A 57,671-nucleotide genomic window follows, 5' to 3' on the forward strand; every position below is an offset into this window, starting at 1 on the left:
TACACCCAGTACGAGGGCTTGCACCCGGCACGCCGAGAGCACGCACCGGACGCCGCTCCTTGACGGGCAAACGTTGCCTGCCGCGGCACTAGACGGACCGCTCGGCCGCTGCCACCAGCTCCCGGCAGCGCTTGACGTCCTCGGCCATCTGCTCCAGAAGCGCGTCCAGCGTGTCGAACCTGGCCTGCCCCCGCACGAACGCCAGGAAGTCGACCGCGACATGCAGCCCGTACAGATCGAGCCCCACCCGGTCGATGGCGTACGCCTCCACCGTGCGCTCGGTCCCCTCGAACTGCGGGTTCGTCCCCACCGAGATCGCGGCCGGCATCACTTCGCCCTGGGCGTGCAGCCAGCCGGCGTACACACCGTCGGCCGGGACGGCCGTGTGCGGCAGGGTCTCGACATTGGCCGTGGGGAAGCCCAGTTCGCGCCCGCGCTGCGCGCCTCGGACGACGACGCCCTCGACTCGGTGCGGACGTCCCAGGATCTCCGCCGCGCCCTGGAGGTCGCCCTCGGCGACCAGCCGTCGCGTCAGCGTGGAGGAGAACGGCTCACCGCCGCCCGCCTCACCGGTCACGAACAGGTCGACGACCTCGACCTCGAAGTCGTAGATCTTGCCCTGCGTGGACAGGAACTCCACGTTCCCGGCGGCCTTGTGGCCGAAGCGGAAGTTGGGGCCCTCGACGACCGCCTTGGCGTGCAGCTTGTCGACCAGGACCTTGACGACGAAGTCGGCCGGGGACAGCTTCGAGAACTCGGTCGTGAAGGGGAGGATGAGCACCGCGTCCACGCCCAGACCGGCCATGAGTTCGGCGCGGCGGTGGTGCGGGGCGAGCAACGGCGGGTGGCTGCCGGGGCGGACGACCTCGCTGGGGTGCGGGTCGAAGGTGACGACGACGGCGGGCACGCCCAGTTCCCGGGCGCGGTCCACCGCATGCCGGATGATCAGCTGGTGTCCGCGGTGGACTCCGTCGTAGGAGCCGATGGTGACGACGCTGCGCCCCCAGTCCTGGGGGATGTCCTCCAAGCCACGCCAGCGCTGCACTGTGCCTGCTCCTTGTCGAAAGCTCGTCGAACCTGTGTCCGGTCGTTGTCCGTGGTTGCCTCGTGCGCAGGTCTAAGGGTGCCATGCCGGGTGCTTCCCGCCCGCATCGGCATGGGGGCTGTGACAGGGCGCACGGCACCGTACCGCGGCCCGATGCGCGGGAGGCCGGTCACGCGGGGACGCCGGTGCCCGCCAGCTTCTCGATCATCCGGTGGGAGTTGGGCCCGACCAGCGCCGCCCACCGCTCGGGCGCCTCGGCCAGCCAGCCGGCCGCACGGGCGGCGAAGCCGGGCACGTGCCGGCCCAGGTCGACCAGGGCGCGGTCGAAGCGGGCGGCGCCCTCCGGGGTGCGCACGAGGAGCAGTCCGATGCGGTGGACGAACTCGCGCAGGTCGTCGCCGCCGTTGCGGGCGGCGGCGTGCAGCAGCGCGTCGAGGACGTCGGTGTCGTGCTCCCCGGCCAGAAGGGCCTCGCGCAGTTCACGGCGCAGTGGACGCGAGGCGGGGATGCCGGGCGGCGACAGAACGGCGGCGAGGGCGCAGCGCAGGCGCACGTCACCGTCCTCCAGCAGGCCGGTGACCAGTGGCAGGAGCACGGGCCGGGCGACGGGGCCGCGGTCCAGTCGCTGGTCCGCGTACGCCGCCACCTGCCCGGCGAGTTCCGGCCGCTGCCGTGCCGCCCGGCACACCAGTGCGGCGATCCGCCGGGCCAGGCCGGGCGGGGTGGCGTCGACGAGGGCCCGCAGCGCCTCCTCCGCGTCCGGCCGCTCCAGCCGGGCCGCGAAGGCCGCGAGGACCGGCTCGGGGTCGGTCGGGAGAGCCCCGGCGAGCACGTCCGGTGCGAACCGCGGGTCGCCCGCCGCGAAGCACTTCAGGGCCCTCGGGAGGTAGCGCGCCCGGGTGTGGGAGTCCTGGACGAGGAGGGCGAGCGCGCCACCGTGCAGGGCGCGGTCGGCGGGGCGGGCGAGCAGGGTGAGGGCGGCGTAGCGCAGGAGGGCGCGGTCGTCTCCCGTGCTGACGTGCGGCGCGACCCGCAGCCCGTGCGCCACCGCGGCCCCCCTGCGCACCGGCCGCTCGTCGCGCGCCCACCGGTCGACGGCTCGGCACACCGCCGTCGGCTCCTCCTCGGCCAGCACGGCGAGCAGTTCGTCGGCCCGCCGGTGCGCCCGGTCGACCAGTATGTCCGTCAGGTCGTCCAGGGCGCCGTGACGGTGGGTGTACAGCAGCGCCTGTGCGGCGGTGGCCACGGTCGCGTGCGGGGTGGCGGGCAGCGGCTGGTCGTCGTCGAACCAGCGGGCGAGCTGCGGCTGCACGGCGGTGGGGTCGGCGACGAGGAGTCCGGCGACGGCGTCCAGGAAACGGGGCCCGGCCTGGCAGGGCGGCCCGTCGGCGTGCACCAGCCGCCGCAGCAGGGCGCAGCGCGCCTCTTCGGGCAGCCGTACGCCGGTCCAGAAAGCGGGGCCGAGCTCCTGCGGCACGGGCCGCTCCTGTCGCCGCCAGGCCACGATCCGGTCGGCGAGCAGCCGCAGCACCTCGGTGTAGGGCGTCGCGTCGGGCAGGGCCGTAAGCGTCCCGGCGAGCAGCCGGACGGCCCACCAGGAGCGTGGATCGGCGCCCAGGGCGTGCACCAGGTCGGCCAGGCGGGAGGCCAGCTGACCGGCGCCGCGGTGGCGGGCGAGGTACAGCAGGGCCTGGACGACCGGCCCGATGCGGTGGTGCGGCACCGGGTCCGGCTGGGCGTCCGCACCGCGGTGGACGAGGACCTGCAGGGCCTCGTCGAGGTCGAGGTGCGTGCCCTGGAGCCAGTCGGCCAGCCCTTCGTGCGCGAAGCGGTAGCCGGGCCCGGCGGGCACGAGCAGCCCCTCGGCGAGCACGGCCGACGCCCAGCCGGGGCAGCCGCCGAGCCGCGCCGGGGCGGGCCCCCGCGGGAACACCGCCTCGAACGCCTCCCGGTCCAGGTCCCCCGGTCCGGGGCCGAGGCTGCGCCGGGCGGCCTCGTGCACCTGCCCGGCCACCTTGGCGGCCAGCCGGCGTACGGCACCGCCGCGCAGGCCGCGGCCGGCTGCCAGCCGCCGGGCGATGCGCAGGGCCATCAGGTCGAGGTAGGCGGAGAAGACGTCGTCCCGGCCGACGGGGGTCGTGAGGACGACCGGAGGGTCGGCGGCGTCGCCGAGCTCGTCCCGGATCTCGGCGAGCAGACGGAGGGTGAGGGGATGCCGGGCGTCGGCGCCGACGAGGGCGCCCTCGGCGATGCCGTGCCGCAGCCGGGCCTCGCGGGCCTCGTCCTCGGTGAGGTCGCCGAGTCGTACGCACGGTCGACGCAGCGGCTCCGGCACCTCCTCCCAGTACTCCGGGCGGCACGCCACCACCAGCCGCGCCCCCGTCTCCCGCAGCCAGCCCGCGGTCGCGTCCGCCCAGTCGGCCAGGCGGCGGGCCACCGCCGGTGGCATCTCCTCGGGGCCGTCCAGCAGGAGCAGCAGGGGCCGGCCGAGGGAACCGGCGAGGCGGGCCAGGCGCTCGGGCGTGGTGTCCCCCGGGTCGGCCGGGGAGGGCAGCGGGGGTGGGAGCGTCCGGGCGGCGGCGACGGCGGGAGCGGCCCGGGTGAGCGCGCGGCGTACGGCGTCCGCCACCGATGTGTCGTCGTCCCGCAGTGCGCAGCCGCGCAGCCACAGCGTGGGCTGCCCGCTGCGGCCACGGCGGGCGGCGAACGCCACGAGTTCCGTCGTACGACCGCTGCCGGGTGCTCCGACGAGGCCGAGAACGGCTGTCCGGCCCGCCGCGAAGGTGTCCAACTCGGCTGCGGTGTCCGCCCGTTCGACCAGGTCCGGCACACCGGTCCCGCCGGGCGGGCCGTCCAGCCCCACCGAAGTGCCGGTCAGCTCCAGCACCCCGGCCAGGTTGAGATCGGGCCCGTAGGCGGGGACCGTCGCCGCGTTCTCGGCGAGCAGTTCGGCGAGCGGGCCCCCCGCTCCGGGGACCCGGGAGTACAGCGGTACGGCGAATCCGACGTCGCGGTGGTCGGAGCTGAGCGCGGTGCCGAGTACGGCGACGACGGCGCCCGTCTCGGCGTCGAGCACGGGTCCGCCGGCCGCTCCGCCACCCGGCCGCAGGGCATCCCGCCCGGCCGTGCCGACCGCCAGCTCCAGCGCGTGGAGGCGGTGGACGCGGTCCGTGGCCGTGTATGTCACGGCGGCCGGGCCCAGCACCCGGGCCTCGCGCCAGCCGCCGGCGGCGATCCGCACATAGGCGCCGGTCCCGGGGCCCTCCCGCACGGTGACGGGCAGGGGCGGCACGCCGAGGCCCTCGGTCCGTACGAGGGCCAGGTCCAGCGCGGGCAGCGGGACGACCGCGTCGGCGGCCACGACCCGGCGGCGATCCCCGGCCCCGCGCAGCACGAGCCGGGGCAGCCCGTCGACGGCCTCGTGGCTGGTGATCAGCGTGCCGTGGTGGTCGGCCAGGAAGCCGGTGCCGCGGGGGCGGCCGGCCGGATCGTGAATACGGACGAGGGCGTCCTCGGGGATCGCCCCGTCCTCGTGCCCCGCCGTTCCGGGGCCATCCAGGGAGCCTTGTGGGCTGTCGTCCGCCTCCCGTGACCGGTTCCGCGACGCCATTCGTCGAGCCTTCCGCCGTACGCCCGTGCCCTTGTGTTCGACGGTAGGGGCGGGGTGATCAGCGGGACAGGCCGCTCTGCGAAAGCGCCCCCTTCCGCTCCCCCGGTTCACTCCGAGCGCCCGCACGGACGGGTGAAGGAACCGGGACGGCTGGATACACCCTAGGGGTGGGGGAACCGAGGGGGGACCGTGGAGCGGCGGAAGTGGAGGTACCCCGTGGCCGCCGCTCCACGGACGGCTCCCGGTCCCCCGGTTCGCCCGTCAGGCGAAGACGGCCAGGCTCTTGGCCTTGCCCCGCTGCTCCTCGACGAGGGCGAGGAAGCGGCCCTCCGGGTCGAAGACGGCGACCGGGCCGGCGCCCGCGTATGTCTCGGGCATCTCCAGCCGTACGCCGTTGGTGAGCAGCTTGGCCCGCCGGGTGTCGACGTCCCAGCGGGGGAACGCGGCCGTGGCGGCCTCGGCGACGGGCATCACGGTCAGCTCCTGCTGGAGCTCGTCGAGCGTGCGGGCCGCGTCCAGCTTGTAGGGGCCGACGCGGGTGCGGCGCAGGGCGGTGAGGTGACCGCCGACGCCGAGGTCGGCGCCCAGGTCGCGGGCCAGGGCCCGGATGTAGGTGCCGGAGGAGCAGACGACCGAGACGACCAGGTCGAGTACGGCCGTGCCGTCGTCGGCGACGGCTTCCCGGACGTCGTGCACGCCGAAGGAGGACACCGTTACGGGCCGGGCCGGGATCTCGAACTCCTCACCCTCGCGTGCCCGCTTGTAGGAGCGCACGCCGTTGATCTTGATGGCGCTGACCTTGGACGGCACCTGCATGATGGCGCCGGTCAGTTTGGCGATGCCGACGTCGACGGCGTCGCGGGTGACCCCGGAGGCGTCGGTGGAGGAGGTGATCTCCCCCTCGGCGTCGTCGGTCAGGGTGTTCTGCCCGAGCCGGATGGTGCCCAGGTACTCCTTCTCGGTCAGCGCGAGGTGGCCGAGAAGCTTGGTGGCCTTCTCGACGCCGAGGACGAGGACGCCCGTCGCCATCGGATCGAGCGTCCCGGCGTGCCCGACGCGTCGCGTCCTGGCGATGCCGCGCATCTTGGCGACGACGTCGTGCGAAGTGAAGCCCGACGGCTTGTCGACGATGACAAGGCCGTCGGGCGTGGTGTGCTTCTGGGTCATTCGGCGGCGTCGTCCGTCTCGTCGTCGTCTTCGGGCTTGCGGTACGGGTCGGCTTCGCCGGCGTACTTCGCGCCCGCGGACGCCTCGCGCACCTTCTCGTCGGACTGGCGCGCCTTGTCGAGGAGGTCCTCGATGGTGCGGGCGTTGTCCGGCAGGGCGTCCATGACGAAGGCCAGGGTCGGCGTGAACTTCACCCCGGCGGCCCTGCCCACCTCGGAGCGCAGGACGCCCTTGGCGCTCTCCAGGCCGGCGGCGGCCGCCGCGCGCTCCTCGTCGTCCCCGTACACCGTGTAGAAGACGGTCGCCTCCCGCAGGTCACCCGTGACCCGGGTGTCCGTGATGGTGACGTGCGAGCCGAGCCGCGGGTCCTTGATCCCGCGCTGCAGCTTCTGGGCCACCACCTCTCGGATGAGGTCCGCCAGCCTTTTAGCCCGCGCGTTGTCGGCCACTGGTCCGTCTCCTTAAGTGCTTACTCGTTGCTTCAGTCTTCGTCGCTGTGGAGCCTGCGTCGAACCGAGAGCAGTTCGACTTCGGGCCGCCCGGCGACCAGCCGCTCACAGCGGTCCAGTACGTCGGTGAGGTGTCCCGTCTCCCCCGAGACCACGGCGAGCCCGATCTCGGCCCTGCGGTGGAGGTCCTGGTTCCCCGTCTCCGCCGCGCTCACCCCGTACTTGCGCTGGAGTTCGGCCACGATCGGACGGACGACAGAGCGTTTCTCCTTGAGCGAGTGAACGTCGCCGAGGAGCAGATCGAAGGACAGAGTCCCCACATACATGTGTGTATCCGGATGTCCCGCCGGTTCGGGGTACGGGCGCCACGCTTCGACGCCGATACGGGAACCGTACACGCAACGGCCGGGGCCGATCGACGGAATAAGTCCCGCCGATCGGCCCCGATCGTGGCTCAGGTCAGACGCGCGGCTTCTCGCGCATCTCGTACGTCGCGATGACGTCGTCGACCTTGATGTCGTTGAAGTTGCCGAGGTTGATACCGCCCTCGAACCCTTCGCGAATCTCGGTGACGTCGTCCTTGAAGCGACGCAGGCCCTCGATGTTGAGGTTCTCCGCGACCACCTTGCCGTCGCGGATGAGGCGCGCCTTGGTGTTGCGCTTGACCTCGCCGGAGCGGATGAGAACACCCGCGATGTTGCCCAGCTTGGACGACTTGAAGACCTCGCGGATCTCCGCCGTTCCGAGCTCGACCTCTTCGTACTCCGGCTTGAGCATGCCCTTGAGGGCCGCCTCGATCTCCTCGATCGCCTGGTAGATGACCGAGTAGTACCGGACGTCGACACCCTCGCGCTCGGCCATCTGCTGCGCACGCCCCGCGGCGCGCACGTTGAAGCCGATGACGATGGCGTCGGAGCCCATGGCCAGATCGATGTCGGACTCCGTGACCGCACCGACACCACGGTGCAGCACACGGATGTCGACCTCTTCGCCGACGTCCAGCTGGAGCAGCGAGGACTCGAGGGCCTCGACGGATCCGGAAGCGTCACCCTTGATGATCAGGTTCAGCTGCTGGACCTCGCCGGCCTTGAGCACCTTGTCCAGGTCCTCCAGCGACACACGGCGCGTGCGCTTGGCGAACGCGGCGTTCCGCTCACGGGCGGCGCGCTTCTCCGCGATCTGGCGGGCCGTACGGTCCTCGTCGACGACGAGGAAGTTGTCGCCCGCGCCCGGGACGTTGGTGAGGCCCAGGACCTGCACCGGCGTCGAGGGACCGGCCTCGGCCACGCTGTTGCCGTTGTCGTCGTGCATCGCCCGGACTCGGCCGTACGCGTCGCCGACCACCATGGTGTCGCCGACCCGCAGCGTGCCGCGCTGGACGAGGACCGTCGACACGGCACCACGGCCGCGGTCGAGACGGGACTCGATCGCGATGCCCTGCGCGTCCTGGTTCGGGTTGGCCCGCAGGTCGAGCGAGGCGTCGGCCGTGAGGACCACGGCCTCCAGCAGGGAGTCGATGTGCAGACCCTGCTTGGCGGAGATGTCGACGAACATCGTGTCGCCGCCGTACTCCTCTGCCACCAGGCCGTACTCGGTCAGCTGACCGCGCACCTTGGTCGGGTCGGCGCCCTCGACGTCGATCTTGTTGACCGCGACGACGATCGGGACCTCGGCCGCCTTGGCGTGGTTGAGCGCCTCGACCGTCTGCGGCATGACGCCGTCGTTGGCCGCGACGACCAGGATCGCGATGTCGGTCGACCGCGCACCACGGGCACGCATGGCGGTGAACGCCTCGTGACCCGGGGTGTCGATGAAGGTGATCTTGCGCTCTTCGTCGTTGACCTCGGTCGCGACCTGGTAGGCACCGATGTGCTGGGTGATGCCGCCGGCCTCGCCCGCGATGACGTTCGTCTTGCGGATGGCGTCGAGGAGCCGGGTCTTACCGTGGTCGACGTGACCCATGACGGTGACGACCGGCGGGCGGACCATCAGGTCCTCCTCGTCGCCCTCGTCCTCGCCGAACTCGATGTCGAAGGACTCGAGGAGCTCGCGGTCCTCCTCCTCCGGGCTGACGATCTGAACCGTGTAGTTCATCTCGTCGGCGAGGAGCTGCAGCGTCTCGTCGGAGACGGACTGCGTGGCCGTGACCATCTCGCCGAGGTTCATCATGACCGCGACGAGCGACGCCGGGTTGGCGTTGATCTTCTCCGCGAAGTCGGTGAGCGAGGCACCGCGCGACAGGCGAACGGTCTCGCCGTTGCCGCGAGGCAGCATCACACCGCCGACCGACGGGGCCTGCATGGCCTCGTACTCCTGGCGCCTCTGCCGCTTCGACTTGCGGCCACGACGCGCCGGACCACCGGGACGGCCGAAGGCACCCTGCGTGCCGCCACGGCCACCGGGACCGCCGGGACGACCACCGAAGCCGGGACGGCCACCGCCGCCGGGACCACCCGGACGACCGGCGAAACCGCCGCCACCGCCACCGGGACCACCGGGACGACCGGCGAAACCGCCGCCACCGCCACCACCGGGACGACCGGCGAAGCCGCCGCCACCCGGACGACCGCCGCCGCCCCCACCGGGACGACCGCCGCCACCGGGACCGCGACCGCCGGGGCCGCCGCCACCGGGACGCGGGCCGGCAGCCGGACGCTGCGGCATCATGCCGGGGTTGGGACGCGGACCGCCGGGACCGCCGCCGGGACGGGGGCCGCCGCCCTGCGGGCGGGGCATGCCGCCCGGGGTCGGACGCGCGCCCGGAGCCTGCGGACGAGGACCGCCGCCGGCACCCTGCGGGCGGGGACCGCCCTGGCCCTGGCCCTGCGGACGCGGGGCGCCACCGGGCGCACCGGGGCCGCCGGGACGCGGGGCACCACCCGGACGGGGCGCCTGCGGGCGCGCCATGCCGGTGGAACCACCAGAGGTGAACGGGTTGTTGCCCGGACGGGGACCCGCCGGACGGGCACCGGGACGCGGGGCGCCGCCACCCTGGCGCGGAGCGCCGGGACGGTCGCCACGGTCACCGCGACCCTGGCCGCCCTGTCCGGAACCACCCGGGCGCGGAGCACCCGGACGCGGCGCCTGGCCGGCCGGACGCGGGGCGCCCGGACGCGCACCGGAACCCTGGGAGCCCTGGGACCCCTGGGGCGAAGACGGCGTGGACGGCGCGGCGGGAGCCGACGGGGGCGCCGTGAACTCGGGCGTGGTCGGAGCCGGGGACGCCGGGGCGGGCCGCGGCGCGGGCTTCGGGCCCGGGGTGGGACGGGGGCCGGAAGCAGCCGGCGCGGCCGGGGCCGCGGGCTTCTCGGCGGCCGGCTTGGGGGCCGGCGGGCGCGGGGCGGCCGGACGGGCGGCCTGCGCCGGTGAGGGGGCGCCCGGCTTTGCCGGGGCGGTCTTGCGGGCAGGGGCGGGCTTGCCGCCTCCGCTGCCCTGCTGGAGGGCGTCCGTCAGTTTGCGTACAACAGGCGCTTCGATCGTCGAAGACGCCGAACGGACGAATTCACCGAGTTCCTGGAGCTTGGCCATGACGACCTTGCTCTCGACACCGAACTCCTTGGCGAGTTCGTAGACCCGGACCTTAGCCACTTCGCTCCTTTGAGGTCCGGGTTGCGTCCGGACCGTCGCTAGTTCATGGGCGTACTCATCGCGTACTCATCGAGTGCTCATCGCAATCTCGACCTGCTTTCGACTCGCGAGGTACCTAGCCGCACGGGGTTCCGTACGGCACGTCTTACCGTGTTGCCTGCTCGGCAACTGTCGTCTGCTCGACGTATCGGCGCAACGCCTTTGTGTCGAGCGGTCCCGGGACGCGCAGTGCCCTCGGGAACGCCCGGCGGCGTACCGCCTGGTCGAGACAGACCGGTGCGGGGTGAACGTACGCACCCCGGCCGGGCAGCGTACCGCGTGGATCAGGGACGCATGCATCCTCGATCGCTACGATCCGCAGCAGTTCCGTCTTGGCCGCTCGCTCCCGGCACCCCACACACGTGCGTTCAGGGCATGCTCGGTCCCGCGTCCGGCCAGACACCGTTAAGTCTACCTCCCCATGCGCCCCTCACCCCTTTGGGGCAGGATTCGAACAGTTGGCGCGCATGAACCTGTCGTGATCTGAACGGCGCGCGGCTTGGATCTATTCCTCGGAGTGGTTGCCGGCCGGTTCCGTGTCCGGGCGGATGTCGATCCGCCAGCCGGTCAGCCGGGCCGCGAGGCGGGCGTTCTGCCCTTCCTTGCCGATGGCCAGGGACAGCTGGTAATCGGGCACGGTCACCCGGGCCGACCGGGTCGCCATGTCCACGATCTCCACCTTGGAGACCCGGGCCGGGGACAGCGCGTTCGCCACCATGTCGGCCGGGTCGTCCGACCAGTCCACGATGTCGATCTTCTCGCCGTTCAGCTCGGCCATGACGTTGCGCACACGGCCGCCCATGGGGCCGATGCAGGCGCCCTTGGCGTTCAGGCCGGAGCGGGTGGACCGTACGGCGATCTTCGTGCGGTGACCGGCCTCACGGGCGATCGCGGAGATCTCCACCGAACCGTCGGCGATCTCCGGCACCTCCAGGGCGAAGAGCTTCTTCACCAGGTTGGGGTGGGTGCGCGACAGCGTCACGGACGGGCCGCGGACGCCCTTGGCGACCCGGACCACGTAGCTGCGCAGCCGCATGCCGTGCTGGTAGGTCTCCCCCGGCACCTGCTCCTGCACCGGCAGGATGGCCTCGAGCTTGCCGATGTCGACGAGCACGTTCTTCGGGTCGCGGCCCTGCTGGACCACGCCGGTGACGATGTCGCCCTCACGGCCGGCGTACTCGCCGAGCGTCGCGTCGTCCTCGGCGTCGCGCAGGCGCTGCAGGATGACCTGCTTGGCCGTGGTGGCGGCGATACGGCCGAAACCGGACGGGGTGTCGTCGAACTCGCGGGCCTCCTGGCCCTCCTCGAGGTCGGCGGGGTCCTCCTTCGCCCACACGGTCACGTGCCCGGTCTCCCGGTCGAGCTCCACGCGCGCGTGGCGGCGGCTTCCCTCGGTGCGGTGGTAGGCGATGAGGAGGGCCGACTCGATCGCCTCGACCAGCAGGGGGAAGGAGATCTCCTTCTCCCGAACCAAGCCCCGCAGGGCACTCATGTCGATGTCCACGGCTACGCCTCCTCTTCCTTCTTGTCCTTGCGGCTGAACTCGACCTGGACACGTGCCCGGACGATGTCGTCGAAGACGAGTCTGCGCGCGGTGGCCTTGCGGCCCTTCACCCCGGGCACCTCCGTGTCGACACCCTCGTCGTCGACCTTCAGGATCCTGGCGACCAGTTCGCCGCCCTCGGCCAGCTGGAACCTCACCAGCCGGTCCGTGGCGCGGACGTAGTGCCGGTGTTCCGTGAGCGGGCGCTCCGCGCCCGGGGTGCCGACCTCGAGGGTGTACTCGCCCTCGCCCATCGCGTTCGTCTCGTCGAGCTTCGCCGAGAGCGCGCGGCTCACATCGGCGATCTGGTCCAGGTCGGCGCCCGTGTCCGAGTCGACGACGACCCGCAGCACACGCTTGCGTCCGACGGAGTCCACCTCGATCTCTTCGAGATCCAGGCCCTGAGAGGTGACGAGCGGCTCCAGCAGTCCTCGCAGCCTCTCGCTCTGGGTGGTGCTCATCCGGGTGACTCCTCGGCCGCGTGTGCTGTTGTGGGATGGGGCGCGTGTCTGGTCAAAGGGTATCCGGTCGCGGGGAGTGTTGCCGTCCACCCGGTCACGAACGGTGCCGCTGAGTGATGCCGGGCAGGGGCCCGGGTACCGTGATCACGGGCGGGCAGCCCTTGCCGTCCCTTCTTTCTCGAATGTTTCTCGAAACGAGCCCCCGAGGACGTCTGACGTGCCGTTCCCCCCATCGCCGCGAGCCCGCTCGGGGCCGCGCAGAAGGAGTCTGCTCGCCGTCGCCCCGGCGGCTCTCGCCCTGTCGGGCTGCACCGGCGGGGACTCCGGCGGGCCGGCCGGCGACGGCCCGTCGGCCGCCGACCGGGCACGCGCGCGTGCGGCCCGGGACAGCGAGGAGCTGGTGGAGCGGTACGACGCGGTGATCGCCGCCCGGCCCGGGCTCGCGAAGCGGCTGCGACCGCTGCGCGAGGAGGTGGTGCGGCACGCGCAGGCGTTCGGCGGTGGCCGGACGTCATCGGCCTCGGCCTCTCCTGCGGCATCCGCGTCGGTGTCTCCCGCGGCCTCTCCGTCGGCGTCCGCTTCGGTGCCGTCCGCGCCGTCCGCGGCTGTGCCGGGGAACGACAAGGACGCCCTCGCCGGACTCGCCGCCGCGGAACGGGAGCTCGCGGACCGGCGGGCCAAGGCGCTGGGCGGGGTGCCGGGAGAGCTGGCGCGGCTGCTGGCGTCGGTGGCGGCGGCCGGGGCGGCACACGTGTATCTGCTGACGGAGGGGGACGCGTGAGCGAGGCGAAGGACCAGGAGCTCAGGGCCCTTCAGGCGGCACTGGCGGCCGAGCACGCGGCAGTGTACGGGTACGGCGTCGTCGGCGGGAAGATCGGCGACGGGCAGCGCGCCGAGGCGCACACGGCGTACGACGCGCACCGGGCGCGCCGGGATGCGCTGGTGCGCGAGGTGAAGGACCTGGGGGGGCGGCCGGTGGCCGCGTCCGCCGGGTACGCGCTGCCGTTCGCGGTGCCGGACGCGGCGGCGGCCGTGCGGTTCGCCGCCGCGCTGGAGGACCGGGTGGCCGGGGTGTACGCCGACCTGGTGCGCGCGGCGGGCGGTGGGCGGCGCGCCCTGGCCGCCGAGGCGCTGCGGGAGGCGGCGGTGCGGGCGGTGCGCTGGCGCGGCGGGAGCGTAGCCTTCCCTGGGCTCGCCGAGCGGGCCGGCACGGCCCCGCCCTCGGCGGCGCCCACGGCGTGACCCACGCGGGGCACGCACCGCGGACAGCACGAAGGGAACGACTCGCGCATGGTTTTCGAACCGCCTGAGCGCCTGGTCAGGGCACTCGGTGAGACGGCGCCGGACGGTGACGACTGGCTGGAGAAGCTGCCCGTGGCGGCGCAGCAGGCCGTCGCGCTGCGTGAGTTGACCGTGGAACGGGTGCAGGTGCCCGGCGGGCGCAGCAGCCTGGTGGTGCTGGTGCGGGCGGCCGACGGGACGCCCGCCGTGCTGAAGCTGGCGCCGGGCCGGGCCCGTCCGGAGGCCGAGCGGACCGCCCTCGCGCACTGGGCCGGGCGGGGCGCCGTACACCTGCTGGAACCTTTCTCGGCCGAGGGTGTCCTGCTGCTGGAGCGGCTGCATCCGGACGTGTCGGTGCGGTCGCTGCCGGAGGCGAAGGCGCTGCTGGAGGCGGCGGGGACGCTGCGGCGGCTGTGGGTGGAGCCGCCCGCCGGCTTCCCCTTCGAGACCGTGGCCGAACGAACCGGGCGGCAGGCCGAGGCGATGCGGGCCCGGGCGCGGGCCGATCCCACGGTGGCCCCGCTGGTCGACCTGGCGCTCGCGGCGCGCGAGGAGTTGCTGGCCGCGCCGCCCGAACACCGGCTGCTGCACGGCACGTTCCGGCAGAGCAAGGTACTCGCCGGGCAGCGGATGCCGTGGCTGGCCGTCGGGCCCGACCCGGTGGTCGGCGAGTGCGCGTTCGATCTGGCCCGGCTGGTCCGGGACCGGGTGGAGGACCTGATCGCCCAGCCGTCCGGCGCGGCCACGACCCGGCGTCGGGTGAAGCGGCTGGCCGAGTCCCTGGACGTGGACCAGGGCCGGCTGCGCGGCTGGACGCTGTTCCGGGCCGTGGAGTCCGGGGTGCGGGCGGGCCGGGTGGGGCGGCCCCGGGATGCGGAGCTGCTGCTGGAGTTCGCCGGCTGGCTGTAGGGCGCCGGTAGCACCGAGGGGCCGGGGGCACTCCCGGACCGCCGGTTCCGCCGGTGCCCGGAAGCGCCGGACGGAACGGGTCGGCCCGCCCGGCGCCGTGTGTGCTACGCCGTGAGCCGGGCGACGGCCTCCTCGACCGTGAGTTCCTCGCGCTCGCCGGTGCGGCGGTCCTTCAGCTCCACCACGCCGTCGGCGGCGCGCCGGCCGGCCACCAGGATGTGCGGTACGCCGATCAGCTCGGAGTCCGTGAACTTGACGCCCGGGGAGACGCCAGGGCGGTCGTCGACCAGGACGCGGACCCCGGCCGCGGCCAGCTTCCCGGAGATGTCGAGGGCCAGCTCGGTCTGCAGGGCCTTACCGGCGGCGACCACGTGGACGTCGGCCGGGGCGACCTCCTTGGGCCAGCACAGACCCTTGTCGTCGGCGCTCTGCTCGGCCAGGGCGGCCACCGCGCGGGAGACGCCGATGCCGTAGGAGCCCATGGTGACGCGGACCGGCTTGCCGTTCTGGCCGAGGACGTCGAGCTTGAGGGCGTCGGCGTACTTGCGGCCCAGCTGGAAGATGTGGCCGATCTCGATGGCGCGGTCGAGGACGAGGCCCGTGCCGCACTCGGGGCAGGGGTCGCCCTCCTGCACGACCACCACGTCGATGTACTCGCCGACCTCGAAGTCACGGCCCACGACCACGTTCTTCGTGTGCGTGCCGGCCTTGTTCGCGCCCGTGATCCAGGCCGTGCCCGGCGCCACCCGCGGGTCGGCGATGTAGGTGACCTTGTCCAGGCCGCGCGGCCCGACGTAGCCGCGGACCAGGTCGGGGCGGGCGGCGAAGTCCGTCTCGGTGACCAGTTCGACGGTGGCCGGGGCGAAGTGCGCCTCGACCTTGCCCATGTCGACCTCGCGGTCCCCGGGGACGCCGACGGCGACGATCTCGCCGTCGACCTTCACGAGGAGGTTCTTCAGCGTGGCCGAGGCGGGGACGCCGAGGGAGGCGGCGAGGGTCTCGATGGTCGGGGTGTCAGGGGTCGGGATGTCCTCGGCGGCCGGGACGCCCGAGCCGTCGACAGGCTTCAACGGGTAGGTGATCGCCTCGGTGTTGGCGGCGAAGTCGCAATTCGGGCAGTCGGCGAAGGTGTCCTCGCCGGCCTCGGCGGGGGCGAGGAACTCCTCGGACTTGGAGCCGCCCATCGCGCCGGCGGTGGCGGCGCAGATGCGGTAGTCGAGGCCGAGGCGCGCGAAGATCTTCTGGTAGGCCTCGCGGTGCACGGCGTACGACGCGGCGAGGCCCTCGTCCTCGGTGTCGAAGGAGTAGGAGTCCTTCATCAGGAACTCGCGGCCGCGCAGGATGCCGGCACGGGGGCGGGCCTCGTCGCGGTACTTGTTCTGGATCTGGTAGAGGATGACCGGCAGGTCCTTGTAGGAGGACGCCTGGTCCTTCACCAGGAGGGTGAAGATCTCCTCGTGGGTGGGGCCGAGGAGGTAGTCGCCGCCCTTGCGGTCCTGGAGACGGAACAGCTCGGGGCCGTACTCCTCCCAGCGGCCGGTGGCCTCGTAGGGCTCGCGCGGCAGGATGGCGGGGAGCAGGACCTCCTGGGCGCCGACGGCGTCCATCTCCTCACGGACGATCCGCTCGACGTTGGCCAGCACCTTCTTGCCGAGGGGCAGCCAGCTCCAGATGCCGGCGGCGGTGCGGCGCACATACCCGGCGCGGACGAGGAGCTTGTGGCTCAGGACCTCGGCGTCGGCCGGGTCGTCGCGCAACGTCTTCGCCAACAACTGGGACATGCGCTGGACCGGTACGTTCGCCATGGTTCCTCTGCTCCTGCTGCTGGGGGTCCTCCGCTTCCGGGCGGAGCCGGGAGCGGGGGAAGGTGATGGCAGGAGGTTAGCCGGGGGGTGCGGGGCGGTGGAAATCGGTTATCCGCGGCGCAGGGGCAGCGGGGCGCCCATCACGGCGTAGGGCTTCGGCGCGCTGGGGAAGAGGACCTGACGGGCCAGGTCCTGGTAGCCGAGAGAGCGGTAGAGGGCGCGGGCGGGGCTGTCGGTGTCGATCGCGGAGAGGATCGAACGGGGTTCGGCGGCGCTGTCGGTGATCGTGGTGATCAGGGAGCGTCCGAGGCCGCGGTTCTGGTACGCGGGGTGGACGTGCAGTTCGGTGATCACGAAGGAGTCGTCGAGCCAGTGGTCGTTGTGCCGGTCGCGCAGGTAGGGCTCCACGACGGTGGACCACCAGTGGGTGCGGTCGTTGGGCATGCCGTAGACGAACCCGACCAGGTCGTCGCCGGCCGTGGCGCCGAGGGCGCGGGCACCGGGGTAGGTCATGTGACGGAGGACGATCTGGCGGCGGACGGCGACTTCGTCGGGGCCGAGCCCGAAGGCCACGGCTTGGACGGCCAGGGCCTCGTCCACGTGGGCGGAGAGGTCGAGGGGGCCGATCACCAGGTCCATGTCGGGGAGCCTACAGGGGGGTTTCCGTCGCCGTCCGGGTGCCGGTCGATGTGGTCCCGCTCGCCCGCCGCCGGCGGAGTCGCGCAGCGCCACCCCACGCCCCTGGAGGCCGGTTCACGCCCGGGTCCTAGAAGAGGACGCTCGTGAAGGCGCCCACTTCTTCGAAGCCCACCCGGCGGTACGTGCTGCGCGCCGCCGTGTTGAAGTCGTTGACGTAGAGGCTGACCACGGGGGCGACGTCGGCCAGGGCGTAGCGCAGTACGGCCGCCATTCCGGGGGCCGCCAGGCCGGTGCCCCGGTGTTCGGGGGCCACCCACACGCCCTGGATCTGGCAGGCGCGGTCGGTCGCGGCGCCGATCTCGGCCTTGAAGAGGACCTTGCCGTCGGAGTCGAAGCGGGCGAAGGCGCGTCCGGAGCCGACGAGTTCGGCGACGCGGGCCTGGTAGAGCAGGCCTCCGTCGCCGGCCAGCGGGGAGACGCCGACCTCCTCGGTGAACATCGCGACGCACGCCGGCATGAGCGTTTCCATCTCGTCCTTGCGGACGCGGCGGACGTAGGGGTCCGGGGTGACGTCGGCCGGGAGGCGGTCGGTGACCATGAGCGGCTGGTGGCGGCGGACCTCCCGGGCCGGGCCCCAGTGGGGTTCCAGCAGCCGCCACAGGTCGGAGGTCGCGCCGGAGGGGCCGACGATGGAGGAGCAGCGGCGCCCGGCCCGGCGGGCACGGTCGGCGAAGGCGCGGACCGCGCGCGGGCCGGCGCAGATCGGGACGAGGTTGGCTCCGGCGTAGCAGAGGGACGTGAGGATGCCGTCCTCGTACCAGCCCCACATCTCACCGCCGAGCCGCCACGGGTCGAGTCCGGCGATCTGCACGCGGGACGTCACGAAGGCGTTCACGACCGGCTCGCGGTCGAGGACGGCGAGCACGGCGTCCAGGTCGCTCGGTTCGAGGATCCGTGAGGTCGTCTGGGTCAACACGTGCGGGGGCCTCACACACTGGGGTCGGCTGATCCCCGCACTATAGCCGCGCGGCTTGGGCGGGTCGCCCGGGAGCTCGGGAGCGACGGTTCGCCGGCGGGTGCGGGTCCGTCGTGGCTTGTCGCGCCGTTCCCCGCGCCCTCAGGAACGGGCGCGGGGCCACCGCCGGTCCGAGAGGGCTCAGCCCGCGACCGCCACCGACGGCTCGCCCGAGGTCACGCCGTCCTTCTCCATCTGCTCGGCCAGCTTCATGGCCTCTTCGATGAGGGTCTCCACGATCTTGGACTCGGGGACGGTCTTGATGACCTCGCCCTTGACGAAGATCTGGCCCTTGCCGTTGCCGGAGGCGACGCCGAGGTCGGCCTCGCGGGCCTCGCCGGGACCGTTCACCACGCAGCCCATGACGGCGACGCGGAGCGGAACCTCCATGCCGGTGAGGCCGGCGGTGACCTCTTCGGCCAGCTTGTAGACGTCGACCTGGGCGCGGCCGCAGGACGGGCAGGAGACGATCTCCAGGCCGCGCTCCTTGAGGTTCAGGGACTCCAGGATCTGGATGCCGACCTTGACCTCCTCGGCGGGCGGCGCGCTCAACGACACCCGGATCGTGTCGCCGATGCCCTGGGAGAGGAGCGCGCCGAAGGCGACCGCCGACTTGATGGTGCCCTGGAAGGCGGGCCCGGCCTCCGTGACGCCGAGGTGCAGCGGGTAGTCGCACTGGGCGGCGAGCTGCTTGTACGCCTCGATCATGATGACCGGGTCGTTGTGCTTGACGGAGATCTTGATGTCGCGGAAGTCGTGCTCCTCGAAGAGGGACGCCTCCCACAGGGCCGACTCGACCAGGGCCTCGGGGGTGGCCTTGCCGTACTTCTGGAGCAGGCGCCGGTCGAGGGAGCCTGCGTTGACGCCGATGCGGATCGGGGTGCCGTGGTCCCGGGCCGCCTTGGCGATCTCCTTGACCTTGTCGTCGAACTGCTTGATGTTGCCCGGGTTGACCCGGACCGCCGCGCAGCCGGCCTCGATGGCGGCGAACACGTACTTCGGCTGGAAGTGGATGTCGGCGATGACGGGGATCTGCGACTTGCGGGCGATCGTCGCGAGGGCGTCGGCGTCGTCCTGGGTCGGGCAGGCGACCCGGACGATCTGGCAGCCGGAGGCGGTGAGTTCGGCGATCTGCTGGAGGGTCGCGCCGATGTCCGAGGTGCGCGTCGTGGTCATCGACTGCACCGAGACCGGGGCGTCCCCGCCGACGGCCACGGACCCGACCTGGATCTGGCGGCTCTTCCGGCGCTCGGCGAGCTTGGTCGGAACGGACGGCATGCCGAGAGAAATCGCAGTCATCTGCTGTGCAACCCCAAGTCGTGGATCAAGGTCCGGCCCCGTGAGCAGCGGGCTCCGAGCTTCGAGATTACGGCACATGCCTCGGCGCGGGCACATCCCACCCACCGTGCCACCCGATGGGAGGCGGCCCGGCGAATCGCGTGCCGGGCCGCCGTGAACGCCGTATGACTAGGAGATTCTCACCGGGTTCACCACGTCGGCGATCAGGACCAGGATCGTGAAGCAGATGAAGATCCCCGCGACGACGTAGGCGACCGGCATGAGCTTCGCCACGTCGAAGGGGCCCGGGTCCGGGCGGCGCAGCACCTTGGCCGTGTTGCGCCGCAGCGACTCCCACACGGCTCCCGCGATGTGGCCGCCGTCGAGCGGCAGCAGCGGGAGCATGTTGAACAGGAACAGGGAGAGGTTGAAGCCGGCGACCAGCATCAGCGCCATGGCCAGCTGCTGGGTGGGCGGGATGTCGAGCGTGAAGATCTCGCCGCCGACGCGGGCCGCGCCGACCACGCCCATCGGCGAGTCCGCCTCACGTTCGGCGCCGTCGAAGGCCGCGTTCCACAGGGCCGGGATCTTGCTGGGCAGGGCGGCGAGGGAGTCGACGGCCTCACTGATCCGGTCGCCCATCCAGGTCACGGAGTCACCGAAGTCCTGCTTGACCACGCCCGTGGCGGCGCTGAAGCCGAGGAAGCCCGCCTGGACGTACTGGCCCTCGACGATCTGGCCGCTCGCGTCCTTCTTGGCGACCTGGTTGGTGGCGATCTTCGCGTGCAGGGTGACGTCCTGGCCCTTGCGGTCGACGACGATCGGCACCTCCTTGCCCGGGGCGGCGCGGATCAGGTCGGACAGCTTGTTCCAGTCGTCGGTCTTCACCCCGTTGAAGGAGACGATCTCGTCGCCGGCCTTGAGGCCCGCCGCGGCGGCGGGGGCGGCCGGGTCGCCCTTCTCGCACTTGTCGCGGTTCTCGTTCTGCGCGATGACGCACTGGGAGACCGAGCTGACCGTGGTGGTCTGCTGGGTGATGCCGAAGCCCATCAGGACGGTGAGGAACAGCGCCACCGCGAGGACCAGGTTCATGAAGGGGCCCGCGAACATCACGATCACGCGCTTCCAGGGGGCGCGCGTGTAGAACAAGCGGTTCTCGTCGCCCGGCTTGAGCTCCTCGTAGGCGGCGGTGCGGGCGTCCTCGATCATGCCGCGCCACGGGGAGGTGGAGCGGACTTCCATGCGGCCGTCCGGGCCGGGCGGGAACATGCCGATCATGCGGATGTAGCCGCCGAACGGGATGGCCTTGATGCCGTACTCCGTCTCGCCCTTGTTGCGCGAGAAGAGCGTGGGTCCGAAGCCGACCATGTACTGCGGCACGCGGATGCCGAAGAGCTTGGCGGTGGACAGGTGCCCCAGCTCGTGCCACGCGATCGAGAACAGCAGGCCGACCGCGAAGACGACTATGCCGAGGATGAACATCAGGGTTGTCATGCACGGGCCTCCGCCGTCTGTGCCGCCAGTTCCCGGGCCCGGGTCCGCGCCCAGGTCTCCGCTTCGAGGACGTCCGACACGGTGAGTGAGGTTCCCGTACGCGGGGTGCCGTGCTCCTCGACGACCCGGGTGACGGTCTCCATGATCCCGTTGAAGGGCAGTGCACCCTGGCGGAACGCCTCGACGCACTCCTCGTTGGCCGCATTGAACACCGCCGGGGCGGTGCCCGCGAGCTCGCCCACGTGCCGGGCGAGGTTCACCGCGGGGAAGGCCTCGTTGTCGAGCGGGAAGAACTCCCAGGTCGAGGCCTTGCTCCAGTCGAAGGTGGGCGCAGCGTCGGGGACGCGCTCGGGCCAGCCGAGGCCGATGGCGATGGGCCCGCGCATGTCGGGCGGCGTCGCCTGGGCCAGTGTCGATCCATCCGTGAACTCAACCATCGAGTGGACATACGACTGGGGATGCACGACGACCTCAATGCGGTCGAAGGGAATGTCGTAGAGCAGGTGCGCCTCGATGACCTCCAGGCCCTTGTTGACGAGCGTCGCGGAGTTGATCGTGATGACCGGCCCCATGGCCCAGGTGGGGTGCGCGAGGGCGTCCTCGACGCTGACGTGGGCCAGTTCCTCCTTCGTGCGGCCTCTGAAGGGGCCGCCGGAGGCGGTGACGACGAGCTTGCGGACGTCGGCGCGGGTGCCCGCGGCAAGGGCCTGGAAGAGCGCGGCGTGCTCGGAGTCGACCGGGATGATCTGCCCGGGTCTGGCGAGGTCCTTGACCAGCGGGCCGCCCACGATGAGCGACTCCTTGTTGGCCAGCGCGAGGGTGCGGCCCGCCTCCAGGGCGGCCAGGGTCGGGGCGAGGCCGATGGAGCCGGTGATGCCGTTCAGGACGGTGTGACAGTCGGATGCCGCCAGCCGGGTGGCCGCGTCCGGGCCGGCGAGGAGATCGGGGAGCGGCTCGCTCGTGCCGTACTGCGCGGTGAGCGCCTCGCGCAGGGCCGGTACGACGTCCTCGCGGGCCACCGCGACCGTCCGCACCCGCAGCCGGTACGCCTGCTCGGCGAGGAGGGCGACCCGGCCGCCGTTCGCCGAGAGGCCGGTGACGCGGAACCGGTCGGGGTTGCGCAGCACGAGGTCGATGGCCTGGGTGCCGATGGACCCGGTGGAGCCGAGGATCACCACGTCCTTGGGGCCGTCGCCCGCCACGGGGTCGTGGACGAGGTGGGGGTCGGCCAGGGCACGGGCCGCGAGCCCCGTCGTCCGCCCGGAGGGCGGGCCCTGCGGCGTCATGGGGGTCCCCCCTGCTCGAGCGACCTCGAGAGCTTGGGGGAGCGTGCTCTCGCCGTGCCGGGCGCTGTCCCGGGTACGGGAGGTACTCGGGTCGGCGCCCGGTGCGGCGAGAGTGCGTGCAGGGCGTCGCAGGGCGGGCGGGGCTTGCGGCCCGTGCCCTGAGGGGGCTGGACTGTCGCTCATTGCTCCATTGTCGCCGTAAGGGCCGTGTGTGAGGACAGCGCATCCCCTTCACGGGGGCGCGCGCCACATCTGCGCACGCCCCCGTGAAGGCCGGGGTCAGCGGATGGGCCGGTGGACGTTCTCCTTCTGCGACGGCCCCGGTGTCGCGTCCGCGATCCAGGGGCCCTCGCCCGACGGGTCGACGATGCCCTGCTCCAGCCACTCGTAGGTGCCGGACAGGACGCCCTTGACGACCTTGCGGTCGAGGTCGTCGGTGTTGGTCCACAGGCGGGTGAAGAGCTCCTCGATACGGATCCTGGCCTGGCGGCAGAAGACGTCGGCGAGCTGGTAGGCCTCACGGCCGTGGTCGCCCTGGCCGCGCAGGAGTTCGGCCCGGACGCAGGAGGCGCTCATGGCGAACAGTTCGGCGCCGATGTCGACGATCCGGCCGAGGAAGCCCTGCTTGGACTCCATCCGGCCCTGCCAGCGGGACATGGCGTAGAAGGTGGAGCGGGCCAGCTTGCGGGCGGTGCGCTCGACGTAGCGCAGGTGACCGGAGAGGTCCACCTCGTGTTTGAACTCGCCGTAGGAGGCCGGCAGCCGGCCCGGTCCGGCGACCAGCTTCGGCAGCCACTTGGCGTAGAAGACGCCCGCGTTCGCACCCGCCCTGGCCTTGTCGCCGAGGGACTTCTCGGGGTCGATCAGGTCACCGGCGACCGAGAGGTGGGCGTCGACGGCCTCGCGCGCGATCAGCAGGTGCATGATCTCGGTGGAGCCCTCGAAGATGCGGTTGATGCGCAGGTCGCGCAGGACTTGCTCGGCGGGGACGCCGCGCTCGCCGCGGGCGCGGAGGGAGTCGGCCGTCTCGAAGCCCCGGCCGCCGCGGATCTGGACGAGTTCGTCGGCCATCGTCCAGGCCATCTCGGAGGCGTACAGCTTGGCGAGGGCGCCTTCGATGCGGATGTCGTTGCGGTCCTCGTCGGCCATCTGCGAGGCCAGGTCCGTCACGGCCTCCAGGGCGAAGGTGGTGGCCGCGATGAAGGAGATCTTGGAGCCGACCGCCTCGTGGTGCGCGACCGGCTTGCCCCACTGCTCGCGGGCCGCCGACCACTCCCGGGCGATCTTCAGGCACCACTTGCCGGCCGCGACGCAGGAGGCCGGCAGCGAGAGCCGCCCGGTGTTGAGGGTGGTCAGGGCGATCTTCAGACCCTGGCCCTCCTCGCCGACGCGGTTGGCGGCGGGGACGCGGACCTGGTGGAAGCGGGTGACGCCGTTCTCGATGCCGCGCAGGCCCATGAAGGCGTTGCGGTTCTCGACGGTGACGCCCGGCGCGTTCGTCTCGACGACGAAGGCGGTGATGCCGCCGCGGTGGCCCTCGCTCTTCGGCACCCGGGCCATGACGACCAGCAGGTCGGCGACGACGCCGTTGGTGGTCCACAGTTTCACGCCGTCGAGGACGTAGTCGTCGCCGTCGGGCACGGCGGTGGCGGCGAGGCGGGCCGGGTCGGAGCCGACGTCGGGCTCGGTGAGCAGGAAGGCGCTGATGTCCGTGCGGGCGCAGCGGGGCAGGAAGCGCTCCCGCTGCTCCTGGGTGCCGAACAGTTTCAGGGGCTGGGGCACGCCGATCGACTGGTGCGCGGAGAGCAGCACGCCGATCGCGGGACTCGCGGAGCCGACCAGGGCGAGTGCCTTGTTGTAGTACACCTGTCCGAGGCCGAGCCCGCCGTACTTGGTGTCGATCTTCATGCCGAAGGCGCCGAGCTCCTTCAGCCCGTCGATCACCTCCTCGGGGATCCGGGCCTCGCGCTCGATGAGGGCCCCGTCGACCTTCGTCTCGACGAAGTCGCGGAGCTTGGCGAGGAACTCCTCGCCGCGCTGGGCCGCCTCGTCGCCCGGGAGGGGGTGGGGGTGGATGAGGTCCAGCCGGAAGCGGCCGAGGAACAGCTCCTTGGCGAAGCTGGGCTTGCGCCAGTGCTGTTCCCGGGCGGCCTCCGCCACCTCGCGGGCCTCCCGCTCGGTGACGGCGGGACGGGAAGAGGGAGTGGTGGAAGCGGACATGAGGGGCACCTCGCCGCAACTAGAAGATGGAGGACCGTTTCGTTACCGACCAGTGCTACTGGATCGTTGGTACCCGAATCCGGACGCTCCCACCAGTCCTCGCGCGTCCGTTCAGCCGAAGGGGGCGGAGTGCCCGCGCCCCTTGTCGCGCGCCTGACGACGGTGTTGCATCGAGGTGTCGTCCCGGCGGCGGTTCCCGGTCCTGAGAGCGCTCCGGGAAATCTGCATCGAAGCGCTTCGACAAGCTATGGACACCCACTCGTGCTGGAGCTACTGTCGAACCACCCCCACCCATCCCTGTCAACAATGCGCACTGTCGAAGCGCTTCACAAAGCTTGGAGAGCTGGATGGTCACCCTCGCCGAGGTCGCCCAGCACGCCGGAGTCTCGGCGAGCACGGTGAGCTATGTCCTCAGCGGCAAGCGGTCCATCTCCGCGAACACCCGGCAGCGGGTCGAGCGGAGCATCCGCGAGCTCGGGTACCACCCGAACGCCGGGGCCCGCGCCCTGGCCAGCAGCAAGTCGAACATCATCGCGCTGATGGTCCCGCTGCGCACGGACATGTACGTGCCCGTGATGATGGAGATCGCCATCGCCGTGGCGACCTCCGCCCGCGCCCACGGGTACGACGTGCTGCTGCTCACCGGCGAGGAGGGCCCCGACGCGGTACGCCGGGTGGCGGGCAGCGGGCTCGCCGACGGCATGATCCTGATGGACGTCGAACTCGACGACGAGCGGCTGCCGCTGCTGCGGGCGACGGACCAGCCGTCCGTGCTGATCGGACTGCCCGCCGACACCTCCGGTCTGACCTGCGTCGATCTTGACTTCAGGGCGACCGGCGCACTGTGCGTGGAGCACCTCGCCAAGCAGGGGCACCAGGACATCGCCGTCATCGGGGAGGCCCCGGCCGTCTACGAGCGGCACACCGGCTTCGCCGAACGCACCCTCGACGGACTCAGGTCGCGTTCCCGGGAGCTGGGCGTGCGCCTGCTGCACCGGCCGTGCGAGGGCGGGTACGACGCGATGGCGACCACACTCGCCCGGATCCTCGACGAACGCCCGGACACCTCGGGGCTCATCGTGCAGAACGAGTCGGCGGTCGAGCCGCTGCTCGCGCTGCTGCGGCAGCAGGGCCGGGCCGTGCCCGAGGACGTGTCGGTGGTCGCGATCTGCCCCGACCAGGTCGCGACCCAGGCCTCGGTGCGGCTCACGTCGGTCGCCATCCCCGCCCAGGAGATGGGCCGGCACGCCGTGGACCACCTGGTCGCCAAGCTCGACGGGCGCGGCAGCGACGAGGTCGTGCTGATCGCGCCCGAGCTGACGGTACGAGGGAGCACCGGACCGGCGCCGAGCCGGCCGTAGGCACCCCTTCTCCCCGGCCGTCGTCACCACCGCCCTCCTCTCGGGGCACCCCCATGTCTGCACTCCTCCAGGAGCACAGGAGCACGCGTGAATCAGCATGCCGAAACCCCGCCCCAGGTGAGCCTGGCGCAGTCCTCCCCCACCGTCGGCACCTTCCGCGAGCGGGACGGCGCGCTGGAGTGGAGCGGCCGCCAGGAGACCCTGCGGATCGAGCCGTGGGGCCCGGACGCCGTCCGGGTGCGTGCCCGGCTCGGCGGCCCCGTCCTCGAGGGACTCCCGGGCGCCCTGCTCGACGAGGCTCCCGCGACACCGGCCTCGGTGAAGATCGAGGACGGCCGGGGGCTGCTGACCGTCGGCGCGCTCACCGTCGAGGTGAGCGCGGAGGGCCTGATCCGGTTCCTGCGGACAGAGGACTCCGGCGAGCTCCTCGCCGAGGACCGCGCCCACTTCTGGTGGCCCGGCTCCCGCCTCTACACGGCCGTCGGCAACGGCCACCACCGCCTGGAACAGCGCTTCGCCGCCTATGACGACGAAAGGCTGTACGGCCTCGGCCAGCACCAGCACGGGCGCCTCGACCAGAAGGGCCTGGTCCTGGATCTGATCCAGCGCAACGCCGAGGTCGGCATCCCGGTGCTGACCTCCAGCCGCGGCTACACCCTGCTGTGGAACAACCCGGCGATCGGCCGCGTGGAGCTGGCGCACAACGGCACCCGGTGGGTCGCCGACTCGGCCCGGCAGATCGACTACTGGATCACGGCGGGCGATCCGGCCGGCGGCCAGCGCCGCTACAGCGCGGTGACCGGCCGCAGCCCGATGCTGCCGGAGTGGGCGGCGGGCTTCTGGCAGTGCAAGCTGCGCTACCGTACCCAGGACGAACTGATGGCGGTGGCCCGGGAGTACAAGCGGCGCGGCCTGCCCATCTCGGCGATCGTCTGCGACTTCTTCCACTGGACGCACCTGGGCGACTGGAAGTTCGACCCGAAGGAGTGGCCGGACCCGGCGGCCATGGTGCGCGAGCTGGAGGAGCTCGGCATCAAGCTGGTGGTGAGCGTGTGGCCGTCGGTGTCGCCGCTGAGCGAGAACCACCCGGTCCTGGAGCAGCGCGGCTGGTTCATCGGCACCCAGTACGGGCCGATGGCGCACGCCGACTGGCCCGACAAGGAGGTCGCCTCCACGGTCCAGGTGGCCTTCTACGACGCCACCAACCCCGAGGCCCGGGAGTTCGTGTGGTCGAGGGTGAAGGAGAACTACCTCGACCCGTACGGCATCACGGCGTTCTGGCTGGACGCCTGCGAGCCGGAACTGAAGCCCGGATTCCAGGAGAACCTGCGCTACTGGGCGGGTCCGGGCCTGGAGGTCGGCAACGCCTACCCGGCGGAGAACGCCCGCACGTTCTACGAGGGCCTGCTCGCCACCGGCGAGGAGGAGATCGTCACCCTCAACCGCTCGGCGTGGGCGGGCAGTCAGCGCTACGGTGCCGCCCTGTGGTCCGGTGACATCGGCACGGACTTCCCGACCTTGCGCCGCCAGATAGCGGCCGGCCTCAACACGGCCCTGTCGGGCATCCCGTGGTGGAACACCGACATCGGCGGCTTCCACGGCGGCGACCCGGACGACCCGGCCTACCGGGAGGTGATGGTCCGCTGGTTCCAGTTCGGCGCGCTGTCCCCGCTGATGCGCCTGCACGGCTTCCGCGACCCGGGCATGCCGCTGGGCCCGGAGATGACCGGCGGCCCCAACGAGGTGTGGTCCTACGGCGAGGAGGCCGGGGCGATCCTGGAGCGGTACCTGCGGCTGCGGGAGCGGCTGAAGCCGTATGTGCTGGAGGTCATGCGGGCGGCCCACGAGGAGGGCCTGCCGGTGATGCGGCCGCTGTTCCTGGAGTTCCCGGACGACCCGGCGACCTGGTCGGTCGACGACTCCTATCTGTTCGGCCCGGACCTGATGGTGGCCCCGGTGCTGACGGCCGGCGCCACCGTCCGTACCGCGTACCTGCCGGCCGGGGCCGGCTGGACGGACGCGTGGACGGGTGAGACGTACGAGGGCGGCCGGGCCGTGACGGTCGACGCCCCGCTGGACCGCATCCCGTTGTTCCTGCGGGACGGGGCGCGGCTGCCTGTAGCGGAGTAGCCGCGCCGAAGGGGGTGGCCGGACCGATGGAGGCCTGCCGACCATCCCCTCGCACCCGTACGGCCAACTTCCCTCCAGCGCCGCGCAGTTCCAGAAGGTAGGTTTTCCGCGTGCCCTCGACTCCGCTCGCCCTCACCCTCGCCAACCTGGCGCTGCGGCCCTCCTTCGGCTCCCGCCGGGACCCCGGCCGGATCTTCGACCGCATCGTGGTGGAGGCCGGTGAGGCGCCGGGAGACCGGGAGTTCGTCGACGACTTCCGGGCCCTGCTGGGCTGGTGGGCGCAGGCCGAGCACCTCACCCCGGTCGGCTGGCAGGCCGCGCAGGGCCACGTGCGGCGGCATCTCACCAACCGGGCGCGGGTGCGGCGGCTGATCGCCGAGCACCCGGAGATCGAGCGGGAGCCGATCGAGAAGCCGGTGTTCGTCGTGGGACTGCCCCGCACCGCGACCACCGTCACGCACTCGGTGCTGTCGATATCGGACCGGCACCGGTGTCCCCTGCTGTGGGAACTGCTGGCGCCCGACCTGGAGCTGCCGCCCCGGCGGCGGCGCAGGGCCATCACGGCCGGACGCCGCATGGTGCAGGGCACGGACCTGTTCGCACCGCGCTTCCGCGACATCCACGCGATGGCCGCCGAGGGCCCCGAGGAGTGCACGTTCGCCCTGCCGCACGCCCTGATGCCGTTCTCCCAGGCCCGCATCCCGCAGTACCGGCAGTGGCACTGCGCGCGCGACTTCACCGCCGACTACCGGTACCTCAAGCAGGTCTACCAGGTGCTCCAGTTCGGCCGCCCCCGGCGGCGCTGGATGCTGAAGTCCCCCATGCACCTGGAGAACCTGGAGGCGCTGCGCACGGTCTTCCCGGACGCCACGATCGTGTGGTGCCACCGCGACCCGGTCACCGTCGTGGCGTCCTTCTGCTCCCTGATCGAGCACGGCATGGCCGTCAGCACCCGTCCCGTCGACCTGACCGGCATCGGCGCCACCTGGCTCGACCTGCTGAGCCGTGCCATGACACGCGGCCTCGCGGCCCGGTCCGCGATCCCCGCCGAACAACTGGTGGACGCCCCGTACTCCTGGCTCGGCTCCGATCCCGCGGCCGGCGCCCCGAAGCTGTACGCCGCCGTCGGCGCCCGGTGGACCGAGGCCGACGCTGCCCGGCTCCCCGCGGCCGTCGCGCGTCCCCGCGGCGCCCGCAAGCACACCTATGACCTGTCCCGCTACGGCCTGACCCGCGACGAGGTCGAGTCGGCCTTCGCCGGGTACAACGCGCTGCGGGCCGAGGTCGATCGCGCCTGACGGCACGGCCGGGCCGCGGCCCGCACGACGGTCAGCTGCTGCTGATCGTCAGGTTGTTGGTGGTGAAGTTCAGCCCGCCGGACGAGGAGGTGACCTCATAGCCGAACTGGACGTCACCGATCGTCTCGTTGCCCATCCACCGCTTGGTGTCCTTGATCCACTTCAGGATCGGCAGGATGTTCACGGTGCCGGAGCCGGAGTTGGAGGTGCGGATGAACGTGAACACCTCGTTGGCGCCGTTGCTGCCCTTGAAGACGTTCCAGGAGTGGCCGCCGAGGCTGACGCTGCCCTGCGAGGTGCCGATCGGGCCGACGGGCCCGGTCTTGTTGACCCAGAGCATGATCTCGTAGTCGTGGTCGGTGTCCCAGATGTCGTACGACGTGTTGTACGCGCCGGACGACGGGACGCTGACGTTGTAGCTGCTGGAGAGCGAGCGCAGCGAGGTGATCGACTTGTTGATCGCCTTCGTCTGGTTCGGGTAGGACTTGATGCCGCCGGTGTTGGGGTGGTTGGCCCAGACGCCCCAGTTGGTGCCCGAGTTGGCCCAGATGCACTGGCTGCCGGCGCCGCCGCCCCAGATGTTGTTGTAGAGCGTGTAGCCGTTCAGGTTGGTCCGGCCCCACTGGTCGCAGGAGTTCCAGACGGCGGCGGAGGCGGGGGCGGAGGCGAGGCCGACGGTGGCGCCGAGGGCCAGAGCGGGAGCCAGCAGGGCCTTGGTGACCCGGCTCAGCGTGCGTGATGCCATGGTGTCCCTTCCATGGGGTGGGGGGGATGAGGGAGCTACCACGACCTCAGGGTGAGGACGTGGTCTTCTCCGGCGACCAGGTGGAGGGATTCTGCGCCGGAGGAAGTCCGCAGTTCGACGCGGTGGGTGCGGCCCGGCCTGATGACGGCGGTGGCGCCGTCCCGCGTCCAGGTGAGGTCCAGCTCGGCCCCGAACCGGGTGCGCACCCCGTGCAGGGCGCCCTCGGGGCAGTCCGCCGGCAGCGCGGGCAGCAGGACCAGCCGGTCGGGGGCCGACTGGACGAGCATCTCGATCAGCACGGCGGGCAGGGTGTGCGCCGCGTCGGCGTTGTAGACGTCGCGGCCGGGGTAGTGCGCGCTCATCAGGGAGGCGTGGAAGAAGTCGCCGTCCAGGACCCGGCCGAGGGCGTGGGCGACGCGGCCCGCGTCCCGGAGCCGGGCCGCGACGAGGGCGTGGTGGAGGTGGCCGTGCGCGGAGTCGTTCTCGGCGCCGCGCAGTTCCAGGGCGCGGTGCGCGGCGGCCGCGAGTCCGGGGGTGTCGTAGGGGGTGATCTCGTCGAGGGGCCAGACGCCGTAGAGGTGGCTGAGGTGGCGGTGGTCGTAGGAGTCCTCGAGGCCGGGCCAGGCCCATTCGGCCAGGGCTCCGTCCTCGTTGATCCGGTGCGGTGGGAGCCGGTCGGCGAGGGCGTTCCAGCGGTCGGCGTCGGGGCCCGGGTGGTAGGCGGCGGCGGTGCGCAGGGCGTGGCGGGCCGCGGAGAGGTCCATGGCGGCGTTGAGGGTGCCCCAGCTCGCGTTGGCGGGCCGGTTCTCGGGTGAGTAGGAGGGGACGACGACGAGGTGGCCGTCGTCGTCCGTCCTGGTGAGGAAGTCCTCGTAGAACAGGGCGGCTTCGGCGAGTGCGGCGGCGGTGCGCGGGTCGCGGGTGCCGTACGTCTCGTCATGGTCGACGAGCGGCTTGAGCAGCCAGTCGGCGCCCGCGGTCCACAGGTGCAGCGGGTACTCGCGGTTGTAGTGGTAGGAGTGGCCGGACTCGCCGTCGCTGTGGGCGGGGGCGACGACGCCCCGGGCGCCGAAGACCGCGCGGGCGTTGTCGCGCCAGTCGGGGAGTTGCCGGTGGACCAGGTTCGCGTGCGCCTGGGTCACTTCGGGGAGGGCGGCGGCCGCGGCCGAGGCGGTCTGGAGGTTGAGGTTGGCGTCGTGGGTGAACGCGCCGGACCAGGCGGTGTTCCAGTCGCCGGTCCACAGTCCGGTCAGGCGGGGCGGGAGCAGCCCGCTGGCCGACAGCAGGTGGTAGCGGCCGGCGGCGAAGAGGCGCTCCAGCAGGGCGGTACTGCGCGGCTGCTTGAGCAACTCCGATCCGGGAAGGGCCCGTTCGGCTGGATCGGCGGCCAGGTCGAGGGTGACGCGCTCGTAGGCGGTGCGGTGCAGGGCGGTGTGGCGGTCGAGGAGCTCGTCGTACTCGCCGGACAGGTCGCGCAGGGCACGGCCCTCGGCGACCACGTTCAGTTCGCCGGTGTGCCGGTGCACCCGGGTCAGCAGCAGCACGGACTGCGCGCCCTCGATGTGCACGCCCGGGGGCACGAGGGTGGTGGTGCCGCCGGTGACGGTGACCTGGGTGACGCCGGTGCAGGCCCGGTCGCTGTCCGGGTAGCGGGCGCGCAGGCTGAGCAGGGCGCCCTCGGGGGTGAGGACGGCTCCGTGGCCGATGCCCAGACGGGCGGGGGCGCCGGGCAGCCGTGGGTCGAGGCCGATGCCGAGGATGAGGGCGGGTCCGCCGACGTGCTGGACGATCACGTCGTCGGCGCGGGAGACGAAGACGCGGCTGGTCCAGCCCGCGCAGGTCGCGCTCACCTCGCCGGTGGTGAAGTCGACGTCCCGGCGGTAGTCGTGGGTGCTGTCCGCGACGCGGTTCAGCCGGACCTGGAAGGCGGGATGGAAGGGCTGTACCCACTGGTGCGGGCGGCCGTCCGTGAAGTCCTCGGCGGCGGTCGTGTCGCCCGCGAGGAGGCGCTCCTGGAGGGCGGACAGCCGGCCGGCGAGCTCGGGTGGGCGGGGGTCCCCGCCGTTGGGCCGCACCAGGGTGTGATGCGTGACGACGACCCGCTCGGCGTGCGGGTCGCCGAACACCAGGGCGCCGTGCCGGCCGTTGCCGCTGAGGAAGGCGTCCTCCCAGCGGGCGGCCGGGTGCGGCTCCCAGGTGCCGTGGACGGGGGCGGAGGCGGTCATGGCCGGAGCACCGCCGCCTCGTAGCGGCCGAGGGTGACCCGGTCGGTGACGTCCGCCCCGGTCAGCAGGTCGCGGTGGGTGCCGGGCACCTCGACGGTCACCGGTTCGCGGCCGTGGTTGAGCACGAACAGCAGCTCACCCCGGCGTACGGCCTCGACCTGTTCGGGGAGCCCGTCGAGCACCGGCCGGACGCCCGCTCCGGCGGCGATCGAGGTGAGCAGGCCGCGCAGCGCCGCGGGCTCGGGGAGCGTGGAGACGTACCAGGCCCGGCCCTTGCGCAGCACGGCGGGCAGTCCGTCGAGTTCGCCGCCCCGGTAGGGGACGGTCTCCTCGGCGGTGCCGTCGCCCTCCAGTTCCTCGGACCACAGGGTGCCGCTGAAGCCCTCGCAGGTGACGGCCTCGCCCTCGTCCAGCGGCCACCACTCGTGCAGTGTGCGGATGCCGAACAGCTCGCGCAGCCGGGCGTCCATGCCACCGGGGCGCACCCGGTCGTCCTCGTCGGCGACGCCGGTCTGGAAGCCGCAGACGAGGGTGCCGCCCTGCCGTACATAGGCGAGGAGGTTGTCGATCGCGGTGTCGGTGAGGGCGTACAGCTGAGGCACGACGACGAGCGAGTACGGCGTCAGGTCGTGTTCCGGGTGGGCGAAGTCGGTGGTGAGGTGCCCCTGCCACAGGGCCCGGTGCCAGGCGCGCAGGACGTCCGGGTACTCCACCCGGCTGGACAGACGGCCGTCGTGGGCGCCGGCCCACCAGGCGTGCCAGTCGTGCAGGACGGCGACGTTCGCGGTGAGGTGCCGTCCGGCCACCTCGGGCGCGATCCGCTCCAGGTCGGCGCCGAGCCGCTTGACCTCCTGGTACGTCCGGCCCTCTGCTCCCGCGTGGCTGACCATGCCGGAGTGGAACTTCTCCGCGCCCTGCCGGGACTGCCGCCACTGGAAGTAGCAGACGGCGTCGGCTCCCCGGGCCACGGCCTGGAGGGACCACAGCCGGTTGAGGCCGCGCGGTTTGGGGTGGTTCACCCCACGCCAGTTGACCGGCCCGGCCGCCTGCTCCATCAGCATCCAGGGCCCGCGTGCCTGGGAGCGGGTCATGTCCTGGACCAGGGCCCCGCTCTGGGCGCCGAGCGGGTCGCGCGGGTCGGGGTAGAGGTCGACGGAGACGACGTCCTCCTCCTCGGCCCAGCGCCAGGCGTCCTGCCCGACCCACAGCGGCATGAAGTTGCTGGTCACCGGCAGGTGCGGGGTGTGCCGCCGGACGATGTCCCGCTCGGCGGTGTAACACTCCAGGAGCATGTCGGAGGTGAAGCGCCGGAAGTCGAGGACCTGGCCCGGGTTGCGCAGGTAGTGCGGCAGGCGGGGCGGCAGGATCCCGTCCCAGGTGTCGTAGTCCTGGCTCCAGAAGGCGGTGCCCCAGGCCTCGTTGAGGGCGTCGAGCGTGCGGTACTTCTCACGCAGCCAGCGGCGGAAGGCGACCGCGGCCTGGTCTCCGTAGTCGGCGGTGCAGTACTCGTTGTTGATGTGCCACAGGGTGAGGGCCGGGTGGCCGCCGTAGCGGGCGGCCAGGTCCTCGGTGATGGCGGCGGCGTAGCGCCGGTAGGTGGCGCTGGAGTGCGAGAAGTGCTGCCGGCCGCCCCACCACTCGGTGCGGCCGTCCTCGGTGACGGGCAGGGTGTCGGGGTGCAGCCGGCCCATCCAGGGCGGCGGCGAGGAGGTCGGGGTGGCGAGGACGACGCCGATGCCGTTGTCGTGCATCAGGTCCATCAGCGTGTCCAGCCAGCCGAACTCCCGTGCGCCCGGCTCCGGTTCCAGCGTCGACCAGGAGAAGACGCCGAGGGTGACCGAGTTGACGCCGGCGGCCCTCATCAGCCGGACGTCCTCGTTCCAGGTCTCCTTCGGCCACTGCTCCGGGTTGTAGTCCCCGCCGAACAGGAGACGGCCCCGGGTGGCGTCGCTCAGGCCGGGCCGCTTCCTCTCGGGCATCAGGTGGGCTCCCCGTACTGCACGCCGCGTCCGTTGGTGGCGATGTAGACGCGGCCGTAGACGCGCGGATCACCGGTGACGGCGGCACCGATCCAGCCCCACTGATGCCGGTCGTCGTTGATCCGTGTCCAGGTCTTCGCCTCGTCGTCCGAGCGGTACACGGCGGTGATGGTCTCCGTGGAGCCGACCAGGTAGATCGCCGGGTAGGAGGCGCCCTCGGCGGCCTTGCCGAAGCCGAGGGTGTGCGAGGCCCGGCAGCCGGCGACCTTGGTGAAGGCCGCACCGCCGTCGGTGGAGCGGTACAGCCCGTTCCCCTTGAGGCTCAGCCAGAGGTCGCCTGAGCGGCCCGGGGCGGCGACGAGCTGGAACTCGCTGTCCCCCGAGTTCAGGCCGGTGGCCCGCGCGGTGAAGGTCCGGCCGCTGTCGGTGCTGGCGTGGAGGGTGCCGGTGGTGGTGTCGAAGGCGTAGAAGCGCTTCGGGTCGACGGGGTCCGCGACCGGGGCGGCGCCCTTCGGGTAGGAGGCGACCTCGGTCCAGGTGGCGCCGTTGTCCGCCGAGCGGTGGGCCGGGTACGTGGTGCCGTCCCAGTGCGCGAAGGACCACAGCAGCACGCTGCCGTCGGCGTTGGCGGCGATCGGCCCCGGCGCGTCCTTGGCGATGGCGGGCTGCGCCTTGAAGGGCGCCCAGGTCTTGCCGCCGTCGTTCGACCAGGCGCCGTTGCCGTGGTCGCCCCACCCGGCCCGGACGACGTACGACGGCTTCGCGGCGGCCAGCGACAGGCCCGTCGCCGTGCCGAACACGGGGTTCGACGCCATGCCGCGCGACGGGGAGGCGGTGAGCCGCTCGTGGTACATCACGCCGATGTCGCCGGACCCGCTGAGCAGATGCGCCTCGCCGCTCGGGGGCGAGATCAGCTGCCGTATGGACGCCTCCTCCACACCGCGGATCTGCGGGGCCCAGCGCTTGAGGTCGCGGGTGCCGTAGAGGGTGGCGCCGGTGCCGTAGACGACGTGCCGGGAGTCGTACGGGTCGAGCGCGACGGCCTGGATCCACCAGCCGAACTTGGGCTTGTCCCCGCCCCAGTTGAGATACGGCGTCTCGGAGACGTCGAGGACGGCCCCGTCCTTCAGGGACGTCCAGGTGCGGCCGCAGTCGGTGGAGCGGAAGACGGTGTCGATGTCGGCCCAGCGGTTGTTCGTCGAGACGACGAGCGTTCCGGGCCGGCGGGCGTCGACGGCGACACCGCCGTAGCCGAAGGAGTCGGCGGAGCCGTCGGCCGTCGTGCCGCCCGGCTTCACCGGGGTGACCTCGCTCCACTTCCCGCCGCTGACGCGGAGCTTGTGCACGCTGCCGTCGGACTGCCCGTTGGGGCCGGGGGCGTTGGCGTAGGTCACGTACAGCTCGCGGGTGTGCCGGTCGTACGCGGCCCGGATCGGCACCTTGGCGGCGGTGCCGGAGGGCTGCCCGGGTACGGCCTTCCAGGTCGTGCCGTCGGAGGTGCGGTACAGGTTGGGCTTGCCCGCGGTGCCGTCGGAGTCACCCCAGCCGGCGTAGACCGCTCGGCCCGCGGCGACGAGGAAGGTGATGCCCTGGCCGGTGGCGCTGGGCGCGGCCGGGAAGCTCACGGCCTGCCATGTGGCACCCCGGTCGGTGGACTTGAGCAGCCCGTCGTGCCGCGTGCCGAGCCACAGGGTGTCGCTGTCCCGGGGGTCGACCAGCAGCCGCTCACCGCAGCCGCGCCCGTCCTCGTTGGCCCCGAGCTTGACGGTGAGGTCGGTGCGCTTCCAGGTGGCGCCACGGTCGTCGGACCGCAGGACGGCCCCGTTGCCGGCCCAGGACTGCGTGTAGGTGCCGAGGGAGAGGTACACCCGGTTCGGATGTCTCGGGTCGACGGCCATGGCCTCCACCCCGAGCAGGTTCCAGTCGTCCCAGCCGAGGTGGTCGGTCAGCGGGATCCACCGGTCGGTCCGGTCGTCCCAGCGGTAGGCACCGCCGATGTCGGTACGGAGGTAGGCGAGCCCGCGTACGGAGGGGTGGAACAGCACACCGGTGATGAATCCGGTGCCGCCCTGGACCGCGTTGCGCCAGCGGTATCCCCCCTTCGCGGGGGCGGCGGCGGCTTGCGCCCGGCCCTGGGTCACCGGCAGGGAGACGGCCGCGGCGGCGGCAGCGGTCCCGGCGAGAACGGCACGTCTGCTGAGGCTGGACGCATGCATGACACACACCTCGTCGTTCTGAGAGGGGGGGGAGGAAACGCCCCGGGAGGGGCGCGGGGAACTGCGCGACCGGCCACGAACTGCCCGCGGTCGCCGAACAACCGGAACACCCCGCCGTGGGGGCGCCACTCAGCCCTTGATGGCTCCGGTGAGCATGCCCTTCTTGAAGTGCTTCTGGACGAAGGGGGAGATCACGGCCACCGGCAGCAACGCCATCACCATCACGGCCATCTGGATCGCCAGCGCGGAGATCTGCCCGGTCTTGACCGCCTGGCTGACGCCGACCGGCGCTTCCTGCTTCTGCACCAGCTGGATCATGACGTTCTGCAGCGGCATCATGTCCTGGTCACTGAGGTAGATCGACGCGTTGAACCAGGCGCTCCAGTAGCCCACCGCGTAGAACAGCGTGATCACCGCGACAACGGCCCGGGAGAGCGGCAGGACGATCTGCCAGAGGATGCGCCAGTCCCCCGCCCCGTCGATCCGGGCGCTGTCGACGAGCTCCGGCGAGACCCCCATGAAGAACGCGCGCAGGACCAGGATGTTGAAGACACTGACCGCACTCGGCAGGATCAGCGCGAGGTACGTGTCCGTCAGCTCGAGCGACTGCACCAGCAGATACGTCGGAATGAGCCCGGCCCCGAAGAACATCGTCGCGAGCAGCGTCATCAGCAGCCAGCGATGCCCGAGCGACCCGCTCCGGGACAGCCCGTACGCCGCGAGAACCGACACCGTCATCGAGAACAGCGTGCCGGCCAGCGTGACGCCCACGCTGACGATCGCCGCCCGGGTCACCTGCCCGCCGCTCAGCAGCTCCTGATAGGCGATGAAGGTGATGTCCTTCGGAATCATCACCAGCCCGCCGGCCTCGGTGATGGTCTTCTTCGAGGACAGGCTCGTGACGATGACGATCCACAGCGGGAACAGCACGGCGAGGCAGGCGCCGACCAGGACGATGCCCTTGCCCGCGATCCCGGCCTTGCTGGGCTCCTCCTCCCAGACGGGTCTCGGCGGCGCCTCCCACCAGCGGGGTTCTCGCGCCGCCTCCTCGATGGCGGCCTTGTCCATGACGGCGGTCACTTCTTGTACACCCCCTGCTCGCCCATGAAGTGGGCCACCTTGTTCGCGGCGAGGACGAGCGCCACACTCACCAGGCCCTTGATCAGCCCCGCGGCGGCCGCGTAGCCGAAGTCCTGGTTGCGGACGCCGTTCCACCAGACGTAGGTATCGAGGACCTCCGCCGCCCCTGGTCCCACCGCGTCGCGTTGCAGCAGGATCTGCTCGAAGCCGACGGTGAGCGCGTCACCGACGCGCAGCACCAGCAGCAGGGCGATCACGGGCCGCAGCGCGGGCAGCGTGACGTGCCACATGCGGCGCCAGCGCCCGGCCCCGTCCATGGCCGCCGCCTCGTACAGGTCGGGGCTCACGGAGGCGAGCGCGGCGAGGAAGACGATGATGCCCCAGCCCGCGTCCTTCCAGACGCCCTCCGCCGTCACCAGGAACTTGAAGATCCCGGGGTCGGTCATGAGGTCGAAGCCCTCGTACCCGCGCTGCCTCAGGGTCTGCGCGATGATGCCGGCGCCGCCGAAGATCTGCTGGAAGACGGTGATGACCAGCACCCAGGAGAAGAAGTGCGGCAGGTAGAGGATCGCCTGCGACACCGCCCGGATCCGGGGCCTGATCACGCTGTTGATGAGCAGCGCGAGCAGGATGGGGACCGGAAAGAACAGCACCAGCTGGAGGAAGAACAGCACGAGTGTGTTCTGCACGGCGTCCCAGAACGCCGAGTCCGCGAAGACCCGCTGGAACTGCTCGAAGCCCACCCAGGGGCTCTCCAGCATCGCGATGAAGCCGTTGTCGCTGACGTACGGGTCGTACTCCTGGAAGGCGACGACGTTGCCCAGGATCGGTATGTAGTTGAAGACCAGGACCAGCGCGATGGCCGGCAGGGTCATCAGGAGCAAGGTGCGGTCGCGGCGCAGCCGCAACCGGAGGGTGACCTTGCCGGAGGGTTTCTTCTCCGGCCGCTCCCCGGCGGGGTCGCCCGCCGCCCCGGAAGCCGCCTCACTCGTCTTCGCCTCGGCCCTGCTGCGAGGCACCGTGCTGTTGGACACGGCCTTCTCCTTGCCTCAGACCCGGGTCACTGCGCGGAGCCGTTGTCGTCGTGCAGCTTCTGGTACCAGTCGCGCAGCTTGTCGCCGCCCTGCTTCTTCCATTCGGAGACGGCCTGCTGCATGTCACTGATCTTCTTGCGGCCGCGGACGACGTCGTCCTCCAGCTGCTCGAAGTCGTTGGAGAGGTTGGTGTAGCGCACCGGTTCGGTGATCTGCATGCCCCAGAAGGTGGACTTCTTGGTGAAGGCGCCCATCCGCTGCTGCCATTCCACCTGCTCCTTCGCGACGTCCGGGAGGTCCGGGTGCGCGATGGTCGGGGCTGGGCTGGCGAGCATCACGAAGGCGTTCAGGACCTCCTGGTTGCCCTTGTCGTTCTTGGTGGGCACCCCGTCCTTGACGGTGTAGTGCGTGCCCTCGACCCCGTAGTTGGTGAGCATGTACTCCTTGGTGCCGTACGGGGCGGCGGTGACGTTGGCGGCGGCCAGGATGTCCTCGATGACGGCCTTGGAGGCCTTCTTGTTCACGAAGGCGAAGATGCCCGCGGGGGATCCGGCCCACAGCGTGGGGTCTCCGCCGTCGGCGCCGAAGATGTCCATGCCGGAGATACGGAAGTCGGGATTCTGGCCGACCTGTTCGGCCATCTTGCCCCACCAGTCCGAGATGTTCTGGTTGTACATCAGAACCTGGCCGGAGGTGAACCGGTCACCCGGTGTGCCCTGGTTGACGGCCTTGGCGTCGGGGTGGACCACACCCGCCGAGTACAGCTTGCGCGTCCACTCCAGCGCCTCGAGGTACTCCTCGGTCTCGACGCGGTAGACCATCTTGCCGTCGGTCAGGTTCCAGCCGAGCGGCTTCTCGCTGCCGGAGAGCACTCCGAAGATGTTGAAGGCGGTCCACTTCATGTCGTCGCAGGCCCACACCTTGGCCTTGGGCCGGGTGATCTCCTTGGCGAGGGCGAGGAACTCGTCCGGGGACTTGGGTAGTTCCCAGCCCTCCTCGTCGAAGACGTCCTTGCGGTAGAAGGGCACGATGCCGACGACGGAGGGGGCGGGCTGGGGCAGGCCGCGCAGCTTGCCGCCGAAGATGGAGTACTGCCAGGCGCCGCTCGGGATGGCGGCGAGGTTCGGGTACTTCTTGACGGCGTCCCCGGACAGGTACGGGCCGAGGTCGGCGAACTTGCTGATGATGGCGCTGGGTATCTTGCCGCCCATGTTCCAGCTGGGGATGACCACGACGTCCGGCACGTCGCTGGAGGCGAGGATCGCACCGAGCTTCTCGTCGTAGGTCACGCCGTCCTGGTTCTGCCAGGTGATGTCGACACCGATCAGGTCGTTCATCGCCTTGTAATAGGGGTTGTCGCCCTTCGGCGGCGTCCCCCAGAACGGCGACATGATCTTGATCGAGCTGCCCTTGCCGAGCTTCTTCGGCACCGAGGTCTCGAGGTCGGCAAGGTTGAGCTTGCTGGTGAAGCCCATCGCCGAGCCGTTCTCGGACGGGATGTCCGGCGTCACCACGTTGCTCGCGACGTAGGCCGGCAGAAGCTTCTTGGCGCTCTTGCCGGACGTCGTGCCGTCCTGCGAACCACCGCCCGACCCCCCGCAGGCGGCAAGCAGCGGCATCCCGCCCGCCACGGCAGCGGTGGCGACCGCCGTGGAGGCGAGGAAACTTCTCCGGCTCGGTCCGGAGGAGGCGGAGGCGGCGTTCGGCGTCATTGCGTCAACCCTTCATGGCGCACCAGGACACCCGGCGGAGGCCGTCGGCTGCGGTGTCTCGAGTGGAACTGGCTGAGCCGAAGCGAGCTTTCGACCCAGCAGGGGCTTGTTGTAGTCGAAGCGCTTCGATGTTGCTGTGAGGTTAAGTGAACGCCCAGGGGTGCACAAGGGTCGTCCCCAAACTTCCTCGAAGGCATGAGAAGGGACCATTCCTCATGCACGGCTTGAAGGGACGACACCGGTCTCTTGACACCCGACCCGTCGCCGACCCAGCATCGAAGCGCTTCGAAAGGGCCTTACCGCTCCACCGCAAAGGGAATCCCACGTGACTGCACCCACGCCGCCCAGTCCGCCGTTCCGCGATCCGCGCCTGCCGTTCGCGAAGCGGATCGACGACCTCCTGTCGCGGCTCACGATCGAGGAGAAGACCGCCTTCCCGCACCAGTTCGCGCCCGCCGTGGAGCGGCTCGGTATCGCCGCCTTCCGTACCGGGCAGGAGGCCCTGCACGGCGTGGCGTGGATGGGCCCGGCGACGGTGTTCCCGCAGGCGGTCGGCCTCGGCGCCACCTGGAACCCGGAGCTGGTGCGGCGGGTGGGCGACGCGGTGTCCAGGGAGGTCCGCGCGATGCGCGCCAAGGACGACCGGGTCGGCCTCAACGTGTGGGCCCCCACGGTCAACCTGCTGCGCCACCCCCTGTGGGGGCGCAACGAGGAGGGCTACTCGGAGGACCCGAAGCTCACCTCGGCGATCGCCACGGCCTACACGCACGGCCTGCGCGGCGACCACCCCGTCTACTGGCGCACCGCACCCGTGCTGAAGCACTGGCTGGCCCACAACAACGAGACGGACCGCTCCACGACGTCGAGCTCGGTGCGTCCGCGCGTGCTGCACGAGTACGACCTGCGGGCCTTCCGCGAGACGGTCGAGGCGGGGGCGGTGGCCGGGGTGATGCCGGCCTACAACCTGGTCAACGGCCGCCCCAACCACGTCTCCCCGTACCTGTCCGAGCACCTGCGGACCTGGACCGACGAGGAGTTGCTGGTCTGTTCGGACGCGGGCGCGCCGAGCAACCTGGTCGACTCCGAGCACTACTTCGACACCCATGAGGAAGCCACCGCCGCTTCCCTCGTCGCGGGTGTCGACAGCTTCACCGACCACGGCACGGACTCCTCGCAGATGATCGGGCGGCTGCGCGGTGCCCTGGAGCGCGATCTGCTGACCGAGGCCGATCTCGACAGGGCCGTCCGCCGGCAGCTCTCGGTCCGCTTCCGGCTCGGGGAGTTCGACCCGCAGGACGACCCGCACGAGGCGACCGCCGCGTTCGACACCCCGGCGCATCGCGCCCTCGCCCAGGAGGCCGCCGAGCAGGCGATCGTGCTGCTCAAGAACGAAGGGGCGCTGCCGCTCGCCCCGGACGCCCGGATCGCGGTGGTCGGGCTGCTCGCCGACGAGTGCAAGCTCGACTGGTACAGCGGCACGCTCATCCACCGCTCGACCCCGCTGGAAGGCTTGTACGAGCGGTTCGGCGCGGAGCGGGTGGAGTTCGCGGAAGGCGTGGACCGGGTCCGGCTGAAGACCGCCGCGGGTGCGTTCCTGCACGTGCCGGTGGCCGAGGGGGCAGCCGCCGAGGTGCGCGGGGCCGAGGGCGCGCTCGACCCTGCGCTGCTCGCGGGCCGCACGGACCTGCCCGCGCTCACGACCGACGCGACCGGCACCGAGCTGGCGCTGGTCGACTGGGGGGAGGGCGTGCTGACCCTGCGCGCCCCCGACGGCCGCTACCTGTCGGTCGCCGAGGACGGCAAGGTGCGCGCCTCCGTGGACCAGCCGGGCGGCTGGGTCGTCCAGGAGACGTTCCGCCTGGAACCGCACGGGAACGGACACCTCCTGAAGCATCTGGGGACGGGTCGGCACGTGTGTGTCTCCGCCGACGGCGTGAAGGTTGCCGACGAGGATCCGGAGATCTTCGAGCTGGTCGTCGCCGAGCGCGGCGAGGAGGCGGTGGCGCGTGCCGCCGCGGCGGCCGACGTGGTCGTGGTGGTCGCGGGCAACGACCCGCACATCAACGGCCGCGAGACCGAGGACCGTACGACCCTGCGCCTGCCGGAACAGCAGGAGCGGCTGCTGCGGGCGGCCCGCGCGGCGAACCCGGCCACCGTGCTGGCGCTGGTCTCCGCCTATCCCTATGCCGTCGACGCGGCCGAGCTGCCCGCCGTGCTGTGGACCGCGCACGGCGGCCAGGCGGGCGGCACTGCCCTGGCCCGCGTCCTGGCCGGCGACGTCTCCCCTGCCGGCCGCCTCCCGCAGACCTGGTACGCCGACGACGCCGACCTGCCGAATCTCCTCGACTACGACGTGATCGGCGCCCGCCAGACGTACCTGTACTTCGAGGGGACCCCCCTGTTCCCCTTCGGGCACGGCCTGTCGTACGCGTCGTTCGCGTACGGCGGTCTGACGGCCCGGGTCGAGGACGCGACGGTGCGGGTCTCCTTCTCCGTCACGAACACCGGTGACGTGACGGCCGACGAGGTGGCGCAGCTCTACGGCCGGGCCGTCGACGCGTCCGTGCCCCGTCCGCGCCGCGAGCTGCTGGACCACCGCCGGGTCACCCTCGCCCCGGGGGCGACGGCCGAGCTGGACTTCGAAGTCCCGCTGACAGCGTTCGGGTTCTGGGACGTGGCCCGCAACGGGTGGCGCGTGGAGCCGGGCGGGTACGAGCTGCTGGCCGGGGCGTCCAGCGAGGACCTCCGGCTGCGGACGACCGTCACGCTGGACGGCGAACCGACCCTGCCGCGCGCGGTGGTCACCGACGGTCTCCCGGCGGCCGGGTTCGACGAGCACCGCGGCATCGAGATCGTCGACCGGACGAAGGTCTCGGGCGACGCGGTGACACCGGCGGGCGCGGAGCCGGGCGAACTGGTCTACCACGCCTGTGACTTCGGGCGGGGCGTCTCCGAGGTGACGGTGGAGGTGGCCGGCGCGGGCACGGTCGAGCTGTCCCTCGACGGCGGCCCGGCACTCGCGGTGCTGTCGACCGCCGTGCCCACGTCCGGTCCGTACGACTACATCTCGCTCGGCGCGTCCGTCGTCGCCGCCGGCGTCCACGACGTGCACCTCAGGCTGCGCGGCCCGCTGCGGCTCGCGCACGTCGGCTTCTCCGGTTGAGGGTCCGGAGCAGCCGGCGCAAAGAAGAGGCCCGGCACCGGAAGGCATCGGTGCCGGGCCTCTTCGCCGAGACTATATGAAAACGGTTCCCATGAGCTAGAGGGTGATGCCGGTCAGGACCAGCACGCGCTCATAGGTGTAGTCCTCCATGGCGAACCGCACGCCCTCGCGGCCCACACCGGACTGCTTGACGCCGCCGTACGGCATCTGGTCGGCGCGGTAGGACGGCACGTCGCCGATGACGACGCCGCCGACCTCCAGGGCCCGGTGGGCCCGGAAGGCGGTCTGCAGGTCGTGGGTGAACACACCCGCCTGGAGACCGTACTTGGAGTCGTTGACGGCGGCGAAGGCCTCGGCCTCGCCGTCCGCCCGCTGCACCGTGAGGACCGGCCCGAAGACCTCCTCGCAGGAGAGCGTGACGTCGGCCGGGACCTCGGCCAGGACGGTCGGCGCGTACGAGGCGCCGTCGCGCTTGCCGCCGGTGAGCAGCCGCGCCCCGGCGTCCACGGCCTCCTGGACCCACGTCTCGACGCGCCGGGCGGCGTCCTCGCTGACCAGCGGGCCGACGTCGGTCTTGTCGTCGCTCGGGTCGCCGGTGACCTGGGCCTCGACGGCGGCGACGATGCGCGGCAGCAGCCGGTCGTACACGGAGGCGTCGGCGATGACCCGCTGCACGGAGATGCAGGACTGGCCGCCCTGGTAGTTGGAGAAGGTGGCGATGCGGTTCGCCGCCCACTGAAGGTCCTCGTCGCTCGCCCAGTCGGCGAGGACGACGGCCGCGCCGTTGCCGCCCAGCTCCAGGGTGCAGTGCTTGCGCGGCACCGAGTCCATGATCGCGTAACCGACCTTCTCGGAGCCGGTGAAGGAGATCACGGGCAGGCGCTCGTCCCGCACGAGGGCGGGCATCTTGTCGTTGGCGACCGGCAGGATGCTCCAGGAGCCGGCGGGCAGTTCGGTCTCGGCCAGCAGGTCGCCGATGATCAGGCCGGACAGCGGGGTCGCCGGGGCCGGCTTCAGGATGATCGGGGCGCCGGCGGCGATGGCCGGGGCGACCTTGTGGGCGCAGAGGTTCAGCGGGAAGTTGAAGGGCGCGATGCCGAGCACGACACCCTTCGGGAAGCGGCGGGTGAGGGCGAGCCGGCCCTGGCCGCCGAGGTCGGTGTCGAGGCGCTGGGCCTCGCCGCCGTTGAAGCGCCGGGCCTCCTCGGCCGCGAACCGGAACACGGACACGGCCCGTCCGACCTCGCCGCGCGCCCACTTCATGGGCTTGCCGTTCTCGGCGGAGATCAACCGCGCGATCTCCTCGGTGCGCTCGGCGAGGCGCTTGCTGACGTGGTCGAGGGCGGCGGCCCGGGCATGGGCCGGGGTGGCGGCGAACTCGTCCGAAACGGCGTGCGCGGCGGCCACGGCCTCCTCGACCTGCGCGTCCGTCGGCACGCTGACCCTGCCGACGAGCCGCCCGTCCCACGGGGACGTGACGTCGAAGGTGTCCTCGCCGGTGGCCTGGCGGCCGGCGAGCCAGAAGGCGTGGGTGGAGGTCATAGGGTTCCGGCCCTTCGGCGTCGGGGGTGATCGTGAGCTACGGGATCAACGGTAGGTGCGAGATGAGCGAAGGGCGTTTGTCCGAGCCGTAGCAGTGAGGGACGCGGACACTACGGATTGGCTATTCGGTGCCGACGGCCTTCAGAGCCAGCCACAGCTCCATCCGGACATCCGGGTCGTCCAGGGACCGGCCGAGGATCTCCTCGACCCGGCGCATGCGGTAGCGCAGGGTGTGCCGGTGGACGCCGAGGTCGGCCGCCGCCGCGTCCCACTGGCCGTGCTTGGACAGCCAGGCACGCAGGGAGGCGACGAGGTCGCCCCGGCCGGTGGCGTCGTGCTCGTACAGCGGCCGCAGCATGCCGTCGGCGAAGGCCCGCACCGCGTCGTCCGCCAGCAGCGGCAGCACCGAACCGGCCGCCATCCGCTCGTGCTCCACGAGGACGCGCCCGCGCCGCCGCGCCACCGACAGCGCCTGCTCGGCCTGCTTGTAGGCGGCGGACGCGGCGATGGGCCCGGCCGGTGCCGACAGGCCCACGACCAGTTCGTCCTCCTCGCCGCCCGGCACCTTCTCGCGTATGCCGGCGCGGGCCGTCTCCAGGGCGGCCGCGTACTCCCCGCAGACCGACGCGGCGGCACCGCCGTCCGCGGCCAGCACCACCAGCCGCTCCCCCTCCGGCACCACCAGCACGGCCTCGCCGGCGCGGGCCGCAGCGGACTCCACGACGTCCGCGAGCGCCGCGAGGGGATCCCCGCCCGTGTCGGCCGCGGCGAGCGCGGCGGCCGAGGGCCGGTCCGCGGCCGGGGCGCCCTTGCGGGCCTCGGCCCGGGCCAGCGCGGCCGACGCCGACACCGGCACCCGCTCCGCGACCAGCATCCGGAACGGCGCGTCCAGCAGCTCGCCGTACAGGTCCCCGGCCACCGCACGGGCGTGGTCCGGCTCCCCGGCCAGCAGCATGCGCAGCACCGCCGCACCGACCCGCTGCTCGGCCGCCTGGAGGGAGCGGGAGCGTTCCGTGGTCAGGGTCAGCAGCGCGATGGCCGAGTGGACGGCGTAGCGCTCGGCGGTACCCGGAGCGGCGGCCGTGCCGACGGCGAGGGCCGCCCGGGGACGCCGGCCGGTGCCGAGGGTGTGCAGCTCGACCCGGTCCTCGTTCTCCGGACCGCCGACCACCGACGAGGCGGGCGCGGGGCGGTCCCGCAGCTTCTGCACGTCGCCCGTGAGCCGTGCGGCCCGCCGCACCGCCCACTCCGGTGCCGTGGCGACGACCGCGCCGGAGGCGTCGTACAGCGCCGCCCATCCGTCGACCTGGGCGGCCAGCGCGGCCAGCACCCCCTCGGGGCCGCCGCTCTGAGCCTGCCGGGTCAGCTCGCGCTGGGCGGCGAACCCGGCGGTGACGGCCCGGTACTGGTCGGCGGCGATCGCGGCGGACACGGCCTTGCTGATGGCGAGGAACGGCGTGCGGCGCGGCACCTCCAGCAGCGGCAGGCCCTCCTCCTCGGCCGCGTCGACGAGCGCCTTGGGGATCTCCTCGTAGTTCACGCCGACGGCGAAGCCGAGCCCGGCCACTCCGGCCCCGGTCAGCCGCCGGACGTAGCGGCGCATGGCCTCCGGGTCCTCGGCGTCGAGCTTGAGCGCGGTGACCAGCAGCAGTTCCCCGCCCTCCATGTAGGGCACGGGGTCGGCGAGCTCGCTGGGGTGCGCCCAACGGACCGGCACGTCGAGGCGGTCCCGGCCCGCCCGCACGGTCAGTTTCAGCGCCGAGTGGTGCACGAGCGAGGCGAGCGTCGGGGGCATGAGGCCTTCTGCGTCAGGGCGGTGTGATCGCTGTGGTCTTTTGGCCGCCGCGTATGAACGGCCTGTGACGATTCTGCCTCACCGTACGGTCCCCGCGTACCCGCACGGACGGGTCAGCCCCGCAGATCGACCAGCAGCGGTGGCGCGTGCTCGCCCTTGACGTCGGTCAGCGACAGCACCGCGTGCCCCGCCGGCACGGCGTGCGCCAGCTCGGAGGCGGACCAGCGCTCCCGCTCGACCTGCCGCACGGTCACCGCCCGCGCGGTCGGGGCCTTGCCGGTGATCACCCGGCGCAGCATGTGCACGGCCTTGCCCGCCGGGGTCTCGGCGATGATCTGCCGGTCCGTGACGTCGCGGGCCTCGGTCCACTCCTTGCCCCACACCTCGGCGAAGTCCTGCCCGTCCCAGGGGGTGAGCCCCGACAGCGCCATCCGGCAGCCGGTCGCCCCGAGCAGCGGCCCGCGCAGCGGCCGGGCCACGTCGTCCAGGGACCGCAGGGTGAGCACGACCCCGGCGTTGCCGGACCGCAGCCGCTGGATGCCGCGCACCGCCTCGGGCGTCACCACTCCCGTGGCGTCGTCCAGCAGCAGGCAGGCGAACAGCGACCGGTCCTCGCGTACCGCGACACTCGCCGTAAACTGCGCGAGCACCAGCCGGGCGAGCATCCGGGAGGCGTCGGCGTGCCCGCGCTGGGGCAGGTCGATGCGCACCCGCACCGGGTGGTCGAGGGCCTTGAGCGTGAAGGGCCGGGACTGCCCGGAGGTGTCGAAGAACCCGGCGAAGGCGGGCCGGTCGAGCAGCGCGACGCGGTCGCCGAGCACCCCGCCGACGTCCCCGGGCTGCCCCATCTGCCGCTCCCGGGCGTCCAGCTCGCGCAGCAGCGACTCCTGCCCCGCCTCCTGGAGCCCGTGGCGCAGCGCGGCGAACGGCCCCGGCGCGCCGTCGAGCAGCTGCCGCAGCTCCGGTACGGAGGGGAAGCGCCCGTGCACGGCCCGGAACGGCCCGAGCAGCTGGGCGAGGACGGTGGTGGAGCGGCGGCTGTCGCTGCCGGGGTGCGGATCGGCGAGGTCCCCGACGAGCGCCTCGGCGAGCACGGCCGCGGCCTCGTCCGGGTCGCTGGTGCCGCCGTACAGATCGAGGTCGTACTCGGACTCCTGGTTCCCGATCCGCACGACCACGTCATAGGCGTCAGCCGGTCCGAGCCCCGCCCCGGCCGCCCCGACGACGACCACGGCCGCCCGTCCGGCGAGTGCGTGCAGGCACAGCGACTCGGCCAGGGGCCGGACGACGGTGCCGGTCTTGCCGGACCCGGCGGGGCCGACGGCCACGAGTGAGGTGCCGAGCAGGTCGGGCCCGAGGGCGAGGCCGGTGCCGCGGTAGCCGTAGGGGTTGCGGGCGTCGTCCACCGTGGTCCCGAGGCGTACCTGGCCGGTGACGAGGTCGTGCCGGGCGAGCCGGGTGGGCAGGTCGCGCTCCCCGGAGGGATGCAGGCAGGCGGCGGCGCCGTCCTTGAGCACGGCGCCGCTGAAGGTGGCGAGGCTGTGCCGTCCGGTGCGCACGCCCTGCCAGGCGCGCATGATCCGGGCGTGGTCGACGTCCCGCATCAGCCCGGACCGGGCCTCGGCGGCGAGCCGCTCGGCGGCGTCGACGGCCCCGGCCGCGCGCAGCTCGTTCCACCGGGCCGGGTCGTCCTCGGGGGCCGTGCGGGCCTCCTGGGCCTCCGGCCGGCGGAAGCGGGGGGTGACGAATCGGCGCCACAGCTCGCCCCAGCGGCCGAGCCGGGCCGCCCCGACCATGATCGCCAGGGCGACGAGCAGCTCGTACCCCTGGTAGACGATGAACGTCCCGGTCTCGCCGAGGTCGCTGTCGCCGCCCCGCCAGGCGTCGGGGACGATCAGGTCGAACGGCACCCACCACCAGGTACCGAGGTAGCCGTTCTGCAGCAGCGACCAGATCAGCCATCCCACGAGGAAGGCGATCAGCGCGCCGCTCAGCAGCTGCCGGGTGGGGATCTCCTCGGGTTCCTCCGCCGGCCGCGGCCGGTGCCCGAACCGCCACACGCCCGGCGCGGCGTCGGGCCGCGGCGCGCGCAGCCAGGTGAGGAAGGCCGACCCGTCCGGCAGCGGCGGTGTCGCCGGTGCCCGGGGCGGCCGCGGAGGCATCGCCGGCGCCTCCGGCGGCCCCGCCGGACGCGGCACGGGACTCGCATGCGTACCCCGCGGGTCCTGCGTCCCGTCGCTGTCCATCGCCCCTGCCCCCTGACCAGCCGCTCCGTCCACCATCAGCGAGCCAATCTAACGCCCTCTCCTGGGGAGTTCACCGCTTACACGGCCGGGTCGTGGGCACCGGTCCACGAGACTGCCATGTCCACCCCGGACAAGGCGCTCCGCCGACAACGCCCACATGGAGCATGCCGACCCCCCTTTCCCCGCCCTAGCCTGCGAGAAAAGAAGCCGAGCGTCTGTCAGAGACCATCCGCACCACCCCAGGAGCCCCGCATGACCGCACTTCCGCAGGAGCGCCGCGTCGTCACCGCCATTCCCGGTCCGAAGTCGCAGGAGCTGCAGGCCCGCCGTACCGCCGCGGTCGCGCAGGGCGTGGGGTCCGTGCTGCCCGTGTTCACGGCGCGTGCCGGTGGCGGGATCATCGAGGACGTCGACGGGAACCGGCTGATCGACTTCGGGTCGGGCATCGCCGTGACGTCGGTGGGCGCCTCCGCCGAGGCCGTCGTGCGGCGGGCGTCGGCGCAGCTGGCCGACTTCACCCACACCTGTTTCATGGTCACGCCCTACGAGGGATACGTCGAGGTCGCCGAGGCGCTCGCCGAGCTGACCCCCGGTGACCACGCCAAGAAGAGCGCGCTGTTCAACTCCGGCGCCGAGGCCGTCGAGAACGCCGTGAAGATCGCGCGGGCGTACACCAAGCGGCAGGCCGTCGTGGTGTTCGACCACGGCTACCACGGGCGCACCAACCTGACGATGGCGCTGACCGCGAAGAACATGCCGTACAAGCACGGCTTCGGTCCGTTCGCGCCCGAGGTGTACCGGGTGCCGGTGGCGTACGGCTACCGCTGGCCGACCGGGCCCGAGAACGCCGGCCCCGAGGCCGCGGCGCAGGCCATCGACCAGATCAGCAAGCAGGTCGGCGCGGAGAACGTCGCCGCGGTCATCATCGAGCCGGTGCTCGGCGAGGGCGGCTTCATCGAGCCGGCCAAGGGCTTCCTGCCGGCGATCAGCCGGTTCGCGCGGGACAACGGCATCGTCTTCGTCGCCGACGAGATCCAGTCCGGCTTCTGCCGCACGGGCCAGTGGTTCGCGTGTGAGGACGAGGGCATCGTCCCGGACCTGATCACCACGGCCAAGGGCATCGCCGGGGGTCTGCCGCTCGCGGCCGTCACCGGGCGTGCCGAGATCATGGACGCCGCGCACGCCGGCGGCCTGGGCGGCACCTACGGCGGCAACCCGGTCGCCTGCGCCGGCGCGCTCGGCTCCATCGAGACGATGAAGGAGCTCGACCTCAACGCCAAGGCGAAGAACATCGAGACGGTCATGAAGGCCCGCCTCGGCGCCATGGCGGAGAAGTTCGAGATCATCGGCGATGTCCGTGGCCGCGGCGCCATGATCGCCATCGAGCTGGTCAAGGACCGCGCCACCAAGGAGCCCGACCCGGAGGCGACCGCCGCGCTCGCCAAGGCGTGCCACGCGGAGGGCCTGCTGGTCCTGACCTGTGGCACCTACGGCAACGTGCTCCGCTTCCTGCCCCCGCTCGTCATCGGCGAGGACCTGCTGAACGAGGGCCTCGACATCATCGAGCAGGCGTTCCCCCGCGTCTGAGCCCCCGGCTGGCGCATCTGAGCCGTCGTCCGTGCAGGTGAGCCGCCCCGTTCCGCTACCGGGGCGGCGAGGGCAGAGCCTGTGAAGAAGGTGTGCGAGGTGGATGACAGGGAGCCCCGCGGCCTGTCCTGCGCCCCGGCCCTGTCGTAGGTTCTACCCAGATGAGAGATACACCCCGCCCACAGGGGACTGTGGGTGAGATCAGGACGGGGCCTCCCCAGCTTCGGCCTGGTCGTGCCCTCGCGCACACCACCGGAGCCTGAGGCTCTGGATCTCCTCACCGATCGGACGGTCGCCCGCCCCAAACCCCCCGGGGCGCGCGACGTTCCGGTCCGGTCGGCCGCCCCGGAACCACCCCCCCTGTTCCGGGGCGGCCGACCTCCATGTCCGCCCCTTCCGTCAGACCGGCCTCGCCGTGACCGGTGCGGGTTCCGGGCGATGAACCCCCCGCGGGCGGTAGCCCGGCGCGTCGGCCACGCCGACGGCATCCGCGAGCTGCTCCTCGGAGGCCTGTCCGGCGAAGAGCCAGGGGCAGTGGTCGAAGAGGCCGGCGTCGTGGGACGGCTGGTTCACGTGTTCCTCCGCAGGGGCCGCCGGTCGGCGTCCGTGCTCGTGCCAAGCTGTGCCCCATGCCGATCTCCGCGAACCGGGAACGCACCACGTTCGCGGGCTCCCCCGCCCTCCTGCTCGCCCTTCCGGCCCTCCTCTTCGCCCTGATCACCTGGCAGGTCGCCGCCGACGGCCCGCTCGTCCGGCTCGACGAGCGGCTCAGCCGGGCCCTCGTGAACCCGGACCGCTGCTCCGGACTTCTCGCCGACCTCGGCAACATCCCGGTCGCGGTCCCGGTCCTCGCCGTCGCGCTCGGCTACGTCGCCGTGCGCCACCGCGGCGCCGGTGCGGACCGCTGGTGGCTGCCCGTCGCCGCGGCGGTCCTGCTCTTGGCCCTGGTCCCGGCACTGGTCGTCCCCCTGAAGGCGCTTTTGGCCCGCCCGGGCACCCCGGCCGAACCGCCCGGTACCGGCTACTACCCCTCGGGCCACACCGCCACGGCCGCCGTCGCGTACGGCTCCGCGACCCTGCTGCTGCTTCCCTGGCTCCGCACCGCCCTGGCCCGCCGCGCCCTGGTCGCCCTCTGCGCCGCCCTGGTCCTCGGCGCGAGCTACGGCCTGGTCCGCCGCGGCTACCACTGGCCGCTGGACGTGGTGGGCAGCTGGTGTCTGTGCGCGGTGCTGCTCTCGTCGCTGTGGCTGTTCCTCCGGCGGACGACGGCGGCGGACGTCCGGGCGGCACCGCGGCGGTAGGGCGCTAGCCTAGGCCCCTTCTGATGAATCTCCGTGGGAGACGGAGCGGCGTTCGATGCGTGCTCTCGGCGTGCCGCGGGGAAGCCCTCGTAGCGGAGCTACCTGGGCTTTCGCGCGGTGCGGCGGTGGGGCCCCTCCCGTTCGAGCGAAGCCGAGAGCGGGGGAGCGTGCCGGGCGTCGCGACGCCGCGGAGATCCATCAGAAGGGGCCTAACCGTCGTTCCCCGTCGCCAGGCCCGCCGCCGCCTCGTGCATGGCCAGTTCCAGCAGGGCCGGGTCCGTCAGCATGCCCGAGCCGTCCGGGGGGACCAGCCAGCGCACGCCGCCGGGTGAGGAGCGGCCCGGGTAGGGCACGACGATCCAGGTGCCGGCGCCCGCCGTGCGGATGCCGGTGCCGAGCCAGCGGGTCGCGGTGCCCGGCGGCACGAAGAACCCCATGCGGGCGTCACCGAAGTCGACGAGCACGGGGCCCGGCCGGTCGAGGACGCGGGCGAGCACGTCGAGCGTGGCGTAACCGAGTGCGCCGGGCAGGATGAGCACGTCCCAGGCGCTGCCGGCCGGCAGCAGCGCGACTCCGAGCGGGTTGCGCTCCCATTCCCAGCGGCAGGCCTCGGGATCGGGTGCGACGGATGCGAGCCACTCGACCGCCGTCTTCGCACCGGTCATCGGAAAGACCCCCTTCTCTCTCGCGGATCTCGCGGACGCGCGGGGCGTCCGGAGGCCATCACGAGGGAGAAGGGGGTGTCCCCCCGGTCATTACGCGGGTTCCGGCGTCTCGTTGGAGTGAACCGGATCACACCCGGTCGTTCAGCTGTCGAATCCCAGCCCCAGCCGGTCCATCGTGCGCAGCCAGAGGTTGCGGCGGCCGCCCTGGGCGTCCGCGCGGGCCAGCGACCACTTGGTGAGGGCGATGCCCGTCCAGGCGAACGGCTCCGGGGGGAAGGGCAGGGGCTTCTTGCGGACCATGTCCAGCTCCGTGCGTTCCGTGCGCTCCCCCGCCAGCAGGTCCAGCATCACCTCGGCGCCGAAGCGGGTGGCGCCGACCCCGAGGCCGGTGTAGCCGGCCGCGTAGGCCACCTTGCCCTGGTGGGCGGTGCCGAAGAACGCCGAGAAGCGGGAGCAGGTGTCGATCGCGCCGCCCCAGGCGTGGCTGAAGCGCACGCCCTCCAGCTGCGGGAAGCAGGTGAAGAAGTGCCCGGCGAGCTTGGCGTAGGTCTCGGGGCGGTCGTCGTACTCGGCGCGGACGCGTCCGCCGTAGGGGTAGATCGCGTCGTAGCCGCCCCAGAGGATCCGGTGGTCGGCGGACAGGCGGAAGTAGTGGAACTGGTTGGCGCTGTCACCGAGGCCCTGGCGGTTCTTCCAGCCGATCGAGTCGAGCTGCCCGGCGCTCAGCGGCTCGGTCATCAGGGCGTAGTCGTAGACCGGGACGGTGTACGAGCGGACCCGGCGGACCAGGTTCGGGAAGATGTTGGTGCCGAGGGCGACCCGGCGGGCGCGGATCCCGCCGTAGGGGGTGCGCACGGCCATGCCGGGGCCGTACGGCTTCAGGGTCAGGGCGGGAGTGTGCTCGTAGACCCGCACGCCCAGCTCCACGCACGCCCGCTTCAGGCCCCAGGCGAGCTTCGCCGGGTTCAGCATGGCGACGCCCCCGCGGTCCCACAGGCCCGCCTGGAAGGTGGGTGAGTTCACCTGCTCCCGTACGGCGTCGGCGTCCAGGTACTCGACGCCCTCGGCCAGGCCGCGGCGGGACGTCTCCTCGTGCCACCGGCGCAGTTCCCGCGCCTGGTAGGGCTCGGTGGCCACGTCGATCTCGCCGGTGCGTTCGAAGTCGCAGTCCAGGGAGTGCCGGGCGACCGCCGCCTCGATCGCGTCGAGGTTGCGGGCGCCCAGTTCCTGGAGCTTGTGGATCTCGTCGGGCCAGCGGGCGAGGCCGTTGGGCAGGCCGTGGGTGAGGGAGGCGGCGCAGAATCCGCCGTTGCGGCCGGAGGCGGCCCAGCCCACCTCGCGGCCCTCCACCAGCACCACGTCCCGCTGCGGGTCGCGTTCCTTGGCGATCAGCGCCGTCCACAGCCCGCTGTAGCCGCCCCCGACGACCAGCAGGTCGCAGGTCTCCGAGGTGGTGAGGGCGGGTTCGGGGCGGGGCCGGCCAGGGTCGTCCAGCCAGTACGGGACCGGCTGGGCGTCGGAAAGCGAACGGGTCCACCGGTTCATGGCGCTCGGGGCCATGATGTCAACTCCCTACGGTTGTGCCTTGTGCCTGTTGCGGCGGTTTCCGGCGATCATGGAAACCAGGACGAACAGAACGGCGACGATGAACATCGTCGTGCCGACGACATTGATCTGGACGGGCGTTCCGCGCTGCGCCGAGCCCCAGACGAACATGGGGAACGTGACGGTGGAGCCGGCGTTGAAATTCGTGATGATGAAGTCGTCGAAGGAGAGCGCGAAGGCCAGAAGCGCGCCCGCGGCGATTCCCGGCGCCGCGATCGGCAGCGTGACCCGGACGAAGGTCTGGAACGGGCCCGCGTACAGGTCCCGTGCCGCCTCCTCCAGTTTTGGATCCATCGACATCACACGCGCCTTGACGGCCGTGACCACGAAACTCAGGCAGAACATGATGTGGGCGATGAGGATCGTCCAGAAGCCCAGCCGGGCGCCCATGTTGAGGAACAGGGTGAGCAGCGAGGCGGCCATGACGACCTCGGGCATCGCCATCGGCAGGAAGATCAGCGAGTTCACCGCACCGCGGGCGCGGAACCGGTAGCGGACCAGGGCGAAGGCGATCAGGGTGCCGAGGAGCGTGGCGCCGAGCGTCGCCCAGAACGCGATCTGGAGGCTGAGGGACAGCGAGTCGCACAGTCCGGAGACGCCGCACGGGTCCTTCCAGGCGTCCAGTGAGAACTGCTGCCACGCGTAGTTGAAGCGCCCCTTCGGTTTGTTGAAGGAGAACACCGTCACGACGACGTTCGGCAGGAGCAGATAGCCGAGGGTCAGCAGTCCCGCCAGGACGACGAGATGCCTCTTGAGCCAGTTGACGAAGGGCATTTAGACCAGATCCTCCGTCCCGGACCTGCGGATGTAGAGGGTGACCATGAGCAGAATGGCCGCCATGAGGATGAAGGAGAGCGCCGCGGCCGTCGGATAGTCGAGCACTCTCAGGAACTGCGCCTGGATGACGTTGCCGACCATGCGGGTGTCGGTGGAGCCGAGGAGATCGGCGTTCACGTAGTCACCGGCCGCCGGGATGAAGGTGAGCAGCGTGCCGGAGACGACACCCGGCATCGACAGCGGGAAGGTCACCTTGCGGAAGGTCGTCGAAGGGCGTGCGTACAGATCTCCGGCGGCCTCGTGGAGCCGGCCGTCGATGCGCTCCAGCGAGGTGTAGAGCGGCAGGATCATGAACGGCAGGAAGTTGTACGTCAGGCCGCACACCACCGCGAGCGGCGTGGCCAGGACGCGGTCGCCCGCGGTCATGCCGAGCCAGGTGGTGACGTCCAGGACGTGCAGCGTGTTGAGCGCGCCGACGACCGGGCCGCCGTCGGCGAGGATCGTCTTCCAGGCGAGGGTGCGGATCAGGAAGCTGGTGAAGAACGGCGCGATCACCAGAATCATGATCAGGTTCTTCCAGCGGCCCGCTCGGAAGGCGATCAGATACGCCAGCGGATAGCCGAGGAGCAGGCACAGGATCGTCGCCGTGCCCGCGTAGAGCACCGAGCGGACGAACTGCGGCCAGTACGCGGTCAGCGCGTCCCAGTAGGTGGCGAAGTGCCAGGTGACCCGGTAGCCCTCCTCCAGGGAACCCGTCTGCACGGACGTGGAGGCCTGGTAGATCATCGGCAGTGCGAAGAAGACGACCAGCCAGAGGATGCCGGGCAGCAGCAGCCAGTACGGCGTCCAGCGGCCCCTGCGCTTGCGGGGCTTCGGTTCGGGCGCCGGGGGCGCGAGCGGCGGTGGCGCCTCGGTGAGTGTGCTCATCAGGCCGCCTCTTCCACTCCGGCGTCGACGTCCTGGGCGGCGTCCAGACCGAAGGTGTGGGCCGGGTTCCAGTGCAGGACCACCTCGGCGCCGGGCACCAGTCGGGGGTCACGGTCGATGTTCTGGGCGTAGACCCCGAAGTCGGAGCAGACCGGGCTGTCGACGACGTACTGCGTGGAGACGCCGATGAAACTGGAGTCGGCGATCCGGCCGGTGATGCGGTTGCGGCCCTCGGGAATCCCGCCGGCGTCGTCCGCGTGGGTGAGGGAGATCTTCTCCGGGCGGACACCGGCCAGCACCCTGCCGCCGGTCGTCGTGGAGGCGGAACAGCGCGCCTCGGGCAGGAGGAGCTTGCCGCCGCCCGCCTTCAGCACGATCTCGTCACCGCTCCTGGAGTCGACCTCGGCCTCGATGAAGTTGGAGGTGCCGAGGAAGTTGGCGACGAACGTGGTGCGCGGGTTCTCGTAGAGGTCGGTCGGCGCGCCCAGCTGCTCGACGCGGCCCGCGTTCATCACGGCGACCGTGTCGGCCATGGTCATGGCCTCCTCCTGGTCGTGCGTGACGTGCACGAAGGTGATGCCGACCTCGGTCTGGATGCGCTTGAGCTCCAGCTGCATCTGGCGGCGCAGTTTGAGGTCCAGGGCGCCGAGCGGTTCGTCGAGGAGCAGCACCTTGGGGTGGTTGATCAGGGCGCGGGCCACGGCGACGCGCTGCTGCTGGCCACCGGAGAGCTGGTGCGGCTTCTTGCGGGCCTGTTCGCCGAGCTGGACCAGGTCGAGCATCTCCTCGACCTGCTTCTTCACCGACTTCAGGCCGCGCCGACGCAGGCCGAAGGCGACGTTCTCGAAGATGTCCAGGTGCGGGAAGAGGGCGTACGACTGGAAGACCGTGTTCACCGGCCGCTTGTACGGCGGGAGGGCCGTCACGTCCTGGTCGCCCAGGAAGACGGTGCCGGCGGAAGGTTCCTCCAACCCGGCGATCATGCGCAGGGTGGTGGTCTTGCCGCACCCGGAGGCGCCGAGCAGGGCGAAGAAGGAGCCCTGCGGCACGGTCAGGTCGAGGGGGTGCACGGCGGTGAAGGCGCCGTAGGTCTTGGTGATGCCCGTGAGGCGGACGTCGCCGCCGGGGTCCGTCTTGTTCGTCATGGTGGTCACGCCCCCGTCAGCTTCGCGAACTTGGCTTCGAACTCGGTCTCTTCCTTCGAGCTCAGCGAGCGGAAGGCGCGGGACTTGGCGGCCATGGCCTTGTCCGGGATGATCAGCGGGTTGTTCGCCGCGTCCTCGTCGATCTTCGCCAGTTCGGCCTTCACACCGTCGACGGGGCACACGTAGTTGATGTACGCGGCGAGTTCGGCGGCGGCCCTCGGCTCGTAGTAGAAGTCGATGAGCCGCTCGGCGTTGGTCTTGTGCCGGGCCTTGTTGGGGATGAGCAGGTTGTCGGTGGACGTCATGTATCCGCTGTCCGGGATGAGGAAGTCGATGTCGGGGCTGTCCGCCTTGAGCTGGACGACGTCCCCGGCCCAGGCGACGCAGGCCGCGAAGTCGCCGCTGGTCAGGTCCGAGGTGTAGTCGTTGCCGGTGAAGCGGCGGATCTGGCCTTTGTCGACGGCCTTCTGAAGGCGGGCGATGGCCGCGTCGTAGTCGTCGGCGGTGAAGTCGGCCGGGTCCTTGCCCATGTCGAGCAGCGTCATGCCGATGCTGTCGCGCATCTCCGACAGGAAACCGACCCGGCCCTTGAGCCTGGGGTTGTCGAGCAGGTCGGATATGGACTTCACCTCGACGCCGTCGAGGGCCTTCTTGTTGTACGCGATGACCGTGGAGATGCCCTGCCAGACGTAGGAGTAGGCGCGGCCCGGGTCCCAGTCGGGGCTGCGGAACTGGGCCGACAGGTTGGCGTAGGCGTGCGGCAGGTTGGCCGGGTCGAGCTTCTGCACCCAGCCGAGGCGGATGAGGCGGGCGGCCAGCCAGTCGGTGAGGACGATCAGGTCGCGGCCGGTGTCCTGGCCCGCGGCGAGCTGCGGCTTGATCTTGCCGAAGAACTCGTTGTTGTCGTTGATGTCCTCGGTGTACTTGACCTTGATACCGGTCCGCTCGGCGAACCGGTCGAGCGTCGGATGGTGCTTGCCGCTGTCGTCGACGTCCATGTACTCGGTCCAGTTGGAGAAGCTCACCGTCTTCTCCTCGGCCGAGTGGTCCTGCGCCGAGACGCCGCCCTGCGCCTGACCCGCTGCCGGGATGCCGCAGGCGCTCAGCGTCCCGAGTCCGCCGGCTGCGAGCGCCCCGCCCGCGGAGGCGCGCAGCAGCGACCGCCGGGTGAGGGCGGCCCTGCCGTTCCTGAGACTGCGCCGCACGGCGGCCACCTGGGCCGCGGACAGGCGGTCGGGCTCGTACTGCTCCATGCGCGTGGTGCCCTTTCGGAGGATGGACGGCCGTTGGTCAGGCGGCCTGCATACGA

At 71.9% G+C, this 57,671-nt stretch carries 42 protein-coding genes and 1 pseudogene; 10 read left to right on the forward strand and 33 right to left on the reverse strand.

What is annotated here, in order from left to right; translation table 11 throughout:
• Positions 1–88: 88 nt before the first annotated feature.
• From ABTX62_RS03825 to rimP, 9 genes are all read right to left on the reverse strand, one after another.
• On the reverse strand, positions 89–1,045 hold the full coding sequence (locus ABTX62_RS03825; RefSeq protein ID WP_352114674.1) for a bifunctional riboflavin kinase/FAD synthetase: 957 nt from the start codon (positions 1,043–1,045) through the stop codon (positions 89–91).
• Positions 1,046–1,214: 169 nt separating this feature from the next.
• On the reverse strand, positions 1,215–4,655 hold the full coding sequence (locus ABTX62_RS03830; RefSeq protein WP_352114675.1) for a trypsin-like peptidase domain-containing protein: 3,441 nt from the start codon (positions 4,653–4,655) through the stop codon (positions 1,215–1,217).
• 261 nt (positions 4,656–4,916) lie between these two features.
• Positions 4,917–5,822 (reverse strand): tRNA pseudouridine(55) synthase TruB, encoded by a 906-nt coding sequence (gene truB, locus ABTX62_RS03835; RefSeq protein ID WP_352114676.1) that lies wholly within the window; start codon positions 5,820–5,822, stop codon positions 4,917–4,919.
• A complete protein-coding gene (gene rbfA / locus ABTX62_RS03840; protein ID WP_283970334.1) occupies positions 5,819–6,271 on the reverse strand; it encodes a 30S ribosome-binding factor RbfA in 453 nt (150 codons plus the stop codon). Before rbfA ends, truB begins: the two co-directional genes overlap by 4 nt.
• Before the next feature lie 32 nt (positions 6,272–6,303).
• Complete coding sequence (locus tag ABTX62_RS03845; protein ID WP_283970333.1) at positions 6,304–6,597, reverse strand: DUF503 domain-containing protein; 294 nt, start codon at positions 6,595–6,597, stop codon at positions 6,304–6,306.
• A 133-nt stretch (positions 6,598–6,730) separates the two neighbouring features.
• Positions 6,731–9,859 carry a translation initiation factor IF-2 gene (gene infB, locus ABTX62_RS03850; protein ID WP_352114677.1) on the reverse strand — a complete coding sequence of 1,043 codons (3,129 nt, stop codon included), beginning with the start codon at positions 9,857–9,859 and terminating at the stop codon, positions 6,731–6,733.
• 145 nt (positions 9,860–10,004) lie between these two features.
• Positions 10,005–10,301, reverse strand: a complete 297-nt coding sequence (locus ABTX62_RS03855) for a YlxR family protein (RefSeq protein ID WP_352114678.1) — start codon at positions 10,299–10,301, stop codon at positions 10,005–10,007.
• A gap of 102 nt (positions 10,302–10,403) precedes the next feature.
• Positions 10,404–11,402 carry a transcription termination factor NusA gene (gene nusA / locus ABTX62_RS03860; RefSeq protein ID WP_283970331.1) on the reverse strand — a complete coding sequence of 333 codons (999 nt, stop codon included), beginning with the start codon at positions 11,400–11,402 and terminating at the stop codon, positions 10,404–10,406.
• A 2-nt stretch (positions 11,403–11,404) separates the two neighbouring features.
• Entirely contained in the window at positions 11,405–11,902 is a 498-nt protein-coding gene (gene rimP, locus ABTX62_RS03865; RefSeq protein WP_283970330.1) for a ribosome maturation factor RimP, read from the reverse strand.
• A gap of 217 nt (positions 11,903–12,119) precedes the next feature.
• Here rimP and ABTX62_RS03870 point away from each other — a divergent pair, with 217 nt between their 5' ends.
• The 3 genes from ABTX62_RS03870 to ABTX62_RS03880 are packed head-to-tail and all read left to right on the forward strand — an operon-like array spanning position 12,120 to position 14,092.
• Positions 12,120–12,683: a hypothetical protein gene (locus ABTX62_RS03870; protein ID WP_352114679.1), complete on the forward strand. Its 564-nt coding sequence runs from the start codon at positions 12,120–12,122 to the stop codon at positions 12,681–12,683.
• The gene (locus ABTX62_RS03875; RefSeq protein ID WP_352114680.1) at positions 12,680–13,144 is read left to right on the forward strand and encodes a ferritin-like domain-containing protein; all 465 of its coding nucleotides are present in this window, start codon (positions 12,680–12,682) and stop codon (positions 13,142–13,144) included. The genes ABTX62_RS03870 and ABTX62_RS03875 overlap by 4 nt, the downstream gene beginning before the upstream one ends.
• Positions 13,145–13,192: 48 nt before the next feature.
• Complete coding sequence (locus ABTX62_RS03880) at positions 13,193–14,092, forward strand: aminoglycoside phosphotransferase family protein (RefSeq protein WP_352114681.1); 900 nt, start codon at positions 13,193–13,195, stop codon at positions 14,090–14,092.
• 104 nt (positions 14,093–14,196) lie between these two features.
• Here ABTX62_RS03880 and ABTX62_RS03885 read toward each other — a convergent pair whose 3' ends face one another.
• From ABTX62_RS03885 to ABTX62_RS03915, 7 genes are all read right to left on the reverse strand, one after another.
• Positions 14,197–15,897 (reverse strand): proline--tRNA ligase, encoded by a 1,701-nt coding sequence (locus ABTX62_RS03885; protein WP_352114682.1) that lies wholly within the window; start codon positions 15,895–15,897, stop codon positions 14,197–14,199.
• Between the two features lie 108 nt (positions 15,898–16,005).
• Positions 16,006–16,536: a GNAT family N-acetyltransferase gene (locus ABTX62_RS03890; RefSeq protein WP_352114683.1), complete on the reverse strand. Its 531-nt coding sequence runs from the start codon at positions 16,534–16,536 to the stop codon at positions 16,006–16,008.
• Between the two features lie 127 nt (positions 16,537–16,663).
• Positions 16,664–17,512, reverse strand: coding sequence for a GNAT family N-acetyltransferase (locus tag ABTX62_RS03895; protein ID WP_352114684.1), 849 nt, complete (start codon positions 17,510–17,512; stop codon positions 16,664–16,666).
• Between the two features lie 180 nt (positions 17,513–17,692).
• Complete coding sequence (gene ispG, locus ABTX62_RS03900) at positions 17,693–18,850, reverse strand: flavodoxin-dependent (E)-4-hydroxy-3-methylbut-2-enyl-diphosphate synthase (protein WP_352114685.1); 1,158 nt, start codon at positions 18,848–18,850, stop codon at positions 17,693–17,695.
• A 168-nt stretch (positions 18,851–19,018) separates the two neighbouring features.
• Entirely contained in the window at positions 19,019–20,323 is a 1,305-nt protein-coding gene (locus tag ABTX62_RS03905; protein WP_502997898.1) for a M50 family metallopeptidase, read from the reverse strand.
• Entirely contained in the window at positions 20,320–21,609 is a 1,290-nt protein-coding gene (dxr, locus tag ABTX62_RS03910; protein WP_352114686.1) for a 1-deoxy-D-xylulose-5-phosphate reductoisomerase, read from the reverse strand. The genes ABTX62_RS03905 and dxr overlap by 4 nt, the downstream gene beginning before the upstream one ends.
• 279 nt (positions 21,610–21,888) lie before the next feature.
• Positions 21,889–23,829 carry an acyl-CoA dehydrogenase family protein gene (locus ABTX62_RS03915; RefSeq protein WP_352114687.1) on the reverse strand — a complete coding sequence of 647 codons (1,941 nt, stop codon included), beginning with the start codon at positions 23,827–23,829 and terminating at the stop codon, positions 21,889–21,891.
• Between the two features lie 347 nt (positions 23,830–24,176).
• On the opposite strand from ABTX62_RS03915, the gene ABTX62_RS03920 reads away from it, so the two are divergent.
• From ABTX62_RS03920 to ABTX62_RS03930, 3 genes are all read left to right on the forward strand, one after another.
• Complete coding sequence (locus tag ABTX62_RS03920; RefSeq protein WP_352114688.1) at positions 24,177–25,190, forward strand: LacI family DNA-binding transcriptional regulator; 1,014 nt, start codon at positions 24,177–24,179, stop codon at positions 25,188–25,190.
• 87 nt (positions 25,191–25,277) lie between these two features.
• Positions 25,278–27,320: a glycoside hydrolase family 31 protein gene (locus ABTX62_RS03925; RefSeq protein WP_352114689.1), complete on the forward strand. Its 2,043-nt coding sequence runs from the start codon at positions 25,278–25,280 to the stop codon at positions 27,318–27,320.
• 110 nt (positions 27,321–27,430) lie between these two features.
• Complete coding sequence (locus tag ABTX62_RS03930; RefSeq protein WP_352114690.1) at positions 27,431–28,618, forward strand: sulfotransferase family protein; 1,188 nt, start codon at positions 27,431–27,433, stop codon at positions 28,616–28,618.
• A 31-nt stretch (positions 28,619–28,649) separates the two neighbouring features.
• Here ABTX62_RS03930 and ABTX62_RS03935 read toward each other — a convergent pair whose 3' ends face one another.
• The 7 genes from ABTX62_RS03935 to ABTX62_RS03965 all read right to left on the reverse strand — a co-directional run bounded on the left by ABTX62_RS03935 (position 28,650) and on the right by ABTX62_RS03965 (position 39,609).
• Positions 28,650–29,363 carry a glycoside hydrolase family 12 protein gene (locus ABTX62_RS03935; RefSeq protein WP_352114691.1) on the reverse strand — a complete coding sequence of 238 codons (714 nt, stop codon included), beginning with the start codon at positions 29,361–29,363 and terminating at the stop codon, positions 28,650–28,652.
• Positions 29,364–29,398: 35 nt separating this feature from the next.
• The gene (locus ABTX62_RS03940) at positions 29,399–31,588 is read right to left on the reverse strand and encodes a glycosyl hydrolase family 95 catalytic domain-containing protein (protein ID WP_352114692.1); all 2,190 of its coding nucleotides are present in this window, start codon (positions 31,586–31,588) and stop codon (positions 29,399–29,401) included.
• The gene (locus ABTX62_RS03945; RefSeq protein ID WP_352114693.1) at positions 31,585–33,567 is read right to left on the reverse strand and encodes a beta-galactosidase; all 1,983 of its coding nucleotides are present in this window, start codon (positions 33,565–33,567) and stop codon (positions 31,585–31,587) included. The genes ABTX62_RS03940 and ABTX62_RS03945 overlap by 4 nt, the downstream gene beginning before the upstream one ends.
• Positions 33,567–35,783, reverse strand: coding sequence for a 1,4-beta-glucanase (locus tag ABTX62_RS03950; protein ID WP_352114694.1), 2,217 nt, complete (start codon positions 35,781–35,783; stop codon positions 33,567–33,569). Before ABTX62_RS03950 ends, ABTX62_RS03945 begins: the two co-directional genes overlap by 1 nt.
• 129 nt (positions 35,784–35,912) lie before the next feature.
• Positions 35,913–36,851 carry a carbohydrate ABC transporter permease gene (locus ABTX62_RS03955; RefSeq protein WP_352114695.1) on the reverse strand — a complete coding sequence of 313 codons (939 nt, stop codon included), beginning with the start codon at positions 36,849–36,851 and terminating at the stop codon, positions 35,913–35,915.
• A gap of 8 nt (positions 36,852–36,859) precedes the next feature.
• Positions 36,860–37,897, reverse strand: a complete 1,038-nt coding sequence (locus ABTX62_RS03960; RefSeq protein ID WP_352114696.1) for an ABC transporter permease — start codon at positions 37,895–37,897, stop codon at positions 36,860–36,862.
• 26 nt (positions 37,898–37,923) lie between these two features.
• Entirely contained in the window at positions 37,924–39,609 is a 1,686-nt protein-coding gene (locus ABTX62_RS03965) for a type 2 periplasmic-binding domain-containing protein (protein WP_352114697.1), read from the reverse strand.
• A 325-nt stretch (positions 39,610–39,934) separates the two neighbouring features.
• Between ABTX62_RS03965 and ABTX62_RS03970 the strand changes: the two genes are divergently transcribed.
• A complete protein-coding gene (locus ABTX62_RS03970; RefSeq protein ID WP_352114698.1) occupies positions 39,935–42,772 on the forward strand; it encodes a glycoside hydrolase family 3 C-terminal domain-containing protein in 2,838 nt (945 codons plus the stop codon).
• Positions 42,773–42,868: 96 nt separating this feature from the next.
• Here ABTX62_RS03970 and ABTX62_RS03975 read toward each other — a convergent pair whose 3' ends face one another.
• The 3 genes from ABTX62_RS03975 to ABTX62_RS03985 form a co-directional block, all read right to left on the reverse strand.
• On the reverse strand, positions 42,869–44,314 hold the full coding sequence (locus tag ABTX62_RS03975; protein WP_352114699.1) for an aldehyde dehydrogenase family protein: 1,446 nt from the start codon (positions 44,312–44,314) through the stop codon (positions 42,869–42,871).
• 121 nt (positions 44,315–44,435) lie between these two features.
• Positions 44,436–46,109: a PucR family transcriptional regulator gene (locus tag ABTX62_RS03980; RefSeq protein ID WP_352114700.1), complete on the reverse strand. Its 1,674-nt coding sequence runs from the start codon at positions 46,107–46,109 to the stop codon at positions 44,436–44,438.
• Positions 46,110–46,222: 113 nt separating this feature from the next.
• Complete coding sequence (locus tag ABTX62_RS03985; RefSeq protein WP_352114701.1) at positions 46,223–48,355, reverse strand: ATP-binding protein; 2,133 nt, start codon at positions 48,353–48,355, stop codon at positions 46,223–46,225.
• A 252-nt stretch (positions 48,356–48,607) separates the two neighbouring features.
• Between ABTX62_RS03985 and gabT the strand changes: the two genes are divergently transcribed.
• Both gabT and ABTX62_RS03995 read left to right on the forward strand, forming a co-directional pair.
• Positions 48,608–49,942, forward strand: coding sequence for a 4-aminobutyrate--2-oxoglutarate transaminase (gabT, locus tag ABTX62_RS03990; RefSeq protein WP_352114702.1), 1,335 nt, complete (start codon positions 48,608–48,610; stop codon positions 49,940–49,942).
• A 161-nt stretch (positions 49,943–50,103) separates the two neighbouring features.
• Positions 50,104–50,328 (forward strand): annotated as a pseudogene (locus tag ABTX62_RS03995) (phosphatase PAP2 family protein); the annotation flags it as partial.
• Positions 50,329–50,341: 13 nt separating this feature from the next.
• Here ABTX62_RS03995 and ABTX62_RS04000 read toward each other — a convergent pair.
• The gene (locus ABTX62_RS04000) at positions 50,342–50,515 is read right to left on the reverse strand and encodes a hypothetical protein (protein ID WP_352114703.1); all 174 of its coding nucleotides are present in this window, start codon (positions 50,513–50,515) and stop codon (positions 50,342–50,344) included.
• Between the two features lie 56 nt (positions 50,516–50,571).
• Between ABTX62_RS04000 and ABTX62_RS04005 the strand changes: the two genes are divergently transcribed.
• Positions 50,572–51,243 (forward strand): phosphatase PAP2 family protein, encoded by a 672-nt coding sequence (locus ABTX62_RS04005; protein WP_352114704.1) that lies wholly within the window; start codon positions 50,572–50,574, stop codon positions 51,241–51,243.
• A 209-nt stretch (positions 51,244–51,452) separates the two neighbouring features.
• Here the strand turns inward: ABTX62_RS04005 and ABTX62_RS04010 are convergent, their stop codons facing one another.
• The 6 genes from ABTX62_RS04010 to ABTX62_RS04035 all read right to left on the reverse strand — a co-directional run bounded on the left by ABTX62_RS04010 (position 51,453) and on the right by ABTX62_RS04035 (position 57,615).
• A complete protein-coding gene (locus tag ABTX62_RS04010) occupies positions 51,453–51,908 on the reverse strand; it encodes a hypothetical protein (protein ID WP_352114705.1) in 456 nt (151 codons plus the stop codon).
• Between the two features lie 141 nt (positions 51,909–52,049).
• Positions 52,050–53,468 (reverse strand): NAD(P)/FAD-dependent oxidoreductase, encoded by a 1,419-nt coding sequence (locus ABTX62_RS04015; RefSeq protein WP_352114706.1) that lies wholly within the window; start codon positions 53,466–53,468, stop codon positions 52,050–52,052.
• 12 nt (positions 53,469–53,480) lie between these two features.
• The gene (locus ABTX62_RS04020) at positions 53,481–54,287 is read right to left on the reverse strand and encodes an ABC transporter permease (RefSeq protein ID WP_352114707.1); all 807 of its coding nucleotides are present in this window, start codon (positions 54,285–54,287) and stop codon (positions 53,481–53,483) included.
• Entirely contained in the window at positions 54,288–55,217 is a 930-nt protein-coding gene (locus tag ABTX62_RS04025; protein WP_352114708.1) for an ABC transporter permease, read from the reverse strand. It lies immediately after the preceding gene.
• Positions 55,217–56,362: an ABC transporter ATP-binding protein gene (locus tag ABTX62_RS04030; protein ID WP_502997899.1), complete on the reverse strand. Its 1,146-nt coding sequence runs from the start codon at positions 56,360–56,362 to the stop codon at positions 55,217–55,219. Before ABTX62_RS04030 ends, ABTX62_RS04025 begins: the two co-directional genes overlap by 1 nt.
• Before the next feature lie 5 nt (positions 56,363–56,367).
• Positions 56,368–57,615, reverse strand: coding sequence for a polyamine ABC transporter substrate-binding protein (locus ABTX62_RS04035; RefSeq protein WP_352114710.1), 1,248 nt, complete (start codon positions 57,613–57,615; stop codon positions 56,368–56,370).
• Positions 57,616–57,671 lie beyond the last annotated feature (56 nt).

This window comes from Streptomyces sp. NPDC096046, from assembly GCF_040303285.1.
Classification (GTDB): domain Bacteria; phylum Actinomycetota; class Actinomycetes; order Streptomycetales; family Streptomycetaceae; genus Streptomyces.

Excerpts from the sequence above, each read along its gene's own strand:
- ABTX62_RS03830 (WP_352114675.1), bottom strand. The coding sequence starts at position 4,655 with ATGGCGTCGCGGAACCGGTCACGGGAGGCGGACGACAGCCCACAAGGC.
- truB (WP_352114676.1), bottom strand. The coding sequence starts at position 5,822 with ATGACCCAGAAGCACACCACGCCCGACGGCCTTGTCATCGTCGACAAG.
- ABTX62_RS03845 (WP_283970333.1), bottom strand. The coding sequence starts at position 6,597 with ATGTATGTGGGGACTCTGTCCTTCGATCTGCTCCTCGGCGACGTTCAC.
- rimP (WP_283970330.1), bottom strand. The coding sequence starts at position 11,902 with ATGAGCACCACCCAGAGCGAGAGGCTGCGAGGACTGCTGGAGCCGCTC.
- ABTX62_RS03880 (WP_352114681.1), top strand. The coding sequence starts at position 13,193 with ATGGTTTTCGAACCGCCTGAGCGCCTGGTCAGGGCACTCGGTGAGACG.
- ABTX62_RS03885 (WP_352114682.1), bottom strand. The coding sequence starts at position 15,897 with ATGGCGAACGTACCGGTCCAGCGCATGTCCCAGTTGTTGGCGAAGACG.
- ABTX62_RS03890 (WP_352114683.1), bottom strand. The coding sequence starts at position 16,536 with ATGGACCTGGTGATCGGCCCCCTCGACCTCTCCGCCCACGTGGACGAG.
- ispG (WP_352114685.1), bottom strand. The coding sequence starts at position 18,850 with ATGACTGCGATTTCTCTCGGCATGCCGTCCGTTCCGACCAAGCTCGCC.
- ABTX62_RS03905 (WP_502997898.1), bottom strand. The coding sequence starts at position 20,323 with ATGACAACCCTGATGTTCATCCTCGGCATAGTCGTCTTCGCGGTCGGC.
- dxr (WP_352114686.1), bottom strand. The coding sequence starts at position 21,609 with ATGACGCCGCAGGGCCCGCCCTCCGGGCGGACGACGGGGCTCGCGGCC.
- ABTX62_RS03915 (WP_352114687.1), bottom strand. The coding sequence starts at position 23,829 with ATGTCCGCTTCCACCACTCCCTCTTCCCGTCCCGCCGTCACCGAGCGG.
- ABTX62_RS03920 (WP_352114688.1), top strand. The coding sequence starts at position 24,177 with ATGGTCACCCTCGCCGAGGTCGCCCAGCACGCCGGAGTCTCGGCGAGC.
- ABTX62_RS03935 (WP_352114691.1), bottom strand. The coding sequence starts at position 29,363 with ATGGCATCACGCACGCTGAGCCGGGTCACCAAGGCCCTGCTGGCTCCC.
- ABTX62_RS03940 (WP_352114692.1), bottom strand. The coding sequence starts at position 31,588 with ATGACCGCCTCCGCCCCCGTCCACGGCACCTGGGAGCCGCACCCGGCC.
- ABTX62_RS03945 (WP_352114693.1), bottom strand. The coding sequence starts at position 33,567 with ATGCCCGAGAGGAAGCGGCCCGGCCTGAGCGACGCCACCCGGGGCCGT.
- ABTX62_RS03950 (WP_352114694.1), bottom strand. The coding sequence starts at position 35,783 with ATGCATGCGTCCAGCCTCAGCAGACGTGCCGTTCTCGCCGGGACCGCT.
- ABTX62_RS03955 (WP_352114695.1), bottom strand. The coding sequence starts at position 36,851 with ATGGACAAGGCCGCCATCGAGGAGGCGGCGCGAGAACCCCGCTGGTGG.
- ABTX62_RS03965 (WP_352114697.1), bottom strand. The coding sequence starts at position 39,609 with ATGACGCCGAACGCCGCCTCCGCCTCCTCCGGACCGAGCCGGAGAAGT.
- ABTX62_RS03975 (WP_352114699.1), bottom strand. The coding sequence starts at position 44,314 with ATGACCTCCACCCACGCCTTCTGGCTCGCCGGCCGCCAGGCCACCGGC.
- ABTX62_RS03980 (WP_352114700.1), bottom strand. The coding sequence starts at position 46,109 with ATGCCCCCGACGCTCGCCTCGCTCGTGCACCACTCGGCGCTGAAACTG.
- ABTX62_RS03985 (WP_352114701.1), bottom strand. The coding sequence starts at position 48,355 with ATGGACAGCGACGGGACGCAGGACCCGCGGGGTACGCATGCGAGTCCC.
- gabT (WP_352114702.1), top strand. The coding sequence starts at position 48,608 with ATGACCGCACTTCCGCAGGAGCGCCGCGTCGTCACCGCCATTCCCGGT.
- ABTX62_RS04005 (WP_352114704.1), top strand. The coding sequence starts at position 50,572 with ATGCCGATCTCCGCGAACCGGGAACGCACCACGTTCGCGGGCTCCCCC.
- ABTX62_RS04010 (WP_352114705.1), bottom strand. The coding sequence starts at position 51,908 with ATGACCGGTGCGAAGACGGCGGTCGAGTGGCTCGCATCCGTCGCACCC.
- ABTX62_RS04015 (WP_352114706.1), bottom strand. The coding sequence starts at position 53,468 with ATGGCCCCGAGCGCCATGAACCGGTGGACCCGTTCGCTTTCCGACGCC.
- ABTX62_RS04020 (WP_352114707.1), bottom strand. The coding sequence starts at position 54,287 with ATGCCCTTCGTCAACTGGCTCAAGAGGCATCTCGTCGTCCTGGCGGGA.
- ABTX62_RS04025 (WP_352114708.1), bottom strand. The coding sequence starts at position 55,217 with ATGAGCACACTCACCGAGGCGCCACCGCCGCTCGCGCCCCCGGCGCCC.
- ABTX62_RS04030 (WP_502997899.1), bottom strand. The coding sequence starts at position 56,362 with ATGACGAACAAGACGGACCCCGGCGGCGACGTCCGCCTCACGGGCATC.
- ABTX62_RS04035 (WP_352114710.1), bottom strand. The coding sequence starts at position 57,615 with ATGGAGCAGTACGAGCCCGACCGCCTGTCCGCGGCCCAGGTGGCCGCC.